This is a genomic window from Kutzneria sp. 744, assembly GCF_000568255.1.
Lineage (GTDB): Bacteria > Actinomycetota > Actinomycetes > Mycobacteriales > Pseudonocardiaceae > Kutzneria.
In genome coordinates this window covers 1,401,119-1,446,262 of the sequence record NZ_KK037166.1, presented here as the reverse complement: position 1 = coordinate 1,446,262, position 45,144 = coordinate 1,401,119, and the positions used below count along the sequence as shown (strand labels likewise).

Here is a 45,144-nt window from a genome sequence, read left to right as displayed (position 1 = left end):
CGCCCTGTCCGTCCAGCACTTCGGCGGCTCCCTGTCGGCCCCCGGCTGGCACGACATCGCCAGCTGGTGGCGCCACCTCGGCCGCCGCGACGCCTCCGAGCTGCACGCCTACGAGTTCCTCAACAACGTCCTGCCCACCGACCCCGCCGCCATGGTCCGCCGCGCCAGCCCCACCATCGGCCTCCGTGGCCTCAGCTGACCCCCGCGAGCCTGCCCTCCGGCGTGTCCAACCCCCGCGAGTCCCGCTCTCCGGCACACCGAAACACGGTTTCGGTGCGCAACGCGCGTTGGCGGCGGACCTGGCAACGCACGTGACCAGCCTGTGCCAGTGTGGCTTCGGGTCCGAGCATGAGGACGTCGGCGGCGCCGGGCCGTATGGACGCGATCCAGCCCGCTGCTGGCACACTGCGTACGCGAGACCTTCACGGGAAGGGAGCGACGGTGGCCAGCATCGGCGAGGTCACCGACCGCTTACGTGAGGTCCTCACTTCGTGCGGCGCCGCCGCCGATCACCTTCGCGACGCCGACGAGCTCCTCCAGGCCGCATTGGAAGCGCTGGCGCTGGCCCTGACCGGTGCCAACGACGACGAGTCGATCAGGGCGTTGCGCCTTGGCCTGGCCACCGTAGGCGAGGCCCGTGACGCCGTCCACGCCGCCGCGGACGGTGTCCGGCGGGAGGTCGGTCGGTTCGACCACTCCGGCCCGGTCGGCAGCGGGGCCACGGGCGGCGCGACGGAGAAGCCGGCCAGCCCGAAGCAACCGCGTGCCGCGCCTGCTGGTCGTCCAGCGGCCGAGCAGATCCGGCGGCTTCGCGACGAGCTGCCGCCGGATGTGCTCCCCCCGGGAGCGACGCGAACGCGGGGCACCCCGCCCGAAGACACACGGACGGTGGATCGGCCCTGACGGCCAGGTCCACCAGATCGTCAGCGGTGAGGACCAGGACTACGCCGAGTCGGTGAAGGCCTTTCAGGATCTCGGCGCTCCCGGGTTGCCCACGCGTGCCTCTGACGTAGAGATGAAGCTGGCCGCCCACATGCGCAACAACGGGGTCACGTCAGCAGACGTGGTGATCAACAACGTCCCGTGTCCTGGTCAGTTCGGATGTGACGGCCTACTGCCGGTCCTGCTCCCGTCGGGGTCCACACTGACCGTGCATGGCTCGAACGACTTCACCAAGACCTACCAAGGAGGGGCGAAGCCACCGTGGCGACGCTGAACGCCTACTACACCGCCGAGCACGCCGACGATCCGGTGGTGGTCGCCAGCGCCGATGACGTGGCCGGGTTGTTGGACGCTGTGCGCGAGAAGTACCCCGACGGTGCTGCCGTGTTGATCACGGTTCTCGTCGCTGACGACCCGTGGGGCCAGGAGCTGTCCGTAGGCGTCGACGGCGACAAGGGCGTGCTTCGATACTCCGGGCACGGCGACTTCCGGGGGTCGTACAGCAAGAGCGTCGAGCCGAGCAACGCCGAGCCGGTCATCTACTACTACGTGACTGCCGACTCGGAGTTTCCGCCGAACTCCGAGGTGCCGATCTCCACCGTGCAGGCGGCGGTGGTTGAGTACCTCGCGACCGGTGGTCAGCGGCCGTCAGCCGCGGAGTGGCAGGCCACTGAAGGCTGAGCCCGTCTCAACGCGGCTTTGCAGCCATCGGTACGGCTACGCTCCGTAATGGCTCGTGGTGGCGAGCAGTGTGGACGCGGACGAGGGCCCGCTCTCAAGCACATTCGAATGTCACATGAGCGTCGTTGTTGCCTCCCAGAGGCACGTGCGGTCCGCATGTGCCTCGTGTACCGGGGTTTTACGTTGAGGGCGGTTCACTAGGGTCCGTGGGGATCGATTCGTTCGCGTCGCCGGTGTGGTTCGCGCTGCTGTTGGGCGTGGGGGCGGTGTTCGGCGCGTACTTCTGGGTGTCGAGGCGCCGCCGCCGGCACGTGGTGCGCTTCGCCAACATGGCCGTGCTGGACAAGGTGGCGCCGAAGCGGCCGAACCGGTGGCGGATGGTGCCGCCGGTGATGTTCCTGGTCGCCTTCCTCGCGCTGACCGCCGCGCTGGCCGGCCCGATGGCCGAAGCGAAGGTGCCGCGCAACCGGGCGACCGTGATGCTGGTGATCGACGTGTCGCCGTCGATGGACGCCACGGACATCCAGCCGTCCCGGATCAAGGCGGCGCAGGCGGCGGCCAAGTCGTTCGTGGAGGACATGACCGGCGGGGTCAACCTGGGCCTGGTCACCTATGGCGGCTCGGCGACCGTGGACGTCAGCCCGACCACGGCCCGCAAGCCGGTGGCCGACGCGATCGACGCCATCCAGCTCCAGCCGGCCACCGCGACCGGCGAGGCCATCGCCGCGGCCCTGCAGTCCATCCAGCAGTTCGAGCGCGGCCTCGGCGGCTCGGCCGGCGCGCCGCCGGCGCAGATCGTGCTCATGTCGGACGGCAAGCAGACCGCGGGCCGCGACGAGTTCGCGATGGCCAAGGAGTCCAAGGACGCCAAGATCCCGATCAACACCATCTCCTACGGCACCACCGACGGCGTGGTGGTGCTGCAGAACCAGGAGGTGCCGGTGCCGGTCGACGACGACTCGCTGCACCAGCTGGCCGACATCTCCGGCGGCCAGTTCTTCAAGGCCGACACCAGCGACAAGCTGAAGCAGATCTACGCCTCGCTCGGCCAGCAGATCGGCTACGAGACGCAGGAGGCCGACGTCAGCAAGCCGTTCGTGGCGCTGGGCGCGGTGCTCGCGGTCCTCGGTGCGGCCGGCGCGCTGGTTCTGTCCCAGCGCGTTCCCTAACGCAACCAGCGCGCCTCGCCACACGTCCCTATTGTTGACGTCTGTCCACAAAGCGGAGGTGGTCTGGTGCGCATCGGGCGTGTCATCGGGATCGTTGTCGTGGTCCTGATCCTGCTCGTGCTGGGTGTGTTCGTGTATGCCGACTTCTCGTTGAAGCGGACCGACGCGCTCCAGGACTACTCCGGCCGCCCGGCGGCGGGCGCGGGCACGAACTGGCTCATGGTCGGGTCGGACAGCCGTGAGGGGTTGACCGACGCGCAGAAGCAGCAGCTCGCCACCGGCGACGCCGCGGGCTCCCGCACCGACTCCATTCTGTTGCTGCACGTGCCGTCCAGCGGCAAGCCGACCCTGGTCAGCATGCTGCGTGACTCCTATGTGGACATTCCGGGGCACGGCAAGAACAAGCTCAACGCCGCATTCGCCTTCGGCGGACCGCAGCTGCTCCAGCAGACGGTGGAGGGCGCCACCGGGCTGCGCGTCGACCACTACATGGAGATCGGCTTCGGCGGTTTCTCCGACGTGGTCGACGACATCGGCGGCGTGAACATGTGCATCGACAAGCCCATGGTCGACCCGAAGGCCGGTCTGAACCTCCAGCCCGGCTGCCAGGACCTGGACGGCGCGCAGGCGCTCGGCTACGTGCGCACCCGGGCCACGCCGTCGGCCGACCTGGACCGCGTGGTGCACCAGCGGCAGTTCCTGTCGGCGGTGGTCACCAAGATCACCAGCCCCGGCGTGATGTTCAACCCGTTCAAGATCATCCCGTTGATGTCGAGCGTGCCCGGCGCGCTGACCGTCAACAACGGCGACCACGTCTGGAACCTGGCCAGCCTGGCGTTCTCCCTGGCCAGCAAGGACCTCGTCACCACGACGGTGCCGGTGGGCAGCACGCCGACCATCTCCGGCGCGGGCTCGGTCGTGCTCTGGAACAAGGACAAGGCCACCCGCCTGTTCGAGGCCCTGCGCACCGACGCCGAAGTGCCCGCGGACGTGCTCAGCGGCCACTAGGCTTCATCGGGTGTCGGAGCGCCCGTTGACGTTGCAGGAACTGATCCGCCGGCGGCAGGCCGGCGAGTTCGTCGGCCGCGAGCGGCAGTTGGCCCTGTTCGAGGAGAACCTGCGGCTGCCCGTGGACGACCCTCGCCGGCGCTTCCTGTTCAGCGTGCACGGCGCCGCCGGCATCGGAAAGTCGTTCCTGGTAAGGCAGTTCCGCCGCGTCGCCACCGATCATGGCTTCGCCACGGGACAGGTGGACGAGTCCGCCTACGACCTGCCGTCCGCGCTGGAGGCGCTGGCGGCGGGTTTGGGGCCGTGCAAGGAGTTCACCAAGCGGCTGACGGCGTATCGGCAGCACCGCCAGAACCTGGACGCCGATCCCACCGCCCCCGAGGGCCTGTCGTCGCTGCTCACCCGGGGCACCGTGAAGATCGGCCTCGGGGTCGCGGGCGAGGTGCCGGGGCTCGGGGCGATCACCAAGCCCATCGACGCCAAGGCCGCTGCCGAGGAGATCGACAAGCTGCGGGTCTTTTTGACCCGCAAGCTCCGCAACCACAACGACGTGCAACTGGTGATGTCGCCGGCCGAGGTGCTCACCCCGGCCCTGCTGCGTGATCTCACGTCGCTGCGCAAGCCGCTGGCCCTGTTCTTCGACACCTACGAGCGGACCTCGCCCTTCCTCGACCAGTGGCTTCGGGACCTGTTGGCCGGCGAGCACGGCACCCTGCCGCCCGAGGCCGTGCTGGTGGTGGCCGGCCAGCATCCCCTGGACCTGAACCGCTGGGGCGACTACCTCGGCATCCGGGCGGACCTGCCCCTGGACGTCTTCACCGACGCCGAGGCCCGCGGTTTTCTCACCTCCCGCGGCGTTTCCGATGAGCGGGTCGTCGAGGTCATCCTCAGCCTGTCCGGCAAGCTGCCGGTCCTGGTGGCCATGCTCGCCGAAGCGAGGCCCGCAGAGGTGAGCGAGGTCGGCGACCCCAGCGGCAGTGCCGTGGAACGGTTCCTGAAGTGGGAGCCCGATCCCGCTCGCCGAACTGCCGCTCTCCATGGCGCCCTGCCTCGCCGCTTCTCCTCCGAGGTCTTCGCGGTCGCCGCCGGCTCGACGGATCACCTGCCTTGGTTGCTGCAACAGCCTTTCGTCACGGAGCAGGCCGACGGTTACCGCTACCACGATGTCGTTCGGTCGCAAATGCTCCGCGTCCTGCGCCGCCGCGAGCCGGGGGAGTGGCGCAAGCGGCACTTGGCCCTGGCCGCCGACGCCCCGGATCTGGAGAAGGCCTACCACCGCCTGTGCGCCAACGGCGCCGCCGCGCTGCCCGAAGCCCTCGTGGGGCTGGTCGAGGCCTTCGCGGTGCGCCGATCCCTGTCGCGGCAATGGGTTCCGATGATCGTCCAGGCCGGCCGTGACGCCGACGCACCGGAGGTTCTCCGGCGTGGCACCGAACTCGCCGAGGCGGTGCCCTACCTCGACTTGATCGGCCTGCTCGTCGACGACCACTCCCTGCCGGCCGCGACTCGTGCGCTGGCCCATTCCGAGCGGGGCGTTCTGCGCCGCGCCGATCGCCACTTCGACATCGCCCTTGCCGACCTGGAGGCCGCTATCGACCTGGCCCCCGGCGTGGTCACCTACATCGGCGAACGCGGCGAGACCCTCCGCCGCATGGGCCGCCACGCCGAGGCCATGCCCGACCTGGACCGCTTGGTGGCGGCCAAGCCCGATGACGCCTGGGCCTGGGGCTGCCGCGGTGCCACGCTCCAGGCACTCGAGCGGTTCGAGGAGGCACTTGGCGACCTTGACCAGGCCATCGAGCTGCGGCCGACCTACATCTGGGCCCTGGGCACCCGCGCCGAGACCCTGCGCCGAATGGACCGCCTCCCCGAGGCGCTGGCTGATTTCGACCGGGCGATCGACCTGGACCCGCACTACCTGTACGGCCTCGTGAACCGGGCGGTCATCCTGTTCACAGTGGGGGAGCGGGACCGCGCGGCCGACGACCTCGCTCGTGTGATCGAGATCGACGGCGAGGACGGCGACTGGGCCCGGCAGTTGCTCGACGCCATCCGGGACCGCTGACCCGGTCGGCTGGATGCTGACCACGCCGTCCGGCGGTGTCGGATCGCACGTCCAGGGCCAACAATCCCCTCCGGAGGTGGTTCGAGGCCATGCGTCGGCATCGGCGGGGTTCACGGCGCGGGCGGTTTGTGCTGCCGGTGCTCGTCGCAGTGCTGGCAGTGGGCGCCGTGGTCACGGCCAATGCCACCAACGCGGCCCGCACCTGCGGCGGGGAGCTGCCGCTGAGGGTGACGGTCACGCCGGCGATGGAGCAGGTGACCCGGCAGGCGGCGGACGGCTTCGAGCGCGACCACGCGGCGGTGAACGGGACCTGCGTCAAGGTCGAGGTGGTGGCCGAGCAGTCGGCGGACGTGGTGGCGGAGCTGCCGACGAAGCCGATCGACCCGCCGGCGCTGTGGATACCGGACTCGCAGCTCTGGGCGTCGACGGCGGCGGAGAAGGACGCGGCGGTGCCGGGGGTGACGCCGAAGATCAGTGCGAGGGGCTCGCTGGCGACGTCCCCGCTGGTGGTGGTGAGCGGCCAGGACGAGGTGACGAAGCTGGGCTGGCCGCAGTCGTCGGTCAGCTGGAAGCGGCTGGTGGACCCGGACGTGCCGGTGGACATCGCGGACCCGCTGACCAACACCGAGGGCATCGCGACGCTGGGCCTGGCCGAGGGCATGGCCCCGGCGCAGAACGGGACGCCGCCGCCGGAGCTGATCGCCACCCTGCTGCGGCTGCGTGACTCGACGCAGGCGAACATCGACACCTGCTACCAGCTGATGGCGAAGAACCCGGCCACCGCACCGCTTTTCACGGCGACCGAGCAGTCGGTGATCGCGCACAACGCCGGCTCGAAGGTGCCGGCCGTCGCCCTGTACCCGACCGAGGGCTCGGTGCTGTTCGACTACCCGGTGGTGCGCGTGTCCACGGCCGCGGAGCCGGGCGGAACGAGCGCCGCCGCGGACGCGTTCGAGCGCCGGCTGAGATCCGACACGACGGCGAAGTCGTTGAGCGAAGCCGGATTCCGCGAACCGGGCGGTCGCGCGGCGTGGTCGATGCGGCAGGGCGTGCGGATGGACACGCCGAACCGGCTGCCGACACCGACCACCACCCAGGTGGCGACCGTGCTGCGGGCCTGGGACGTCATCCACCTCGACGGCCGCACCCTGGCGGTGATCGACACCTCCGGCTCGATGGCGGAACCCATGCCGGACGGGCAGTCCCGCATCGACGTCGCCCGTGACGGTGCTCTGGCCGGCATGTCGCTGATGCCCGACACCACATCCGTCGGCCTGTGGACGTTCGCCGAGCACGCGAACGAGCTCGTGCCGCTCGGCCCGCTCGGCGGCAGGACCACCGGGTCGCCGCAGCGGCAGGCGCTGCAACAGGCCGCCATGACGCTGCCCACCCTGGTCGGCGGCAACACCGCCCTGTACGACACTGCATTGCAGGCCTACCAGACGCTGCGCGACGGCTACGACGCCACCAAGGTCAACTCCGAGGTGCTGATCACCGACGGCAAGAACGAGACCACCGGCGGTCTGGACCTCGACGGCATGGTCGCCGCGCTGCGGACCCAGGTCGACCCGACCCGGCCGATCCAGATCATCGGCATCGGGCTCGGCCCCGACGCCGACATGAACGTGCTCCAACGGCTCGCCACGGCCACCGGCGGCAAGGCCTACCAGGCCCTGAGCGGCGCCGACTTCCGCAGCGTCCTGTTCGACGCGTTGAGCCGTCGACCCTGCGCCACGTCCAACTGTTGACGGATTTCGGGCATCCGGCACATACGGGTGGCGTACGAACGCGGGATTGAACCGAAGCCGAGCCGGGGCCGTGTGCTGGAGTGGCACCATCGCCACCACCGCAGGGAAGGACCTCGGCTTGTCGCTCCTCACGCGCCTTCGCCGGCAGCCCGACGAGGGCACCGACGACCGCACACCGCCGTCGACAGCGCGCCGCGTCCTGGCCGTCACGGCCACCGTGCTCGCATTCCTGCTGGTCCTGTTCGCGCTGGTGGCGCCGGACGACCTGAGCAAGCTGACCCCGCTGGCCTTCGTGCGCATCCCGGTCGAGGGACTGGTCGGCATCCTGGTGCTGTTGCTGCTGCCGGCGAAGTGGCGCAAGCCGGCCGGCATCGTGGCCGGCGGCCTGCTGGGCGTGCTGACCATCCTCAAGCTGACCAACATGGGCTTCTACGCCTCGCTCAACCGTCCCTTCGACCCGGTGTACGACTGGACGTTCCTCGGCCCGGGCCTGGAGTTCGTGCAGGGCCAGGTCGGCGACGCCCTCGGCTGGGTCGCCGCCGCGCTGGTGATCGTCGTCGCGATCGGACTGATCATCTTCACCGCGCTGTCGGTCGCGCGCCTCGGCGGTTACGTCGCCAAGCACCGCACCGGCGCCTTTCGCGGCGTCGCGCTGATGGCGGTGATCTGGCTCGTGCTGGCCCCGACCGGCGCGCAGCTCGCCGCCGGACAACCCCTGGCCGCCAGCAACACGGCCGCGCTGGCCGTCAACGACCTGCGGCAGGTCAGCGCGGACATCTCCGACCAGCGGGAGTTCGCCCGCGAGGTGGCGGCCGACCCGTACGTCGGCCAGCCCCACGACAAGCTGCTCAGCGGCCTGCGCGGCAAGAACGTGCTGCTGGTGTTCGTGGAGAGCTACGGCCGGTCCGCGGTGATGAACTCCAGCTTCGCGCCCGCCATCGACGCCGTGCTCGACGGCACGGAGAAGCTCGCCCAGGCCGGATTCGCGGCCAAGAGCGGCTTCCTGACCTCGCCGACGTTCGGCGGCGGCAGCTGGCTGGCCCACTCCACACTGGAGTCCGGTGTGGACGTCAACAGCCAGTACCGCTACACCAGCCTGATCAACGGCGACCGGTTCACGCTGGCCCGCGCGTTCAACGACGCCGGCTGGCGCACCTTCGCCGACGACCCGGCCAACACCCGCGACTGGGTGCCGGAGAGCCAGTTCTACGGCTACGACAGCGTCTACGACTCGCGCAACGTCGGCTACAAGGGCCCGGTGTTCTCCTACGCCACCATGCCCGACCAGTACTCGATGAACTTCATCCGCCAGCACGAGCTGACCAAGCCCGGCCCGGCGTTCGGCGAGATCGACCTGATCTCCAGCCACGTGCCGTGGACGCCGGCGCCGCAGATGGTGGACTGGAACTCGATGGGCGACGGCTCGATGTTCGGGCCGCAGGCGGCCAACGGCAAGCAGGTCAAGGACGTCTGGCCGGACCAGGCCAAGGTGCAGCAGGCCTACGGCGAGACCATCCAGTACTCGCTGAACACGCTCATCTCGTACCTGCAGAACTTCGGCGACGACAACACGGTGATGGTGTTCCTCGGCGACCACCAGCCGGGGACCCTGGTCAGCGGCACCGCGGCCGACCACGACGTGCCGATCAGCATCGTGGCCAAGGACCCCTCGGTGCTCAACCGGGTCGCCGGCTGGGGCTGGACCGACGGGCTCAAGCCGAGCCCGCACGCCCCGCTGTGGCCGATGAGCGCCTTCCGGGACAAGTTCCTGGCGGCCTTCGGCGACCAGCCCATCCGTTAACGGCCGCGGTGCGCGGCGGCGATGCTGCCGCCACCGTCGACGCGCAGGATCTGGCCGGTGGTGTAGCCGCCGTCCTCGGACAGCAGGAAGGAGATCGCCGCCGTGACCTCCTCGGGACGGCCGATGCGGCCGACCGGGAGGTTGGCCAGGGACCGCTGTTCCTGCGGCGAGCCGACGGGGGTGTTGCGGCGGAACATCTCCGTCTCGGTGGGGCCCGGCGCCACCGAGTTGACGGTGATGCCGCTGCCGGCCAGCTCGCCCGCCCACACCATGGTCAGGGCGTCCATCGCGCCCTTGGCGGCCGCGTAGGCGCTGCGGTGGGGCGTGCCGAGCGTGACGATGCTGGTGATGTTCACGATGCGCCCCCAGCCGGCGGCCTTCATGGCCGGCAGCGCGGCCTGTGTCGCCTGGACCGCCACGCGGACGTTGCCGTCCAGGGCCCAGGCCAGGTCGTCCAGGTCGATCTCGCCGACCGTGTCGGGCTTGGCGAAGCCGACGTTGTTGACCACGGCGTCGACGTCGCCGATCTTGCCCAGAGCGTCGGCGGTCGCGCCCCGGTCGAGCAGGTCGACCTCGTGGAACTCGCCGGGGAAGTCGGCCGGCGCGGTCCGGGCCAGGCCGATCGGCACGCCGCCGCCGGCCGCGACGCGGTCGGCCAGCACGCGGCCGATGCCCTTGCTGGCCCCGGTGATGAGAATTCGCCTCGTCATGTTCATAACGCTACGGTTGTGGTGACCGACCGTGAAATGGCTTGTCTGGTATGCGGGCATAACCGTCCGGGTATGGGGGCACGATGACCTTGTCGCAGCTCAGGGCCCTGCTCGCGGTCGTGGAGCACGGCGGATTCACCGCCGCGGCCGACCGCGTCGGCATGTCGCAGCCGGCGGTCAGCCGCTCGGTCGCCACGCTGGAGGCGGAGCTCGGCGTGCCGCTGCTGACCCGCTGCCGTGACGGCGTGAAGCTGACCGACGTCGGCGAGATCGTCACCCGGCACGCGCGGGAAGCGTTGCGGCACTTCGACCTCATCCACACGGAGGTCGCCGCGCTGGCCGGCGAGGTCACCGGCACGCTGCGGCTGGCCAGCCTGCCGAGCGCCACCGGCACGCTCATCGCCTCGCAGCTGCGGACCTACCGCCAGCGCCATCCCCGGGTCGCGGTGCGGCTGCTGGAAGGTAGCGACAGCGAGGTGCGGGACTGGCTGGACCAGGGCGTGGTCGACGCCGGGGTGGTCACGCTGCCGGCGCCAGGCCTGCTCACCGCCGAGCTGGACAGCCACGAGATGGTCGCCCTCGTGCCGTCTGATCACCGCCTGGCCGCGCAAGACGTTGTCACGTATGAGGAATTGGCCGCCGAGCCCTTCATCCGGTCCTCCGGCGGCTGCGCACGGGTGTTCAACGAGGTGGCCCACGAGGTCGGCGTGCGGCTGGACGTGGCGTTCGAGGCACGGGAGCCCAGCGCCGTGGTGGAGATGGTCGGCGCTGGCCTCGGCGTCAGCATCCTGCCCACGGTCGGCCTGCCCGAGCAGCCCTCCGACGTGGCGATCCGGACCCTGCGTCCGCGCACCGTGCGGCGGCTGGCCGTGGCGGTCAGCGCCAGCGCCGCGCCGGCCGCGAAGGCCCTGTTGGAGCAGATCGCCGGGAGCCGAATCCCGGTACGGTGATCGACATGCGCGCATTTCGGATCACCGAGTGGGGCACGCCGCCGCAGGTCGTGGATGTGCCGGTGCCGCAACCAGGTCCGGGGCAGGTGCTGGTCAAGGTGGCCGGCTGCGGGCTCTGCCACACGGACATCTCCCTGCCGCACATGCCGGCCGCGCTGGGCAAGCGCCTCGGTTGGCGCGCGCCGTTCACGCTCGGGCACGAGGCCGCCGGCTGGGTCGCCGGCCTCGGCGACGGCGTCACCGGCTTCGCCGAGGGCGATGCCGTCGCCCTGGTGTCGCCGAACTCGTGCGGGCAGTGCTGGCATTGCCAGCGGGGCCTGGATTCCGCCTGCCCCAACGGTCTTGCCGGCCGCGGCTACGGCCGTGACGGCGGGCTGGCCGAGTACGTGCTCGTCGACGGGAAGCGCTTCCTCATCCCGCTGGAGTCCCTCGACCCCGTAACGGCTGGACCGTTAACCGACGCCGGCGCCACCTCGTACCACGCCGTTCGCCGGGCCCTGCCGCGGATCTATCCCGGTGGCACCGTGGCCGTGACAGGCGTCGGCGGTCTCGGGTCCTTCGCCGTGCAGTTCCTGCGGCTGCTCACCGCTGCCCGCATCCTCGCCGTCGACACCAACCCCGCGCGCCTGGCCGCCGCCACCTCTCTCGGCGCGGACGCCACGGCGTCCTCCCTCGACGGTATCCGTGGCGCCGACGCCGTCCTCGACTTCGTCGGCACCGACGACACCATCGCCGCCGGCCTGGCCGCCGTGCGCCCTGGCGGCGCCTTCGGCCTCGTCGGCGCGGCCGGCGGCCGCATGGAGGCCCCGCTGCTCCGTGCCCTGCCCAAGGACGGCGAGGTCTTCTCCTTCCAGGGCTCCTCGATCACCGACCTGCACGACGTCATCGCCCTGGCCGCCGCCGGCGCTCTCCGTAACGACGTGCAGCGCTTCGCCTTCGACGACGTCGAGGACGCCTACTCCCGCCTGTCCGCCGGCACCCTGGACAGCCCCCGCGCCCTGATCGTCTTCTGACGGGGCCCCACCCTGTCGGACCAGTGACGCGCGCCCCGGCCTCGCCTACCGTCGGACGTGATGGTCGACCTGGAGATACACCCCGTGCGCCTCGGCGAAGCGCCGGCTCTCGGCGCGGCGGGCAACCAGGACGGCTACGTCCGTGACCGGCTGGCCCGGCAGTCCGGCGGCCGTGGCCTGCTGCTCGCCGCCTGGCTCGGGCCCGTGGCCGTCGGCAGCGTCTACCTGTGGCTGGAGCCGGCCGAGGAGCCCGAGATCCGCCTGCACCTGCCCGGCACGCCCCTGATCACCCACCTTGAGGTGTTCGAGGGCCACCGCAACCAGCGCATCGGCACCCGCCTGGTCGAGACCGCCGAGCAGCTCCTGCGGGACCGTGGGCACAAGTCGGCCGCCCTGGCCGTGGAACTGTCGAACGAGGGCGCGAAACGGCTCTACAAGCGACTCGGCTATCAGGACTGGGACTTCGGCCGGGTGGACTGCGTTCAGCGCGATTGGCTGGCGGACGGTACCCTGGTCGAGAACCTGGAGGAATGCACCGTGTTGGTGAAGCTGCTCGGCTGAGAAATGCCGAGCATCAGAAGCACCTCATCCATGTCCTGATTCTTGGCGGTGAAGGTCCGTTCCTGCTTCTCCAGGTGGCGACGCCATTTTCCGCGATCCGTGCGCCACGCCTTCAAATACTGCACGCACAGGTCCGGCGTGATGAGCGTGCATCGGCCGCGAGCGGCCCGCAGCGCCGATTTCATGCGTTCACATTCGGCCAGGCTCACGTCGGCCTCGTCGACCCGGCGCAACACGCCGTTGATGAAGTCGAGCCGCTTGGCCAGGAACTTCCGCCAGTAGTCCTCGTCCGCGTCCTGCACCCGTTTACCCTGGTCGAGTAGCCAGAAAACGCCCTCGGCGAGCACATCCCCGAACTCCTCGGTGCGGGCCCGCTGCTCGCTGGCGAACGGGTCGTAGGGCTTCTGCACGGCCAGCCCGGTGGTTTTGGCGATCGGGCGCAGCCGGGTGTCGTTGAGCAGGAAGAACCAGTCCTCGTTGTAGACGTCCGGAAAGAACGACTCACAGGAGGCCGCGTTCACGGCCAGCGCCCCGCCGCCGACAAAGGTGTCCTGAACGCCGCCGGTCTCGCGGTGGGCATGGCACACCACGGAATTGTCGGGAAATCCGCCGACGGTGAGACCCACCCCGTCGAACTGGTGCAGCAGCCGCACGGCGTCGGTGAGGTGCTGGGGATCCGGAATGGTGATGTCGTCGTCCAGGAAAACGACGTGCTTCCACCCGGCCAATCGCGCGACCAGCAGCCCCATGTTGCGTTTGCGGCTGGTGTCCGTGCCACGGGCGAAGGGCGTGCCGGCCAACAACGAGGTCGTGCCGAAGGCCGGCAACAAGGCGGGGGAGACGTCCCGCATGTCCACCGCCGCGATGTCGACCCCGCTGGACCAGGCCAGACTGCGCGCCTGGCTGGCCCGCGAGTGCTGGCTGTTCAGCGTGACCAGTGTGCAGCGCAGCTTGGCAGCCAGTTCCACGGCCCGGCGGAGGTAGCCGGCCGGGCGCGAGGTGGGCACGATGATCGCGTCGACCTCGCAGGTCCCGAGCCGGGGCTCGGCGACCAGAGTCAGCAGGTTGCGGTGCGAGCCATGGTGCAGCACGGGATGGTCGAGGCTCGCCGCGGTGATGGCGTGGGTCAAGTGGTGGCCTCCGGCCATTCATGGAGGCGAGTCTCGGCGACGGTCCAGTCGGGGGTCAGAACTTCTCCGTCCACCACCTGCACACGCATCAGCAGGCTGTAAGCACCGTGCCGTTCCAGCTGGTCACGGGCGTAGTCGTCGTTTCGCTCGCGGAATTTGACGTCGGTGAGGGCGCGCACGGCGCCGTAGGTGCCACGGCCGAACATGCCGTTGCAGATGGTGACGGTTCGCGCCACGTTGAACGGGTTTTGGCCGCGGTAGAAGTGCGCCACGTCCTCCAGCAGTTGGCCGCCACGCACGACCGGCGAGTACATGCGCTTGCCGTTCTCGGTCACCTCGAAGCCGCTGGGCTCGCCCGTGTTGGGCCGGGTTGTCTGCTCCACAGGGACATCTACGCGCCGGAGCAGCTCTCTGGTCAGTCGATTCCAGTCGACGCCGCCGAGTAGCACCAGGTGCTTGGTGTAGTCGTCCCGGTCGAGCTGGTCGGCCCGTTTGAAGTCGACCTGGCTGACTGAGTTGACCGCGCGGATGTGGCCGAACAGCTCGATCAGGGCGTCGGGATCCGCGTACGTGTACAGGTCGACGTAGTCGGGGTCGTTCGGGTCCGTGTAGGAACCCATGGAGTGCACCAGGTCCCGGGGTAGCCGGGCACAGACGATGACGATGTCGTAAGTGTCGGGGAAGTACCACAGACCGTTCTGCAGCTGCGATGACATAACCGCGTTGACTGCGCGTATGACGTGCTGTTTCGGCCGCAGTGCGGTCAATGCGTCGAGCAGTTGGTCGTAGCCAGCGCGCTCCACCGCGGTGAGCTCCGCCAAGGGGAGCAGCCGCTGCCCGCTGCCTTCGACCGACCTCGCGGTGGCGAAGAACCGGGCGTACTGCTCCAGCCGGTTGACCGGTGGGGTGCGGGGCGAGGTGGTGCTCTCCCACGAGGAGATCAGGGGCACGCTGGTCGACCGCTCCCCGCTGAACGCCTCGGCCAGTTGGGCCTGCGTGACGATCTGCCCGGGCCACGTTTCTTCCCGCAACGCCCGTAGGCGGTTGGGGAGATCAGGTGCGGGAGAGGTCAGGTGCACGGCGGTAAACCCCTTCAGGTTAAGTTCACCATACCTCGCTGAAGCTGGCACGGTACACCATCCGCCAGGTGTACCGATGTAGGGCATCCACTAGCGTGTCGAAACCCTCTTGTCCACCTGCGGGTCGCGCCCTACTCTAGTACTTCACTAAGTTCAGACTGAAGTTGACTGAGCTTGGTGAAGTTCAGGAGGTGGATGATGAACCACTCGGTGAACTACTGCGCACGGCAGCCTCCCGACGAGCCCCGCCACGGAAGCCGGCGACCCGCTCCGGTCGGGATCCGTCTCGCCTCACCCGGTTCGCGGCCGGCCTCGCCGGCCGGGGCGTCCCCACACCGTCCCTGACCCGCATCACCCGCAGTCGCCGGGAGTTGCCATGAACAGCTCGGATCTGTCCTCCATGTTCGCGATCGCCCTCGGGCTCGGCGTCGTGCTGCTCATCGTCGTGGTCCGCGTGCTGGGCCGCATCCTGTCCTCGGTGCAGAACCTGCTCGGCACGGCCGGCAAGGTCTTCGCCGGCATGCTGTTCGCCTCCACGGTGTGCGGCATCCTGCTCACCACCATCGTGCTGGCGATGGCGAGCGCCTGAACCGCGCCCTCGCCCTACGAGGCGAGGGCGTTGTTCTCGGCGGAGATGCCGGCGGGCGTGACGGCGGTGGACGCGGCGACCGAGGTGGGCGCGACCAGGGAGCTGCCCGAGGGGCCGGCCTGCACGGCCTGGTGGGTGGCGCTCTTGCCGAGCAGGGTGGCCCAGTTGTCGAACCAGTCGGTCCAGCCGTCGCCGGGCTGCCCGGCCAGCGGGCTGCCGGTGATGGTCACGGGGTCGCCCGGCAGCTCTTCCTCGTAGTAGGCCTGAGCGGCGTCGGGCGCCATGTTCACGCAGCCGTGGCTGACGTCCTCGGTGCCCTGCTGCCCGACCGACCAGTAGGCGTCGTGCAGGTAGTCGCCGCTCCAGGTGAAGCGCACCGACCACGGCACCTTGAGGTCGTAGTAGCCGGGCCCGCCGGGCGCGATGTCGGACGGCTTCATCTCGACCGGGTTGCCCTTGTCGATGGTCAGGTAGGTGCCGTTGGGGGTGTCGTGGCCGGGCTTGCCGGTGCTGATCGCCCAGTCGTACTGGAGCTGCCCGTTCTTGTACACCTGCATGTGGTGCGTGGCGGTGCCGGCGACGACCACGATGGAGTCGCCGATGCTGAACGTCTGGGTGAGCTCGGCGGCCCCGTAGACGCCGGGGGAGATCTGCACGCCGTTGAGATGCCCGTCGAAGGTGACCTTGGTGTTGGCCGGCCAGTACTCGCGCGGCCGGAAGTTGACGTGCGTGTCGTCGGTCCACGCCCACGCCCCGACCACCGGCTGCGAGGTGGTCAGCTGCAGGGCCTGCTCGACGGCGGCCTTGTTCTGCACGGGCTTGTCGAAGGTGAGCATGATCGGCATGCCGACGCCGTAGGTGGAGTTCTCCCCCTCGAAGATGTGCGTGTGCACGACGGCGTTGGGCGTGACGGTGGTGAACTTGCTGGTGCTGGTGGTGGCCTTGCCGGCGGCGTTGGTCGCGGTGGCCGCGACCGTGTAGGTCTGCGACACGTTGAGCACGCCGGTGCTGGTCCACGTCTTGTCGCCGTCGCTGAGCTTGCCGGTGACGTGCTCGCCGCCGCTGATCTCGACGTCGGTGATCTTGCCGCCGTCAGCGGTGATCTTGATCGGCGTCTCGGTGGCCACGGCCTGCCCGTCGGCGGCCGGGCTGATCGCCACCTTGGCCGGCGGGGGCGGGGGTGTGGTGCTGGTGGGCGCCGATCCGCCGGTCGCCCCGCCGGAACACCCGGCCACCAGCAGTCCGGTCACGGCCACAACGGCCGCCGGCCACCTCTTCATCACGCCACGCCCTTCCGATAACACAGCCACTGTTCGATCATCCCGCGCGAGGCGCGGATCGCACAGTTCTTTCTGTGTACTCGGACGCTGTCGGGGCCGGGCGGGTTGCTTCGCCCGCCCGGCCCGGAGCGAATTCAGCGCCAGGTGAAGGTGGCGACCGCCTTCGCGGGCAGGGTGTAGCTGAACGAACGGCCGTGCTCGGACACGGTGAACGTGTGCGCGGCGGCCCCGTCGGAGTTCAGCACGAGCAGCGCGGTCGAGCCGTCCGGGTTGCGGAAGGCGACATCCTCGACATTGTTCGCGCCGAACGTGTTCGAGTCGATCCGCACGGCCCCGGGCTTGACGAACTTGCTGGCCTGGCCGAGCACGTAGTACTCCGCGTTGTAGGACACCGAATCGGCGGCGTTGTCCACAGTGACCGCACCCGTGCACGTGGTGCAGTGCATGGTCGGGCCGCCGCTCGGGTCGAGCGCCACGTTCCACGTCACCACGGACTTGGCCCAGTTCCGGGTGCCGCCGATGATCAGGTGCTGGGTCTGCCAGACCAGCGAGTCGGAGAACGTGTTGGCGTGGTCGGACGACTGCGAGCCGGAGCACTCGGTGAAGTACGCGTCCTTGGCCGGGTAGGCGTCGTGCACGACCGACTGCGCGTCGGGATTGCCGCCGTAGCAGTGCCACGCCACGCCGCTGGTGTACTTCGAGGCCTGGGGGTCGCCGAGCACCGCGGACGGGTATTGGGTGTCGTCCCAATTGTGGTCGTAGGCCAGGATTCCGGTGCGCAGCCCGGCGTCACGCAGGGCCGGCCCGAGGTAGTCGCCGATGAACTTCGCCTGGTCGGCGGCGGTCATCGTGGCGCCGGGATAGTCGGCGGGGGAGTACTCGGGCTCGTTCTGCGCCGACAGCAGCGACACCGGCACGCCGGCTTTTCGGTACGACTGCACGAACTTCACCAGATAGTTCGCGTATGCCCGAAGTGTCTGGTCGTCGGTCCTGACCGAGCCGCCGATCATCGAGCCGCTGGTCTTCATCCAGCCCGGCATGCTCCACGGCGTGGCCATCACCGTGGTCTGCGGGTTGAGCCGCAGCGCCTGCCGCAGGATCGGCAGGATGTAGTCCTGGTCGTGCTGCACGGAGAAGTGCGCCAGCTTCGGGTCGGCCGGCCCGTCGTCGTAGCTGAACAGCGAGCGCGAGAAGTCCGAGGCACCGATGGGCTGGCGCAGGAAGTCCAGGCCGATGCCGCGGCGCGGGTCGAACAGCTTGGTCATGATCGCGTCCCGCTGCGGCGAGTTGGCGATCAGCCAGGCCGACGAGTCGGTGAACGACGCGCCGAACCCGGAGATGGACTGGTATCTCCTGGTCTGGTCAATGCTGATGGTCTGGCTGCCGGCCGCGCCGCGGCCGAAGGCAGTGCCCGGCATCGGCGTCAGCAACCGGCTCTGGTCCGCGGTGGTCTCCCACACCGACACCGCCGTCCAGGGCGAAGCGTCGGCGGTGACCGCCAAGGGTGCGGTGAGCGCGAGTGTCGCGGCGACGGCCGCCACGACGGTGGCACGGGACGTCATCGGCCCCTCCCGAGGTCCTGAAACAAAATGGAACAGAACTGGAACAATTGCCGGCGCGGACAGCAAAGCAGTCGCTCCTCGGCACTGTCAACGCCGTGTGAACCGGGTGTTCACAAATGTGTGCCCTGAATCGGAGCGCGGAGTTAGACTGCCGAAATGAAACACGGGGCTGAAACAAATGGCTAGGCGCGGCGGGGGGCGGGCCACCGTGCGGGACATCGCGGCCGACGCCGGGGTGTCCATCGCGACCGTCTCACGCGTGCTCAACGACAGCGAGGACGTCGCGCCGCCCACCCGCGACCTGGTGCTGGCGGCCATCGAGCGCCTCGGCGGGCTCGCCCCCGTGCCGCGCGCCCGCCGCAACCGGATCGCCGAGGGCGCGGTGTACGTGCACTGCCCGTACGTGCTCAGCGACTACTTCGGACTGATCGTGTCCTCGGTGGCCGAGACCCTCGACCTGCACGGCCGACGCCTGCTGCTCAACGCCGGTGAAGCCGCCCAGCGCAAGGCCGTGCTGCCCGGACTGTCGCTGATGAGCGGCGTCGCCGGCGCCATCATGCTGCTGCCGCCCGAGCCCAGTGAGCAGCTGCTGGCCCTGCGCGGCTCCGGTTTTCCCTTTGTCGTCATCGATCCCCGCACCAACCTGCCCCGGGACATCGCCGCCGTCTCCGCCGCCCATTTCACCGGCGCCCGGCGGCTCACCCAGCACCTGCTGGAGCTCGGGCACCGCCGCATCGGCATCATCGCCGGCCCCGGCAACTGGCTGGCCGCCGACGCCCGCCGCGCCGGCCACGCCGCCGCGCTGGCCGAGGTCGGCGTGCTCACCCCGCCCGCGTTGATCCGCAGCGGCGAACCCACCACCGAGGAGGGTTTCCGGCTGGCCACCGAGCTTCTCGGCCTGCCCGACCGGCCGACCGCGCTGATCGGCTTCAACGACAAGATGGCCGTCGGCGCCATGTCCGCCGCCGCCCGCCTGGGACTGCGCGTGCCACAGGACCTGTCGGTCGCCGGCTTCGACGACATCGACCTCGCCCGTGCCACGCGGCCTCTGCTCACCACCGTGCGGCAGCCGTTGGAGGAGATGGGGCGGATGGCCGTCACCCTGCTCATGCGGCTGCTGGAACGGCATCAGCTGGAGGCGCTGCACGTGGAGCTGGCCACGGAGTTGATAGTGCGCGACTCGACGGCGCCGCCGGCGGCCTGACGGGCGGTGGAGTCCCGACCGCCCCTCGCGGGTCGGGACCCCGCCCTCAACCGTGTCCTAAGTGGACGGCCGGTCGACGAAGCGGCCGTTGCCCAGCGGCCAGCGGGTGGACCAGGTCTCGATGTCCTGCTCGGGCACGCCGGCCGTCCACAGCACGGCCTGCCGGACCAGCTGTCGGAACCAGGGATTGCCCCAGGCGCGGGGATCGTGGCCCAGCGCCGTGTAGCAGACCCGGCCTTGCCCGTGCTCCCGCACGTACGCGATGGGCTGCGGCCCGGCCGGGGTGTCCCGCTCGGCCAACACCTCGATGTCGGGCCGGCAGTCGATCAGGTAGTACTCGTCGTCGATGGCGAAGTCGCCGAGGTGGCGGGTGACCGGGTGTCCGGCCTTGACCCGCACCTCGAACCGGCCCTCGGAGCCGGCGTCGCCGTGCGAGAGGTAGCGAGAGCCGACCAGGTCGACACCGGCGCGGTCCGCCTCGATGCCGCCGGGGCCGAAGCCGAACAGGTTGCTGGCGTGGATGGCGACCAGGCCCTTGCCGGCGGCCACCAGGTCGGAGAGCGCCTGCTGCTCGGCCGGGTCGAACCGCGGCCCGGACAGGTACAACACATAGACGTCGGCCTCGGCGGTGGCGGGCATGGGATCGGCGAAGCGGTGCACGCCGACGCCCCGCGCCGCCGGCAGCCCGGCCTCGGTGACGATCTCCTGCAGCGCCAGTGCGGCGCCGATCAGGTCGTGGTGCAGATCGGTCCCGTCGACGAGCACCAGCGTGGACGGGATGGCGCGCAGCTTCACAGCCACCGACGCTACCGAGAATGGGCGGCGTCGACAATACAAAGGTAAGTCCAGAGCCATACCAGTTGAACCAAGGCGGGCCGTGGGCTACCGTCGGTGCGGTGCCGACCACGATCCTGACCAGTCACCTCGGCTACGACTCCGCCGGCAGCAAGAAGGCCGTGCTGCTGCACACCGAACCCACCGAGATTCGCTCGGCAGCGTTGGTGGGCGCGGACGGCACGCGGCTGGAGCTGACGCCGGGTCCCGAGGTGACCGTGGACCGCTGGTCGGTCGGCTCCTTCCGCCGTCTCGACTTCAGCAGCGCCCGCGAGCCAGGCACGTACCAGGTCGAGATCGGGACGGCGGAAGGACTTCAGCGCTCGCTGCCGTTCGCCGTCGCCGACAAGGCCGTGCCGGCCACCGCGATGTCCGACTGCGTCAACTACTTCCGCGCGGTCCGCTCCACCGGCGAGATCGACCGCAAGGACCGCGCCGCCCGCTTCTACGACGACGACTCGGGCCGCACGGTCGACGCCCGCGGCGGCTGGCTGGACGCCTCCGGCGACTTCAGCAAGTTCCTCAGCCACCTCACGTACACGCGGATGATGAGCCCGCAGCAGATCCCGTTGTGCGCGTGGGCCTTCTTCGCCGCCCGGGACAACCTGCGCGCCACCGACCCGGCCCTGTCCGACGCGCTGGGGGCGAAGCTGCGGGACGAGGGCCTGCACGGCGCCGACTTCCTGGTTCGCTTCCAGGCGCCCGAGGGCTACTTCTACACCGGCATCTTCGACGCGCTGACCAAGAACCTCGACGAGCGCGTGATCAACGCTCCGCTCCAGGACAGCGTCCGCACCCAGCGCTGGCAGGCCGCCTTCCGTCACGGCGGGGGTCTGGCCGTCGCCGCCTTGGCCCGGGCCTCGATGTCCGAGGTCAGCGGCGACTTCACCCAGGCCGAGTACCTGCGGACGGCCCGCCGCGGCTTCGATCACCTGCGGGAGCACAACACCGAGTACAGCTTCGACGGCACCGAGAGCGTCATCGACGACTACTGCGCCCTGCTGGCCGCCGCGGAGCTGGTCAATGCCGGTGAAAGCCTGGTGTCGGCGGCGGAATCCCGGGCCACGTCGCTGATCTCCCGCTACACCAACGGTCCCGGCTTCGGCTACCTCGTCGGCGACGTCGAGGGCCGGCCGTTCTTCCACGCCGCCGAGCCGGGCCTGCCGATCATCGCGTTGCTCCGCTTCGCCGAGGTCTGCCCCGACTCCCCGGTCGCCGCCCAGGCCCGCGTCACCGCGCTGGCGCTGGCCCGGGATGCCGTGCGCCTCAACGAGGAAGTGGACAACCCGTTCGGCGTCAACCGGCAGTACGTGCAGCCCAAGGGGGAGGAACCGCGCACCAGCTTCTTCTTCCCGCACGGCAACGAGACCGGCTACTGGTGGCAGGGCGAGAACGCCGGCATCTGCTCCGCCGCCTACGCCGCCCTGGTCACCGCCGCCCAGCCCGAGTGCGACGACGAACTGCGTGAGCGCCTTCAGGTGCTGGCCGACGACCAGGTGCACTGGGTGCTCGGCCTGAACCCGTTCGACAGCTGCATGTTGCAGGGCCGGGGCCGCAACACCCCCGAGTACCACGCCATCTTCAAGAACGTGCCCGGCGGCATCCTCAACGGCATCACCGCCGGGTTCGCCGACGAGCACGACATCGACTTCATGCCGCCCGCCCCGGTGGCCGCCGGCAATGCGTGGCGCTGGGCCGAGCAGTGGATCCCGCACTCCGCCTGGTTCCTGCTGGCGGCGTCCCTGCTGCGGTGATCAGTGTTGGGGCGTAAGCATTCGTAGCGCGAGGACCACACCGCCGGCCACCGGCGGCACGTCCAGCAGTCGCAGCGACAGCGAGGGGTAGAAGTCGGCCAGCCGGGCCCGGAACCGCTCGGCCAGGCGCGGCTGGTTGACGATCACGCTGCCCGCCGCCACCACCGTGTCGCCGACCGCGCCGCGGGCGATCAGCTGACACACCAACAGCTTCAGGCCTCGGGCCGCCTCGTCGACCACCCGCGCCGCCAACGTCGAACCCCCGTGGGCCGCCTCGAACACCGCCGCCGCGCCCGGACCCCAGTTCTCCGGCGTCGGCACATCGTTGACCGCCCGCGCCAGGGCCGGCGGGTCCGGGACCGCGTAGTGCTCCAGCAGCGCCCGCATCAGGCCGTCATCCGGCCGGCGATCGTCGTACGCCGCCAGGGCCGCCTTCGTCGCCTCCCGGACAATGGCCGGCGCACTCGCTTCGTCGCCGAGCACCCATCCCCAGCCACCCGCGTACAGCGCCGTGCCGTTGGCGTCCGCGCCGAGGGCGATGGAGCCCGTGCCGGCGATCACGCCGATGCCGCGCTCCAGTCCCGCCGCCGGCACCAGCAGCTGCGCGTCGTTGACCACCGTCGCCCGCACCCCAAGGGCCCCAAGCGCTTCCGCCAGCTCGTGGCAGTGCTGCTGCGTGTCGCACCCCTGCGCCCCGATGCCCGCGGCGACGATCTCGTCCTCCTCCGGCACCGCCAGCGACAGCACCGACCGCAGCCACCGCGCCGCCGCCCCCACCGGCGTCGCCGACCACGCGTCCGCCGGCCACTGGTGGTCGCCCACCACCTTCCCGTCCAGCGTCGCGACCCGCACCGCGACCTTCGTGCCTCCGACGTCGACCCCGACCACAACTCTCATAGTCCCGGCACCTTGATGTCGTTGTTGTGGAACACGAATTCCTCGATGGCCACGCCGCGGAGGGCGGCGACGGCCTCGACCAGGATCTGCACGACCACGATCTGGGCGATGGCGGCCTGTGCGGGAGACAGGGCCGGCAGGCGCACGGTGTGCACGAGCGGGCCGGCGTCGATGTCCTCGCTGGTCACGAGGATCGTCGGATGACCGGCCGCGGCCAGCGTCTCCGCGGCGGCGAGCTCGCGGTCGCCGCCGAACAGCACGTGCACGCCGCCACCCGCGGACTCCATGGAGCCGTGCAGGTACTGGCGGGTGCTCATGCCCGTGGACGGAATGCGCGCCACCTCACGGAACAGCAGCGCGCCGGCCTCGGCCGACCCCACGAACGGCCCCGCCCCGACGAAGTCCGCCGACGTCGCCGCGGCGAACAACGGGGCCAGCGCACGGATCCGCGGCCCCTGGTCGCGGTCGATGGTCGCCACCACGTCGCCGATGCACGCCCAACCGTCGTCGATCTTGCCTCCGTGCCAGGCGTCGGCGATCAGCCCCAGCGCCGCCACCGTGGCCGTGAAGCCGATGGTGGAGGCGTAGCTGTCGGCGATGTTGCCCAGATCGACCAGGCCCGACGCGAGGTCCGCGATCGGCGACGGCACCACGTTGACCACCGCGTACCGCTTGGCGAACGGGATCGTCTCCAGTACCGCCAGAGTCTCCGCGCTGCGCCCGCTCTGCGACACCCCGAACACCGGATGCGTGCTCGGCGGGAACGGCAGCGGATGGTCACCCGCCCCCAGCCGCCACGAGTGGATCCCCCGCGACCGCAGCGCCCACACCGGCGCACACGCCGCCGCCAGGCTCGCCCCGATCCCCACGAACACCGGTCCAGGACCGGAAAAACGACCCCCAGAGGCCAGCTCCGCCACCGAGCCGGCCAGACGGTCGACCGCCGCCGCCAGGTCCGCCGCCTGAGTGGCGCGGGCCCGCGTGTAGGCGATGAAGCCGTCGATCATGTCTGCTCCGTTCCTGCATTTCTCGTGAAGGACGTGCGCAGCCGGTAGCGGTCGCCCGCGTACCGGATGGTGGAGGACAGCAGCGGGCGGCCGGAGCGGTCCCGGACCACCTGGCGCATCTGCAGGATGGGCGTGGCCTCCGGCACGTCCAGGTGCTCGGCGACGGCCGCGGTGGCCGGGCGGGCCTCGATGGTGGTGTCGGCCTGGGCCAGCTGGAAACCGCGGCCGGAGACGATCTCGTAGAGGGACGCGGTGGTGAAGTCCAGCCGGCCGAAGTCCTCAGCGACGTCGGTGGGCAGCACGGACTCGTCCACGGCGATGGGCACGCCGTCGAGCAGGCGGACGCGGTCGAGGCGGAACAGCGGGGTGCCGGGCGCGATCTGGAAGGCCTCGGCCTCGTCAAAGCTGGCCGGGGCGGCCGCGGCGCGGAGCACGGTGGACGTGGGCGCCAGACCCATCCGGCGGGCGGTCTCGGAGAACGACTCCAGGGTGTTGGGCCAGTCGCCGCGCTCGGGTGAGGTGACGTACCAGCCGCGGCCGTGGGCCGAGCGCAGCACACCCTCGTCGACCAGCGCGGACAGGGCCTTGCGCAGCGTCACCCGGGAGATGGCCAGCTGCTGGCAGAGGTCCCGCTCCGGTGGCAGCCGCGCGCCGGGGCGCAGCTCGCCGTCCGCGATCCGCGTGCGCAGCAGCGACGCCGCCTGCGTCCACAGCGGCTCCGGGTAGGCGGCGGGCAGCACCGGCTGTTCGGCGGTCACACGGGCCCCTGCATCGGCTGTACCTCCTGTCGGCGGGTGACCAGAATACCAAGTGGTATTACTTTGGTCTTGTATCGGTCTGCTCGATGAGGCGATCGAACGCGGAATTCAGCTCCTCGTCGACCGAGCGCAACCGGGGCTCCTCGTCGTGGTGGGCGACCAGTTCCCGGGCGCCCTCCGCGAACGACACCGCCGGCGCGAAGTCCGGCACCAGGGACCGCAGCTTGCCGGTGTCGAAGAACATCGAGTGCCGGAAGTCCTCCTGGAGCACGTCCCGCCAGCCCGGCAGCACCTCGGCGATGGTCTCGCTGGACCGGTGCCGCAGCGCCGGTTCCCGCACGCCGGCGGCGGACGCCAGCTCCAGGTGGATCTGGTCCCAGGTCAGGATGTCCCCGGAGACCACGTTCACGCTCTCGCCGACGGCGTGCCCGTTGCCCAGCAGCGGCACGAAGGCCCGCGCGAAATCCCGGGAGTGCATCAACGTCCACAGCGAGGTGCCGTCGCCGTGCACGACGACGGGCTTGCCGGCCCGCATCCGGTCGATCGCGGTCCAGCCGGCCAGCACCGGCACCACGGTCCGGTCGTAGACGTGCGCCGGCCGGATGATCGTCAGCGGGAAGCCGCTGTCCCGGAAAGCGTTCTCCAGGAACACCTCGCACGTGATCTTGCCGCGGGGATAGCCGAACACCGGCTGCCGGCGCGGCGTCGACTCGGTCACCGGCAGCTGCGGCACCGGCCTAGCGAACACCGAGCAGGTGCTGATGAACACGTACTGCCCGGTGCGCCCGGCGAAGACCTCCGGATGCGCACGAACATCGTCGACCGTGAAGCCGACCCAGTTCACGACCGCGTCGAAGTCCTCGTCGTCCAGGGCGTGCCGCAGCTGCTCGGCGTCCCGGACGTCGGCCCGCAGCGCGCGGACCCCGGGCGGCGGCTGCCGCTTCGGTTCGGTGCGCGTGACGACGGTGACGTCCAGACCGGAGGCCACCGCCTCGTCCGCGCAGGCGGAGCCGATCATGCCGGCCCCGCCCAGGAACAGCACCTTCATCGCGCCCCCAACGAGAGCCCGTTGCCGACCAGGTGGTCATAGCTGCGTTGCAGCGCCTCGAACGTGTCGATGTGCAGCCGTTCCAGCTCGACGATGTGCCAGCGCAGCCCGGACGGCACGGACAGCGTTGTGCGCCAGTCGATCCGACCCTCGCCGATCGGCACCATCACGTCGTCTTCGTAGCTGAGGGCCGGCCCGTCCTTGATGTGGATGAACCGAACGCGGTCGCCGAGCCGGGTCAGGATCTCGGCCGGATCGGCGCCGCCGAGGACCGCCCAGTACGCGTCGAGCTCCAGCAGCACCCGCTCGTCCATCGATGCCAACAACAGGTCGTAGGCCTGCACGCCGTCGAAGAACTGGGAGAACTCGGCGAAGTGGTTGTGGTAGGCGATCTTCATGCCCCGGGCGGCGGCGTGCTCGGCCGCCACGTTCACCCGCTGCACGCCGCGCTTGATCGCGTCCGGCGAGTCGAACTCCTCCCGTTCCATGCTCCACACCAGGACCTCGGCGCCCAGCTCCTGGTTCTGGTCCAGGATGGACTCCGCGTCCGGGCCGGCCGGGAACGGCACGTGCGCGCTCGTCACGGCCAGCCCGGCCGCGTCCAGCGCGCCCCGTACCCGCGCCGGACCGAAGTGCTCGACCAGGCCGTAGGTCTCGACGCCCCGGTAGCCGATCTCGGCCAGCCGGGCCAACGTGCCGTCGAGATCGGCGCGGGCCTGATCGAGCACCGTGTACGCCATGACGGCGAGATCGGCGGTCACGCCGGCTTCAGCCTCAGCGCCACCACCACGTTGGGCACCGCGGTGAAGTAGGGGCTGTTCTCGTCGGGGAAGCCGGTCACCTTGGCGGTGCTCCAGCTGCTGTAGGAACCCCAGTAGAACATGGGGATCCACGGCAGCTTCTCCACGAACACCTTCTCGATCTTGTCCAGGATCTGCTGCCGCTGCTCGTCGGTGGTGGCCAGGGGGTACTGCTTGAACAGCTCGGCCGCCTCGTCGTCCTTGAACCGCTCGATGTTCTGGAACGAGGGCGTGGACTGGCCGATCGGGTAGTACAGGTTGGGGTTGATGGTGTCGTTGTAGAACGAGAACGCCCGCGGCGTCGGGCTCACCGGATAGCCCATGGTGGAGTCGAAGTCGCCCTTGGCCGTGCGCGGGTTGATGTCGTCCACGGTGGTGGTGTCGATGTTCAACTTGATGCCGATGTCCTTGAGCTGCGACACCAGCACCTGCACGCGCGCGGCGATCTCGGTGTAGGAGGCCGGGAAGCTGCAGCTGAACTCGACCCGCTTGCCGCCCTTGGCGTAGTAGCCGTCGCTCGCCTTGGCGTAGCCGGCGGCCTCCAGGGTCTGCATGGCCTTGTTCTTGTCCTCGACGAAGCCGACCCCGTCGTAGGCCTTGGCCACCGAGGACTTGTAGGTCGGCAGCGGCAGGCCGGTGACGCTGGTCGCCGGCTGCTCGCCGCTGGCCGCGGCCACCTGCTTGCGGTTCACGCCGAGGCTGATCGCCTTGCGCACCGCGATGTCCGACAGCGGCCAGCGCTCCAGGTTCGGGATGAGGCCGTCGGTGCCGGCCCGCGGCGCCCAGAAGTGGTAGTTCTTGTTCTTGGACGTGAAGGTCTTGTCCGCGTTGGCGATGTAGGCGCCGGCCCAGTCGGCCTGGCCCTGCACCATCGCGTTGGTGATGGTGGAGTTGTCCTTGTACGGCACGAAGCGGATCGCCGCGATGGCCGCCTTGGTCTGCCAGTAGTCGTCGTTGCGGGTCAGCAGCAGGCTCTGCGGCGAGAACGTGCCGATCTTGAACGCGCCGGTGCCGACCGGGTTCGGGTCCTGGTAGGTGGTGGGGTCCTTGACCGACTCCCACAGGTGCTTGGCCACGATCGGCGCCGACACGATGCTCGGGAACAGCTGTTGCGACGGGTCCTTGAAGGTGAACACGACCTTGTTCGGCGCCGGCGAGCTGACCTCGTTGTCGGGCACGCCCTGCAGGTTCAGCGCCGGGTACTTCTTCAGCATCTGGTAGGAGAACACCACGTCATCGGCCGAGAACGGCTTGCCGTCGGACCACTTCACGTTGTCCTGCAACGTGACCGTGAACGTCTTGTTGTCGTCCGACCACTCCCAGGACTTGGCCAGCCACGGGATGTCCTTGCCGATGTCGGCGGTGTTGATCTGCACCAGCGGCTCGTAGATGAAGGAGCCGTTGTAGGTCACGCCGAGGGCGGTGTTCTCCAGGAACGGGTTGAACACCTGGGTGAGGTTGTCGGACTGGCCCGCGACGGTGACGGTCAGGCCGTTGGCCGACGACGACGAGCCGCCGGGCGAGCAGGCGGCCAGCGCGAGGCCGCCGGCGGTGGCGAGCATGCCCGCCAACAGGTTCCTTCTGGTGAGCTGAACCGGGGTGGTCACTGCGCATCGGGCCTTTCTGACGCGGCGGGCTCAGGGTTGTCCGCGTACAGCCAGCACCGTGCGGTGTGGCCGTCGGCGAGTTCGAAGGGCGGCGGTTTTTCTTCCCTGCAGCGGGCCATGGCGAAGGGGCAGCGCGGGTGGAACCGGCAGCCGCTGGGCGGGGAGATCAGGCTCGGCGGCTGCCCGATGTCCTTGACCCGCTTGACATCCGTGCGGGACGGATCGGGCGCGGAGGAGATCAGCAGCTGCGTGTACGGGTGCGCGGCCTGCTGGGTGACGGTCTCCGACGGGCCGGTCTCCACGATCTCGCCGGCGTACATCACGGCGGTGTCGGCGGCGAAGTAGCGGGCCGAGGCGATGTCGTGGGTGACGTAGAGCATGGCCACGTCACGCTCCTCGGTCAAGCGCCGCAACAGGTTGAGGATGCCCAGCCGGATCGAGACGTCCAAACTGGACACCGGCTCGTCGGCCAGGAACACCTCGGGGCTCGCCGCCAGCGCGCGGGCGATGGAGACCCGCTGGAGCTGGCCGCCGGACAGCTCGTGCGGGAACTTCTGGGTGAACTGCCGTGGCGGCGCCAGATTGGTCTGGGTCAGCAGGTCGTCGATCACGGCCAGCTGCTCGTCACCGCCCTTGCCGGCGTGGTGGATGGACACCGCGCGGCGCAGCGTGCTGGCGATCGAGGCGACCGGGTTGAACGAGGCGAACGGGTCCTGGAGGATCAGCTGCACCTTGCTGACGTGCTCGCGGAACGCCTTGCCCTTGGTGGCCTGCACGGGGTTTCCGTGCAGCCGGATCTCGCCGCTGGTCAGCGGGTAGAGCTGGGCCAGCAGGCGGGCCAGGGTGGACTTTCCCGAGCCGGATTCGCCGACCAGGGCGGTGATCCGGCCCGAGTAGAGCTTCAGCGACACGTTGTCCACGGCGTGCACGACCCGCCCCGCGCCCCGCTTGACCAGGCCGCGCACCGGGAAGTGCTTCGTGACGTCGACGGCCTCCAACACCGGTGCGGTCATGCGCTCTCACCCATCTTCACGACGTGGTCGTCGGAGTACAGCAGGCAGGCGGCCGAGGACGCCCCGATCTGGTACAGCCGCGGCTCGTGCTCGGCGCAGGCGTCGAAGGCGGCCGGACAGCGGGGCCGGAACGAGCAGCCGCTGGGCAGCCGGCGCAGGTCCGGCGGCGAGCCGGGAATGCCCGACAGCTCCTTCTTCGGCCCGCTCAGCGTCGGGAACGACTCCAGCAGGCCACGGCTGTACGGGTGCTGCGGCCGCTCGTGGAAGTCCTGTGCGGCAGCCATTTCCACGATCTTTCCGCCGTACATCACGGCGATCGTGTCGGACATCTCGATCAGCAGCGACAGGTCGTGGGTGATGAAGATGACCGAGAAGCCCAGCCGGTCCTTGAGCTCCATGATCTTGTCGATGATCTGCCGCTGGATCACCACGTCCAGCGCGGTGGTCGGCTCGTCCATGACGATGATCTCCGGGTCGAGCGCCAGCCCGACCGCGATCATCGCCCGCTGCCGCATGCCGCCGGACAGCTCGTGCGGGTAGGAGCCGGCGCGGTCGGCGGGAATGCCCACGATGCCCAGGAGTTCCACCACCCGGGCGGCTCGTTCCGGTGCGGCCATGCCGGGCCGGTGGGCCACCAGGGCGTCCTCGATCTGCTCGCCGACACGCATGATCGGGTTGAGCGCGTGCATCGCCGACTGGAAGACGATGGACAGCTCCTCCCAGCGGAAGGCCCGCAGCTGCTCGTCGTCCATGGCCAGCACGTCTACAGTGGACCTGTCCGCGTTGGTGTAGCGGATCTCGCCCTGCGGGATGTCGGCCGGCGGCTTGTGCAGCCGGGTGATGGCATAGGCCAGAGTGGACTTTCCGGAGCCGGACTCGCCGGCGATCCCGAGGACTTCCCCCCGCCTCAAGGTGAACGACACGTCGTCGACGGCGGTGGTGGCGCCGTAGTTCACCTTGAGGCCGCGGACGTCCAGTACGACGTCCGTGCTGTCGGCCGTGAACGGCGCGCCCGCGGGCCGCGGCTGCCGGTCGCCGGAAAGCCTGACCCGCTTGGTTCGGCGACGGGAAACCTGGGCCCGCTGCGCCTTCAAGGTGGCGATGCCGGCCTGTCGCAGCCGCGGGTTGATGAACTCGTCGATGCCGAAGTTGACCAGCGACAGCGCGGTGCCGATGAGCGCGATGGCCAGCCCGGCCGGCACGAACCACCACCAGGAGCCGGTGAGCAGTGCGCTGTCGGCCTGCGCCCAGTACAGGATCGTGCCCCACGACCACTGCGTGACGTCGGTCAGGCCGAGGAACGCCAGGCTGGCCTGGGTCAGGATGGCCGCGGTCACCGTGCCCAGGAAGGCCGCGGCGATCACCGCGAGCTGGTTGGGCAGGATGTCCCGCAGGATGATCTTCGACGTGCGCTCGCCGGTGGCCCGCGCCGCCTCCACGAAATCCCGCTTGCGCAGGGACAATGTCTGGGCTCGTAGCACCCGGGCGCCCCAGGCCCAGCCGGTCAGCGAGATCACCAGGATGATGCCCAGCGAGCCGCTGTGCGGGATGTAGGCGGCCAGGATGATGGTCAGCGGCAGGCCCGGCAGCACCAGGAACACATTGGCCAGCAACGACAACAGCTCGTCGCTCGTGCCGCCGAGATAGCCGGCGGTGATGCCGACCAGCACCGACAGGACGGTGGTGATCACCGCCGAGCCCAGCCCGACCAGCATCGACGCCTGCGCGCCGTAGAGCACCTGGGACAGGATGTCCTGGCCGTTCTGGGTGGTGCCCAGCCAGTGGTCGAAGGACGGCGCAGCGGTGGCCGCGTCGCTGACCGCCGACGGGTCGTACGGCGCGATCCAGGGTCCGATCACCGCCAGCACGACAAAAACGAGCGTGATGATCACGCCGGTCAGGGTCAGCGGGGCGCGCAGCGCGCGCAGCCACAGCCGGCCCGCCTCGGGCTCGATGGGCTCGGTCGTCTCGGCGAGGACCGCGGGTTGCATGGCCATGATCAGCCCTCCCTCGTCCTCGGGTCGAGGAACACGTAGACGACGTCCGCGAGCAGGTTGGCCACCAGCACCATGATCGTGATCAGCAGGAAGATGGCCGACATCAGCGGGTAGTCCGCGGCCTGCGCCGCCTTGAACAGCGTGGTGCCGAGGCCGGGGTAGTTGAAGACCACCTCGGTGACGATGGAGCCGCCGATCACGAAGCCCAGCGACATCGCGAAACCCGACAGTGACGGCAGCATCGCGTTGCGGGCCGCGTATTTGTACATGACCCGGCGCCGGGACAGGCCCTTGGCCTCGGCCAGCCGCACGTAGTCCTCGGACAGCGTGGTCACCATCATGTTGCGCATGCTGATCAGCCAGCCGCCGACCGAGGTGATCACGATGGTCGCCGCCGGCAGCACCGCGTAGTACAGCGCGCTGGCGATGAAGTCGCCGCTGAAGCCGATGGTGGTGTCGACCGAGTAGCCGCCGGACAGCGGGAACCAGTTCAGCGTGATCGAGAAGACCAGCACGATGATGATGGCGAACCAGAAGTACGGGATGGACGACAGGAACGTGGTCACCGGTATCAGCGAATCCAGCCAGGTGCCGCGTTTCCAGCCGGCCAGGATGCCCAGGCCGGTGCCGATCACGAAACCCAGGATGGTGCAGGCCGTGATCAGGCCCAGCGTCCAGAACATGCTCTGGCCCAGCACCGTGCCCACGTCGGTCGGGTAGTAGGCGTAGGAGATGCCGAAGTCGCCGGTCAGGATGCTGTGCCAGTAGTTGAGGTACTGGGTCCACAGGCTGGCGTCCGGCTGTCCGAACAGGACCCGCAGGGCCTGGATGGCCGCCGGCCCGAGCTTGCCGTGGAACTGGTTGATCAGGTGCTCGGCCGGGTCGCCCGGCATGACCCGGGGGATCAGGAAGTTCAGGCTGATCGCGACCCAGGCCGTGAGCAGGTAGAAGCCGAGCTTCCTGAGCACGGTGCGCATGGCTCGGCTCCCTTCACGCCCTGACGGACGACGTACCAGATGCATACCACGGCATACCAGAGTGGACAGACGGCACGGTACTGTCTAGCGGCTGAACAGAGTAGTGACGGTATGAAACCGTGATGAGAGCATCCTGGGCAGGGTTCCGGCGTGCGACAGGTCACCAATCCACCGCATACCACTTCAAACCACTCGGAGACGAGCATGAGATTCAGCCAGCTGGTCGGACCGCGCACGTCCGAGGTCGTCGAGCGGCCCGATCCCACGCCGGCCGACCACCAGGTGCTGGTCGAGGTGCTGGCCTGCGGTGTCTGCACGTCGGACCTCTCGGCCTGGCGCGACCACGATCCGAGCGCGGCGCCGATGCGTCTCGGCCACGAGATCGCCGGGCGAGTGGCCGCCGTCGGCTCCGAGGCGACCCGGTGGAACGTCGGCGACCTCGTCACCGGGCTCGGCGGCGAGGGCTTCGCGTCACTGGCCGTAATGGACAGTGCCGCGCTGCTGCCCGTTCCGCCCGGTGTCGAGCCCGCTCACGCCCTCGGCGAGCCGGTCGCCGTCCTGGAGGAAGCGCTTTCCCGGTCGCCGGTCGCCGCCGGAAGCCGCGCCGCCGTGGTCGGTCTCGGCTTCATGGGGCTGGGTTCTGGTGCAGCTGGCCAAGCGGCATGCCCCCGGTCTGCTCGTCGGCGTCGACCCCGACCCGGCCCGCCGCGCGCGGGCCCTCGCCCTGGGCGCGGACCTCGCCTTCGCGCCCGACGAGGTTCCGGACGAACACCTCGGCACCCGGTTCGACGTGGTGCTGGAGGCCACCGGCGTGACGCCCGGCCTGGCCACCGCCGGCCGCCTGGTCCGGCCGTTCGGCACGCTCAACGTCGTCGGCTACCACCACACCGGCGACGCCAAGATGGACATGGACCTCTGGTACAAGGCCGTCACCGTGGTCAACGGCTTCTGCCCCGACCGCACCCGCACCATCGCCGCCATGGCGGTCGCCCTGGAGCTGATCGCCCAGCGCCGCTTCAGCTACGCCCCGCTGGTCACCCACTGGTACACCCTCGACCAGGTCGACGAGGCCTTCGCCGCGATGGCGGCCGCCGGCCCCGACTTCGTCAAGGGCGTGCTGGTCAACCCGTAGTCCGGCTGAACGACGTGCGCAGGCGGTAGCGCTCGCCGGCATAGCGGATCGTCGACGTGAACAGCGGCTCCTGGCCGGCGTTCAGGGCCAGCTGGTGCATGACGAGGATCGGCTCGCCCGGCTCGATCTCCAGGTGCCGGGCGGTGCGGTCGTCGGCCTTGGTGGCCTCGATGGTCGAGTCCGCCCGCACCGGCTCCACGCCGGCCTCGGCCAGCGCCGCGTACAGGGACCGCTCGCCGAAGTCGAGCGTGGACAGGTACGGGGCCAGCGCCAGGGGCAGGCGGGTCAGGTCGAGGCCGATCGGCATGTTGTTGAGCAGCCGCACCCGTTCCAGCGTGAACAGCTGCGTGCCCGGCGCGATGCCCAGCTGCTCGGCCTGGTCGATGGTCGCCGGATCGACCCGGCTCTGCAGCACCTCGGAGCGCGGTCGCAGGCCCATTCGAGCGGCCGTCTCGGTGAACGACTCCAGGGTGTTGGGCCACTCCTTGCGTGGCTGCACCGCCTGGCTCACGTACCAGCCGCGGCCCCGAGACGCGCTCAGCACGCCTTCCTCGACCAGGTGCCCGAGCGCGCGGCGCAGCGTGACCCGGCTGATGCCCAGCTGCTGGCACAGCTCGCGTTCCGGCGCCAGGCGCATGCCCGGCTTCAGGATCCCGCGCTCGATCTCCCCGCGCACGAGGGTGACCGCCTGGATCCACAGCGGGTCCGGATACCCCGGCAGGACGGCGGACGAGTCGCTCATGCTTCGCGGAACCTCAGGGTCGGTGGCGGAAGATCCAGGATAGCCGGGCCGGAAGTGCCTCTCCAGCAGGCGCGCGGTCTCCGTTCTAGAGTCGGGGACGTGACGATGATCTACGGCTGCATGGGCCTCGGCGGAACCTGGGACGACGCCCCGTACACCGGCGCCGACGTCGACCTCGCCGAGCGGGCGGTGCACGCGGCGCTGGAGATCGGCGTCAGCTGGTTCGACCACGCCGACATCTACCGGGCCGGCAAGGCGGAGCAGGTGTTCGGCGAGGTGCTGCGGCGCGACCCGGGCCTGCGGGAACGGGTCCTGATCCAGACCAAGTGCGGGATCCGGCTGGGCGAGAGCGGCCTGCAGACCTACTACGACCTGTCCAAGCCGGCGATCCTGGAGCGGGTCGACGCCAGCCTGCGGCGGCTGGGTGTGGAGCGGGTGGACGTCCTCCTGCTGCACCGGCCCGACCCGCTGCTGGAGCCGGCCGAGGTCGCCGACGCGTACGGGGAGCTCCGCGCCGCCGGCAAGGTCGGGGCCCTGGGCGTCTCCAACATGTCCGCCGCGCAGATGTCCTTGCTGCAACGGCATCTGGACGAGCCGATCGTGGCCAACCAGCTGGAGATGAGCCTGCACCGGCGGGACTGGGTCGAGTCCGCGGTGCTGGTCAACCACCCCGAGGGCAGCGGCCTGAGCTTCACCGAGGGCACCGTCGAGTACTGCCGCGCCAACGACGTCCGGATCCAGGCGTGGGGCTCCCTGGCCCGGGGCATCTACAGCGGCGCCTCGCGAGCCGCCGCCGACGAGGCCGCGTACGACCTGGTCAACGCCATGGCGACGGAGAAGGGCACCACCGCCGAGGCCATCGTGCTGGCCTGGCTCATGCGCCACCCGGCCCGGATCGAGCCCGTGATCGGCACCGCCAACCCCGACCGCATCCGCGCCTGCGCCGACGCGGAGGCCCAGGCGGCCGCGATGACCGGCGTCGAGTGGTACCGCCTATGGACCGCCGCGCGGGGGCACGCCGTGCCGTGACGCCCCCCGCGTGGGCGGAAAATACGCCGCCGCTCGGGGGAAGGGTGCGCCGTGTCGTTCCCCGGAAGGCGGCCGACCTGGTAGCAACGGGGGCGTGGACTTCGAGACCGTGCGGGCCAAGCTCCGGGCGCATGGGCGGCCGGCCGCGTTCCGCGGCGGGGAGCTGCTGTGCCGCGCGGGCGAGGAGAGCCACGAGGTGCTGCTCATCGAGGCTGGCTCGGTGAAGATCGTGCTGCCCGGCCAGAACGGCGTCGACTCCATCCTCGGCTTCTACGGTCCCGGCGCGGTGCTGGGCGAGATGGGCGTGTTGTCCGGCGCCAGCCGCTCGGCCAGCATCGTCGCCCGCACCCACGGCCGGGCCGTGCACGTCGAGGGACAGCGCTTTCTCGCCCTGGCCGACGAGGACCCCGAGGTGCTGCGCTTCGTCACGGATCTGTTGCGGCACAGGCTGTCCCTGGCCGATCGGCGCCAGGAGTACCGGGCTTCCCTCGACGTGCCGGCCCGGCTGGCGCGGCAGCTGCTCGACCTGGCTCGGGAACTGGGCGAGCGGGCCGGGGCCGGCTGGGTGGTGCGCGGCGTCACGCAGGCGGAGTTGGCCCAGCTCGTGACGGCCTCGCCGAAGTCCGTGGAGTACGGCCTTGCCTTGCTGCGTCAGGAAGGCGTGCTGCTGACCGACCGCCGCTATTACCACATCGTCGACGCCGATGCCCTGGAACGCAAGCTCGCCGACCCGGGCTGGCGACCGGGCTGAACCGCGAGTCCCGCTCTCCAGCAGCTGAATGTCGAGTTCCGGAAACTCGACCCGCGGAGGCGAGAGTTCCATCCGGTTGCCCCGAGAGCGGGACTCGCGGCGGGTTAGGCTTCGACACGGAGTTGTCCGTGGTGATCAGGAGTGTCGAATGCCGTACGTCGCCGATGAAGCGCGCTACCGCGCCATGCCCTACCGCCGCGTTGGCCGCAGCGGCCTGAAGCTGCCGGCGGTCTCGTTGGGGCTGTGGCACAACTTCGGGGGCGTCGACCGGATCGAGACGCAGCGGGCGATCCTGCGCCGCGCGTTCGACCTCGGCGTCACGCACTTCGACCTGGCCAACAACTACGGCCCCCCGCCCGGGTCGGCGGAGGAGAACTTCGGCCGGCTGTTCGCGGACGACCTCAAGCCGTATCGCGACGAGATCCTGGTGTCGACCAAGGCCGGCTACCTGATGTGGGACGGTCCGTACGGCGAGTGGGGCTCCCGCAAGTACCTGGTGTCCAGTTTGGACGCCAGTCTGCGGCGCATGGGCCTGGACTACGTGGATGTCTTCTACCACCACCGGCCGGACCCGGAGACGCCGATCGAGGAGACCATGGGCGCGCTGCACTCCGTTGTGCAGCAAGGAAAGGCGCTCTACGTCGGCGTGTCGAACTACTCGGCGGAGCAGACCCGAGAGGCGGCGGCGGTGCTGAAGGAGCTGGGCACGCCGCTGCTGATCCACCAGCCGTCGTACTCGATGGTGAACCGCTGGGTGGAGGACGGCCTGCTCGACGTGCTGGACGAGGCGGGCGCCGGCTCGATCGCCTTCTCGCCGCTGGCCCAGGGCCTGCTGACCGGCCGGTACCTCAACGGCATCCCGGCCGACTCGCGCGCGGCCGGCGACAGCCCCTTCCTGACGAGCGAAGGCGTCGAGCGGCAGCTGGACCGGGTGCGGGCGCTGAACGACGTGGCCCAGGGCCGTGGTCAGACGCTGGCGCAGATGGCCATCGCCTGGGTGCTGCGCGGCGGCCGCGTGACCTCGGCGCTGGTCGGCGCGAGCAGCGTCCGGCAGATCGAGGACAGCGTGGGCGCGGCGGCCAACCTGGACTTCAGCGACGAGGAACTCGCCCTGATCGAGAAGCTGCTGGCGTAGCTGAGGCCTGTGGTGTCGAGTCTGCTGCCCGTTCGGCCGGGCAGCAGGCCCGCCATCGATCAGCCCGATTGCCGTGCGTAGTGGCCGGCCAGGAGAAACAGACCCTGCCGGCGCAGCCGCGAGGCCGGCGCGTTGACGGAGCTCAGCGCCCGGTCGACCGGGCGAACGCCGCCGATGTGGCGGGTGTACGAGCGTTGCTCGGCATACTCGGCCCGACCGGCCTTTCCGGACAGCGAGCCGGGCCGGACGCGGAAGGCGGCCAGGCTGTCGGCCATGCCGTGGAAGCCGCCGTGGTCGAGCATCCGCAGCCACAGGTCGAGGTCCATCGGGAAGCTCAGCCGGCCGTCGAAGCCGCCGACGGCCTCGAAGTGCTCCCGCCGGAACAGCACCGACCCGGGCTCGCCGACCGGATTTCCGCCGTCACGCACGATCCGCCGGGCCACCGCCGTCCGATCGTGCCGGCCGATCAGTCCGCGCAGCCCGCGCCCGGCGACCAGCCTGCGGCCGGTGTCGTCGACGAAATCACGCCGGCAGGCGGTCAGCGACAGATCGTGCCGGCCGATTAGCGCCTGATGTTGTAACCGCAAACAATCGGGTCGGAGAAGATCGTCCGCGCACAGAAGTTTCACCAGCGGCGCGCGGCTGTAATGGACGGCCAGGTTCCAGTTCTCGGCCAGTGGGAGAACCCGGGGGTTCCGTATCACCCGTACGCGGTAATCGTCGAATGAATGTGCAACAACTTCGGTGCGGTCGGTCGACGCGTTGTCGAGGACTAGCAGCTCGAAGTCGCCGAAATTCTGCGCCAGCACGCTGCGCATCGTCGCGCCAAGGAAGCGTTCCGCCTGGTAGGCGGGCACGCAGACGGAAACGGCAGGCGTCGCGGCCCTCATCGCGCCCTCACATCCGCGGTATCGGCTTCCCGGCCCAGACGTTACCTCCGATCGCCGGCACTCTTGACGTGAACAGGGTCACAACCGTCGTCAGCTGGGGTTAATGGCCGGGCGAGCTGGGGGTTCATTCCGCGTTCACGCGTCCGATCCGGTAGTTACTTAACGTCACCTCTGGACGTCACGTTCACTCGTCAGCATTATTCGGGACATGCCGTCCGAAACCCGTTCGTCGAGGCAGGCACTCAGACCATGACGCGTACTGAACGCCCCACCGTGACCATCGTCGTCCCGGCCCGAAACGAGGCCCGCAACCTGGAGCGGGTGCTGCCCGAGTTACCCGACGTGCACGAGGTCGTCCTGGTCGACGGGGACTCGGTCGACGACACCGTGGCGACCTCGCGCCGGCTGTTACCCGGCATCAGGGTCGTGCGGCAGACACGGCGCGGCAAGGGCAACGCGCTGGCCTGCGGCTTCCTCGCCGCCACCGGCGACGTGATCGTCATGTTCGACGCAGACGGCTCGGCCGACCCGGCGGAGATCCCGGACTTCCTGGCCGCGCTGACCGCCGGCGCCGACTTCGCCAAGGGCACCCGCTACGGCGCGGCCGGCGGCAGCGAGGACATCACGCCGCTGCGCAACCTGGGCAACGCCGGCCTCAACGGCATGTCCAACGTGCTGTTCCGGACCCGGTTCTCCGACCTGTGCTACGGCTACAACGCCTTCTGGCGGGACATCGTGCCGGTGCTGGACCTGCCGGCCGTCGAGCGCGTGGCGCGGGGCGACGGCCTGCTGTGGGGCGACGGCTTCGAGATCGAGACGGTGATCAGCTGCCGGGTCGTCGCCGCCGGACTGACGATCACCGAGGTGCCCAGCGTGGAGCGCCGCCGCATCCACGGCGAGAGCAACCTGCGCACCTTCAGCGACGGCTTCCGGGTGCTCAAGACGCTTCTCGCCGAGCGGAGACGGGCGACGCTGCTCGGGCGGGCCCGCAGAGCGGGCATCACCACCCTGCGGCCGCACCTGCCGACGCCCCGTTTCGACCTGGCGGAAGACCGCGCGTCGTGACGGTCACGGTCGTCGTCTGCGCCTACACCGAGCGGCGTTGGCCCGATATTGTCACGGCCGTCGAATCCGTTGCCGCGCAAACGATTCCGGTCGACCAGCTGCTGCTGGTGATCGACCACAATCCCGCGCTGGCCGCCCGCGCGGCCGGCATCGCCGGCGTCACCGTGCTGGCCAACGAGAATCGCCGCGGGCTGTCCGGGGCGCGCAACACGGCACTGGCCCATGCCGTCGGCGACATCGTGGTGTTCCTCGACGACGACGCGTCCGCGGCCTCGCCCGACTGGCTTGAGCTGCTGCTCGCCCCGTACGACAACCCCCTGGTCGCGGCCGTCGGCGGTGCGGCGACACCGCTGTGGCCGATCGAGCGGCCCGTCACCTTGCCGGCTGCCTCGGATCGCGGTGAGCTGGACTGGGTCGTGGGCTGCACCTATACGGGGCAACCGGTCCAGCTCGCCGAGGTCCGCAACCTCATGGGCTGCAACATGTCCTTCCGCCGCACGGTGTTCGAGGCCGTAGGCGGGTTCACCGAGGACATGGGCCGGGTCGGCACGGTGCCGGTCGGCTGCGAGGAGACCGAGTTGTGCATCCGGCTGCGGCAGCACGACCCGTCGGCGCTGATCGTGTTCGAGCCGCGGGCGCTGGTGCGGCATCGGGTCAGCAGCGACCGCCTGAGCTGGTCGTATCTGCGAAGACGGTCGTGGGGCGAGGGAATCTCCAAGGCCGCGGTGTCGCGGCTGGTCGGAGCCGGGGACGCGCTGTCGACCGAGCGCGCCTACACCACCCGGATCATCCCGGCCGCCTTCTTCCGCGAGCTGCTGCGACTGCACGTCGCCGGCGCCTTCGCCCTGGTCGTGTCGGTGTTGTTCGCCGCCGCCGGTTACGCCCGGGGGAAGTTGGTCCGCGCCGACCGTGAACTAGGGCCGGTGTCGGTGGGGGAGTGGGACCGATCCGTCGAGGACGCCCCACGGTTCCCTTATCCGGCAAGGGTTCTGGTGCGTGACGGGCTGACCGTGCTGGGGGAGGTGTCGGTCGCCGCCGGTGCGGAGCCCGACGGTTTGTGGGATCTGCCGGCCACCGAGGACGAGCGGTTCGCCACGCCGTCGGTGACGGTGGTCGTGCCCAGCGCCGGTCGGCCGGAGTTGGCGGCGCGGTGCGTGCGCTCGGTGTTGGCGACGGAGTATCCGCGGCTTGAGGTCATCGTGGTGGACAACCGGCCGGAAGTCCGTGCGCTGCAAGAGTTGGCCGCCTCCGACGATCGTGTCCGCTATGTGCCGGAACCCGTGCGGGGCTTGAGCAATGCCCGCAACCGGGGCGCGGCCGAGGCGTCCGGGGAGATCATCGCCTTCACCGACGACGACGCCGTGGTGGACCCGTTGTGGTTGGACCGGTTGGTGGCGGAGTTCTTCGACCCGGCCGTGGACTGCGTCACCGGGCTGGTGTTGCCGTACGCGTTGGAAACGCCCGCGCAGCAATGGTTCGAGCAGTGGGGCGGCTTCGGCAAGGGCTTCCGCCGCACCAGGTTCGACGCCCATGGCGCGTCAGGTTCGGACGATGCGCGGACCGGGCCCCTGTACCCCTTCGCCGCCGGCCTGTTCGGCTCCGGCAACAGCATGGCGTGGCGGGCGATGTCCTACCGTGAGCTCGGCGGCTGCGACCCTCTGCTCGGCGCCGGCAGCGCCACCAAGTCCGGCGAGGACCTGGAGCTGTTCATTCGGCTGCTGCGCAACAGTGGCGTGCTGGTCTACACCCCGCATGCCGTTGTGCGGCACGAGCATCGCCGTGGCCTGGACGAGCTCATCGGCCAGATGCGCGGCTACGGTACCGGTCTGCTGCCCCTGTTCGCCGTGTACGTCGGTCGCCGCCCGGTCGAGCTCCTGGCCGTCGCCCGCCGGATGCCCGGCGGGATCAGGCACTTCCTGGCCGGTGACTCGGCCCGTAACCGGGGCCGTGGCGCGGATTTCCCGCCGGAACTGTCCAAAGCGGAGCTTCATGGCGTGATCGCCGGTCCGTTCGCGCTGCTGCGTGGCCTGCTGACCGGGCCGCGCCGCCGTCTCGGCCTGCCCGAGCCTCAGGCCACCGCCGCCGTTCGTGCGGCGGAGGAGACCGCGCCGACGCCGCTGAAGCTGTTGCGGGGTGGGAAATGACCGACCTCGCTTACCGTAAGACCACCGCCATCGTTCTGCTCTCTATCGCCGCCTTGACCGCGCTCTCGGTGCTCATCGGCGTGAGCGGTCCGTGGCGATTGGCGCTGACCGTCCTCTTTGCACTGACTGTCCCCGGCTGGGCGGTGGCGGCGTATGTCCGGCCTTGGAACCAATCCTTCGTCTGGACGGTGGCAGTGGGCGTGAGCCTCGCCCTGTCGATCCTGTTGAGTCAGGCGATGTTGTCGCTGGGGTACTGGCATCCGGAGCGGGCGCTGCTGGGGTTTGCGCTGGTGAGCATGATCCCGCTGGTGCATCACATCATGCGGGGCAACCAGTGACGGCGACGGTCGACGACGGCCGGATGGTGCGAGACGGGATCGCGCTGTCGGCCGGGGCGGCGTTCACGTCGGTGGCGGGCCTGCTGGGATGGGTGATCTCGGCGAGGCTCGTGCCGACGGCGGAAGTGGGCCTGACGGCGGCGTTCACCTCAGGCTTCCTGCTGGTGTCGGGCGTGACGCAGGTGAGCCTGGGCCCGGCGGTGCTGCGCTGGCTGCCGAGGGCGGGCGGCCGGAGCGGGAAGCTGCTGCTGTGGACGTACGCGGTGGTGATGGCCGGGGCCCTGCTGGGATCGTTGGTGTTCCTGGCCTTCCCGGCCGGCCGGCAGGCGGCATTGGCGGTGCCGGGCTGGGGTGCGCCGCTGTTCGTGGTGGTGACGCTGGCCTGGGCGGTGCTCCAGTTCCAGGACCCGGTGCTGACCGGGCTGGACCGGGCCGGCGCGGTGCTGGTGAAGAACCTGGGCTTCGGTTTGGGCCGGATCGCGGTGCTGGTGCTGGCGGCATCCCTTGGGGCGCTGGGCATCCTGCTGTCGTGGGCGGTGCCGACCATCCTTGCGGTGCTGGGGGCGACAGTTGTTGTCGTGACGGCCTCACGACGGCGTGATCGGCGTCTGGAGCCCGGAATCCTGCCCACCAGGAGCGAAGTCGTCAGCCTGCTGGGCCCGACCTACCTGGCCTCGATCGGCCAGTCGCTGATGTACTACCTGGTGCCGCTGATCGTCACGGCCCGCTTTGGACCGGTGCCGGGGGCGGTGTTCTTCGTGGTTTGGACCGCCGTGAACGCGGTGGACGTGGCGGCGACCGGATTCGTGAACTCGCTGGTGGTGCGGATCGCGACGGAGCCGGCTCGGGCGAGGGAGCTCGTGCGGCTGGCCGGCAGCAGGCTGGCGGTCTTCTTCGGGCCGATGATCGTGGTCGGAGTGGTGCTCGCCCGGCCGCTGCTGAGCATTTTCGGTCCCGACTACGTGGAATTGGGCGGCACCGCGTTGATGCTGGTGCTGATCGGCTTCGCGCCTCGGCTGCTCATCCTGTTGGCCGTGGGCGTGTTCCAGGCCGACGGCCGGGGCATGCCGGTCGCGGCCTTCCAACTGGCGGGCGCGGCGGTGATGTTGCCGGTGGCGGCGCTGCTGCCGACCGGCGGCCTGGTTCCACTCGCCGTCGGGTTCCTCACCGTGCAACTGGCCGTGGCCGCCGTCGCCGCCTTGAGCCTGCGCCGACGACTGGAGATCGCTGCGTGACTCTCATGACTGTCGAGCGCCCCGTCGAGACCGGAAGCCGACAGTACACAAAGGACTGGCGGCCGCAGATGCTGACCGGTGCGGCGGTGCTGTGCTGGCTCATCGGTTTCCGCGAGATCGACCCGACGACGCTGGGCAGCCTCGGTCTGGTGCCGGCGCTGTCCCCGCTGCTGATGGTGGCGTATCCCCTGCTGGTGGCGGCGTTCACGATCGAGCTGCTGAAGAACCGCCGAACCGCCGTGCTCACGCTGATCACCGTGGTGGCGATCTTCGCGGTGTACGGCCTCCAGCCGGCGGTGGAACCGGCGGCCCGGCTGCCGGTGGCCTGGCTGCATTCCGGCTTCGCCAACTACATCGGCGCGCACGGCGACGTCCTGCACGACTTCGACACGAGGTTCAGCTGGCCCGGTTTCTTCGCCCTGCTGGCGTTTCTGACCGAGGCCAGTGGCCTGCACGACACGTCGGTGCTGCTGAACTGGGCGCCGGTGCTGCTGTCGGGGCTGGCGGTGCTGGGCGTGCGGGCGATCGCCGTCGCCGTCGTCGGCCCGGGTCGGGCGTCGTGGATCGCGGCCTGGATCTTCCTGGTTGCCAACTGGACCGAGCAGGACTACGCCTCACCCCAGGGCACCACGTACATCCTGCTGTTGGCCGCGCTGGCCATCACCTTCCAGCACCTGGTCAGCCCGAGCCCCCTGGCTGTTCCTCGCGCCGACATCCAGCGGCCCCCGGCACCCAACAACTCGGCCGGCGACCGGCTCCGTGCCGAGGGGCTCGTGGTGCTGCTGGCCATGGCCCTCGCCCCGACCCACCAGCTGACGCCGTACATGTTGGGCGGCCTGCTGATCGTGTTGGTGCTGTGGGGTCGGCTGTGGCCGCGTTGGCTGCCGGTCGTGGTGCTGGCCCTCGCGGTCGGTTGGTTCGTGTTGGCAGCGCGGGAGTTCTGGATCGGGCAGCTGAGCGTGATCACCGGTTCGATCGGTGATCTCAACTCCTCGGTGAGCCAGGGCATCGGCCAGCGTTTCGTCGGCAACGCCGGCCGTCAGGCGATCCTCCTGACCCGCATCGGCATCATGGGCGGGGCGACTTTGTTGGCGGCCGCCGGATTCCTCGTGCTGCGGCGAAGGGGCAGCAAATCCTTGGTGCTGCCGGCCCTCGCGTTGGCGTCGTTCGGGCTCGCCGTGTTGCAGCCGTACGGTGGCGAGATCTTCATCCGCTGCTACCTGTTCGCCCTCCCGTTCTTCGCGGTGCTGGGCGGCATTGCCCTGGACGCCCTCACCAAACGGTCCTACCTCACGGGAATCGCCCTCGGCCTGTCCATCCTGGCCACCGTCGCCGTTCGTGGCGGCAACGACGCGTACGTTGCTTTCACCAAGGCCGACGTGGACGTTGTGCAGAAGGCCTACGACCTTGCCCGCGACGGCCAGAGCATCGGCACGGTGGTGTCGTATGCCCCGTTGGAGTGGCAGCGTGTCGGGGATGTGCGCCAGGTGTCCGCCGAGGACGGTTGCACCGTCTTCCCGAACGGTGAATCTTGTGTCCTCAAGGCCAAGCTGGACTTCTTGGTGATCAACCATGCCCAGGACGCCTACGGCACTGTCTACTTCGGAGCCCCGCCCGGTTGGACCGGGGCCCTGGCCGACCGGTTGATCGCCGACGGCTACTACGAACGCGTAGCTTCCGAAGGCGACAGCCAACTGTTGCAACGTAAGGAAGGAAAGCGATGAGCCTCGCCCGGCGGCTGATCCGCGAGGCCCGCATCGACCTGTGGGCCGCCACGCTCGGCGTGCTGGTCAACACTGTGCTCGGCAGTAACCTCATCCCACGGCCGTTGCGGTGGCTCGGCTACCGGGCGTTCGGCACGAGGATCGACACCCCGAACATCTTCCCCGGTGCCAAGCTTCTCGGCCCGATGCGGCATGTCCGTATCGGTGCCGGCACTTTCGCCAACCGTGAGCTCTATCTGGAGGCCGTCGCCCCGATCGAGATCGGCCGTGACTGCCAGATCGGTCCGCAGGTGATGATCGTGACCTCCCACCACGACCGCACCCCGGACGGCGGCGTCTCCAAGGTTCCTCGCGGCCGCAGCGTCAAGATCGGCGACCGCGCGTGGATCGGCGCTCGGGCGATGATCCTGCCCGGCGTCACCGTCGGCGATGATGTCGTGATCGGGGCCGGTAGCGTCGTAACCCGAGACTGCCTCGAACCCGGCGTCTATGTCGGCTCCCCGGCGCGAAAGGTCGGCCCGTGAGCGAGACCGCGTTCGTCGTGTTGGCCGCCGTCTTGGGCCCGATCTGGCTCGCGGTCCTCGTCGTGCGGACCGTGCTGGCCGAGAAGGCCGCCGAACCCGGCCTGCCCTTGCGTCGCACCCGCCCGATCCGTCGGTTGGACGTCGTCGCCCTCGTGTTCGGCACGCTGTTGTTCCTGGCTCTCGTCGGCAGGATGATCGCCGCGCTGGCTTGACCACGTATGCTTCGGCCTCGTGGGAACGGGTTCAACCTG

42 protein-coding genes and 2 pseudogenes are annotated in these 45,144 nt (G+C 70.0%); 27 read left to right on the top strand and 17 right to left on the bottom strand.

Translation table 11 applies throughout. From position 1 onward, the window contains the following. From KUTG_RS60850 to KUTG_RS06265, 9 genes and pseudogenes are all read left to right on the top strand, one after another. Nucleotides 1-199, top strand: a pseudogene (locus KUTG_RS60850) (carbohydrate kinase family protein); the annotation flags it as partial. A gap of 242 nt (nt 200-441) precedes the next feature. Continuing rightward, complete coding sequence (locus KUTG_RS58055; RefSeq protein WP_052394116.1) at nt 442-903, top strand: hypothetical protein; 462 nt, start codon at nt 442-444, stop codon at nt 901-903. Next, the gene (locus KUTG_RS66005; protein ID WP_157494358.1) at nt 830-1,216 is read left to right on the top strand and encodes a DddA-like double-stranded DNA deaminase toxin; all 387 of its coding nucleotides are present in this window, start codon (nt 830-832) and stop codon (nt 1,214-1,216) included. Before KUTG_RS58055 ends, KUTG_RS66005 begins: the two co-directional genes overlap by 74 nt. Then, nucleotides 1,204-1,623, top strand: a complete 420-nt coding sequence (locus KUTG_RS06290) for an Imm1 family immunity protein (protein ID WP_043715598.1) — start codon at nt 1,204-1,206, stop codon at nt 1,621-1,623. The genes KUTG_RS66005 and KUTG_RS06290 overlap by 13 nt, the downstream gene beginning before the upstream one ends. A gap of 206 nt (nt 1,624-1,829) precedes the next feature. Then, nucleotides 1,830-2,792 carry a VWA domain-containing protein gene (locus tag KUTG_RS06285; protein WP_043715597.1) on the top strand — a complete coding sequence of 321 codons (963 nt, stop codon included), beginning with the start codon at nt 1,830-1,832 and terminating at the stop codon, nt 2,790-2,792. 66 nt (nt 2,793-2,858) lie between these two features. Further along, nucleotides 2,859-3,800: an LCP family protein gene (locus KUTG_RS06280; RefSeq protein ID WP_232240685.1), complete on the top strand. Its 942-nt coding sequence runs from the start codon at nt 2,859-2,861 to the stop codon at nt 3,798-3,800. Nucleotides 3,801-3,810: 10 nt separating this feature from the next. Beyond that, entirely contained in the window at nt 3,811-5,865 is a 2,055-nt protein-coding gene (locus KUTG_RS06275; RefSeq protein WP_052394110.1) for a tetratricopeptide repeat protein, read from the top strand. A gap of 89 nt (nt 5,866-5,954) precedes the next feature. Next, the gene (locus KUTG_RS06270) at nt 5,955-7,613 is read left to right on the top strand and encodes a substrate-binding and VWA domain-containing protein (RefSeq protein ID WP_063753689.1); all 1,659 of its coding nucleotides are present in this window, start codon (nt 5,955-5,957) and stop codon (nt 7,611-7,613) included. Between the two features lie 118 nt (nt 7,614-7,731). Further along, a complete protein-coding gene (locus KUTG_RS06265; RefSeq protein WP_052396532.1) occupies nt 7,732-9,414 on the top strand; it encodes a sulfatase-like hydrolase/transferase in 1,683 nt (560 codons plus the stop codon). Here KUTG_RS06265 and KUTG_RS06260 read toward each other — a convergent pair. Continuing rightward, nucleotides 9,411-10,124: an SDR family oxidoreductase gene (locus tag KUTG_RS06260; protein ID WP_043728450.1), complete on the bottom strand. Its 714-nt coding sequence runs from the start codon at nt 10,122-10,124 to the stop codon at nt 9,411-9,413. The genes KUTG_RS06265 and KUTG_RS06260 overlap by 4 nt on opposite strands. 83 nt (nt 10,125-10,207) lie before the next feature. On the opposite strand from KUTG_RS06260, the gene KUTG_RS06255 reads away from it, so the two are divergent. The 3 genes from KUTG_RS06255 to KUTG_RS06245 are packed head-to-tail and all read left to right on the top strand — an operon-like array spanning nt 10,208 to nt 12,648. Continuing rightward, nucleotides 10,208-11,074 (top strand): LysR family transcriptional regulator, encoded by an 867-nt coding sequence (locus KUTG_RS06255; RefSeq protein ID WP_043715595.1) that lies wholly within the window; start codon nt 10,208-10,210, stop codon nt 11,072-11,074. A gap of 5 nt (nt 11,075-11,079) precedes the next feature. Further along, entirely contained in the window at nt 11,080-12,087 is a 1,008-nt protein-coding gene (locus KUTG_RS06250) for an alcohol dehydrogenase catalytic domain-containing protein (protein WP_043728449.1), read from the top strand. Between the two features lie 60 nt (nt 12,088-12,147). Beyond that, the gene (locus tag KUTG_RS06245; protein WP_052394107.1) at nt 12,148-12,648 is read left to right on the top strand and encodes a GNAT family N-acetyltransferase; all 501 of its coding nucleotides are present in this window, start codon (nt 12,148-12,150) and stop codon (nt 12,646-12,648) included. On the opposite strand, the gene KUTG_RS06240 is transcribed toward KUTG_RS06245, so the two are convergent. Further along, nucleotides 12,570-13,778 carry a glycosyltransferase family A protein gene (locus tag KUTG_RS06240; protein WP_157494357.1) on the bottom strand — a complete coding sequence of 403 codons (1,209 nt, stop codon included), beginning with the start codon at nt 13,776-13,778 and terminating at the stop codon, nt 12,570-12,572. The genes KUTG_RS06245 and KUTG_RS06240 overlap by 79 nt on opposite strands. Beyond that, complete coding sequence (locus KUTG_RS06235; RefSeq protein WP_043715564.1) at nt 13,775-14,857, bottom strand: hypothetical protein; 1,083 nt, start codon at nt 14,855-14,857, stop codon at nt 13,775-13,777. Before KUTG_RS06235 ends, KUTG_RS06240 begins: the two co-directional genes overlap by 4 nt. A 376-nt stretch (nt 14,858-15,233) precedes the next feature. Here KUTG_RS06235 and KUTG_RS06230 point away from each other — a divergent pair, with 376 nt between their 5' ends. Continuing rightward, a complete protein-coding gene (locus KUTG_RS06230) occupies nt 15,234-15,446 on the top strand; it encodes a hypothetical protein (RefSeq protein WP_043715563.1) in 213 nt (70 codons plus the stop codon). A 14-nt stretch (nt 15,447-15,460) separates the two neighbouring features. On the opposite strand, the gene KUTG_RS06225 is transcribed toward KUTG_RS06230, so the two are convergent. Beyond that, entirely contained in the window at nt 15,461-16,726 is a 1,266-nt protein-coding gene (locus tag KUTG_RS06225) for a L,D-transpeptidase (RefSeq protein ID WP_052394103.1), read from the bottom strand. Between the two features lie 134 nt (nt 16,727-16,860). Next, nucleotides 16,861-18,288 (bottom strand): glycoside hydrolase family 30 protein, encoded by a 1,428-nt coding sequence (locus tag KUTG_RS06220; protein ID WP_052394101.1) that lies wholly within the window; start codon nt 18,286-18,288, stop codon nt 16,861-16,863. A gap of 178 nt (nt 18,289-18,466) precedes the next feature. Here KUTG_RS06220 and KUTG_RS06215 point away from each other — a divergent pair, with 178 nt between their 5' ends. Beyond that, on the top strand, nt 18,467-19,492 hold the full coding sequence (locus KUTG_RS06215) for a LacI family DNA-binding transcriptional regulator (protein ID WP_043715562.1): 1,026 nt from the start codon (nt 18,467-18,469) through the stop codon (nt 19,490-19,492). A 57-nt stretch (nt 19,493-19,549) separates the two neighbouring features. Here KUTG_RS06215 and KUTG_RS06210 read toward each other — a convergent pair whose 3' ends face one another. Next, nucleotides 19,550-20,287: a ThuA domain-containing protein gene (locus KUTG_RS06210; protein WP_052394099.1), complete on the bottom strand. Its 738-nt coding sequence runs from the start codon at nt 20,285-20,287 to the stop codon at nt 19,550-19,552. 101 nt (nt 20,288-20,388) lie between these two features. Between KUTG_RS06210 and KUTG_RS06205 the strand changes: the two genes are divergently transcribed. After that, the gene (locus tag KUTG_RS06205) at nt 20,389-22,080 is read left to right on the top strand and encodes a glycoside hydrolase family 9 protein (RefSeq protein ID WP_052394097.1); all 1,692 of its coding nucleotides are present in this window, start codon (nt 20,389-20,391) and stop codon (nt 22,078-22,080) included. Here KUTG_RS06205 and KUTG_RS06200 read toward each other — a convergent pair whose 3' ends face one another. The 9 genes from KUTG_RS06200 to KUTG_RS06160 are packed head-to-tail and all read right to left on the bottom strand — an operon-like array spanning nt 22,081 to nt 32,184. Then, complete coding sequence (locus tag KUTG_RS06200; protein WP_043715561.1) at nt 22,081-22,977, bottom strand: BadF/BadG/BcrA/BcrD ATPase family protein; 897 nt, start codon at nt 22,975-22,977, stop codon at nt 22,081-22,083. It lies immediately after the preceding gene. Next, complete coding sequence (locus tag KUTG_RS06195; protein WP_198047042.1) at nt 22,974-23,984, bottom strand: SIS domain-containing protein; 1,011 nt, start codon at nt 23,982-23,984, stop codon at nt 22,974-22,976. Before KUTG_RS06195 ends, KUTG_RS06200 begins: the two co-directional genes overlap by 4 nt. After that, a complete protein-coding gene (locus KUTG_RS06190; protein ID WP_043715559.1) occupies nt 23,981-24,742 on the bottom strand; it encodes a GntR family transcriptional regulator in 762 nt (253 codons plus the stop codon). Before KUTG_RS06190 ends, KUTG_RS06195 begins: the two co-directional genes overlap by 4 nt. Nucleotides 24,743-24,800: 58 nt before the next feature. Continuing rightward, nucleotides 24,801-25,790 (bottom strand): NAD-dependent epimerase/dehydratase family protein, encoded by a 990-nt coding sequence (locus tag KUTG_RS06185; protein WP_043715557.1) that lies wholly within the window; start codon nt 25,788-25,790, stop codon nt 24,801-24,803. After that, nucleotides 25,787-26,551 (bottom strand): sugar phosphate isomerase/epimerase family protein, encoded by a 765-nt coding sequence (locus KUTG_RS06180; protein ID WP_198047041.1) that lies wholly within the window; start codon nt 26,549-26,551, stop codon nt 25,787-25,789. Before KUTG_RS06180 ends, KUTG_RS06185 begins: the two co-directional genes overlap by 4 nt. Beyond that, nucleotides 26,548-28,197 (bottom strand): ABC transporter substrate-binding protein, encoded by a 1,650-nt coding sequence (locus KUTG_RS06175; protein WP_198047040.1) that lies wholly within the window; start codon nt 28,195-28,197, stop codon nt 26,548-26,550. Before KUTG_RS06175 ends, KUTG_RS06180 begins: the two co-directional genes overlap by 4 nt. Next, nucleotides 28,194-29,210: an ABC transporter ATP-binding protein gene (locus KUTG_RS06170; RefSeq protein WP_043715553.1), complete on the bottom strand. Its 1,017-nt coding sequence runs from the start codon at nt 29,208-29,210 to the stop codon at nt 28,194-28,196. The genes KUTG_RS06175 and KUTG_RS06170 overlap by 4 nt, the downstream gene beginning before the upstream one ends. Further along, on the bottom strand, nt 29,207-31,207 hold the full coding sequence (locus tag KUTG_RS63265) for a dipeptide/oligopeptide/nickel ABC transporter permease/ATP-binding protein (protein ID WP_084578955.1): 2,001 nt from the start codon (nt 31,205-31,207) through the stop codon (nt 29,207-29,209). The genes KUTG_RS06170 and KUTG_RS63265 overlap by 4 nt, the downstream gene beginning before the upstream one ends. 2 nt (nt 31,208-31,209) lie before the next feature. Continuing rightward, the gene (locus KUTG_RS06160) at nt 31,210-32,184 is read right to left on the bottom strand and encodes an ABC transporter permease (RefSeq protein WP_043715551.1); all 975 of its coding nucleotides are present in this window, start codon (nt 32,182-32,184) and stop codon (nt 31,210-31,212) included. 204 nt (nt 32,185-32,388) lie between these two features. Between KUTG_RS06160 and KUTG_RS66000 the strand changes: the two are divergent. Continuing rightward, nucleotides 32,389-32,619: pseudogene (locus tag KUTG_RS66000) on the top strand (alcohol dehydrogenase catalytic domain-containing protein); the annotation flags it as partial. Nucleotides 32,620-32,827: 208 nt separating this feature from the next. After that, the gene (locus KUTG_RS60830; protein WP_198047039.1) at nt 32,828-33,316 is read left to right on the top strand and encodes a zinc-binding dehydrogenase; all 489 of its coding nucleotides are present in this window, start codon (nt 32,828-32,830) and stop codon (nt 33,314-33,316) included. Here KUTG_RS60830 and KUTG_RS06150 read toward each other — a convergent pair. Next, nucleotides 33,306-34,058, bottom strand: coding sequence for a GntR family transcriptional regulator (locus KUTG_RS06150; protein ID WP_043715549.1), 753 nt, complete (start codon nt 34,056-34,058; stop codon nt 33,306-33,308). The genes KUTG_RS60830 and KUTG_RS06150 overlap by 11 nt on opposite strands. 105 nt (nt 34,059-34,163) lie before the next feature. On the opposite strand from KUTG_RS06150, the gene KUTG_RS06145 reads away from it, so the two are divergent. The 3 genes from KUTG_RS06145 to mgrA all read left to right on the top strand — a co-directional run bounded on the left by KUTG_RS06145 (nt 34,164) and on the right by mgrA (nt 36,973). Continuing rightward, nucleotides 34,164-35,087, top strand: coding sequence for an aldo/keto reductase (locus tag KUTG_RS06145; RefSeq protein WP_043728436.1), 924 nt, complete (start codon nt 34,164-34,166; stop codon nt 35,085-35,087). 94 nt (nt 35,088-35,181) lie between these two features. Then, entirely contained in the window at nt 35,182-35,838 is a 657-nt protein-coding gene (locus KUTG_RS53000) for a Crp/Fnr family transcriptional regulator (RefSeq protein WP_052394095.1), read from the top strand. Between the two features lie 148 nt (nt 35,839-35,986). Then, a complete protein-coding gene (gene mgrA, locus KUTG_RS06135; protein ID WP_043715547.1) occupies nt 35,987-36,973 on the top strand; it encodes an L-glyceraldehyde 3-phosphate reductase in 987 nt (328 codons plus the stop codon). A 59-nt stretch (nt 36,974-37,032) separates the two neighbouring features. On the opposite strand, the gene KUTG_RS06130 is transcribed toward mgrA, so the two are convergent. After that, nucleotides 37,033-37,863 carry a glycosyltransferase family 2 protein gene (locus tag KUTG_RS06130; RefSeq protein ID WP_043715545.1) on the bottom strand — a complete coding sequence of 277 codons (831 nt, stop codon included), beginning with the start codon at nt 37,861-37,863 and terminating at the stop codon, nt 37,033-37,035. A gap of 249 nt (nt 37,864-38,112) precedes the next feature. On the opposite strand from KUTG_RS06130, the gene KUTG_RS06125 reads away from it, so the two are divergent. From KUTG_RS06125 to KUTG_RS06095, 7 genes are read left to right on the top strand one after another with little or no spacing between them, the layout of a single operon-like run. Next, a complete protein-coding gene (locus KUTG_RS06125) occupies nt 38,113-38,928 on the top strand; it encodes a glycosyltransferase family 2 protein (RefSeq protein ID WP_157494356.1) in 816 nt (271 codons plus the stop codon). Further along, nucleotides 38,925-41,072 carry a glycosyltransferase family 2 protein gene (locus KUTG_RS55270; RefSeq protein WP_063753488.1) on the top strand — a complete coding sequence of 716 codons (2,148 nt, stop codon included), beginning with the start codon at nt 38,925-38,927 and terminating at the stop codon, nt 41,070-41,072. Before KUTG_RS06125 ends, KUTG_RS55270 begins: the two co-directional genes overlap by 4 nt. Further along, nucleotides 41,069-41,410, top strand: coding sequence for a hypothetical protein (locus tag KUTG_RS06115; RefSeq protein ID WP_052394093.1), 342 nt, complete (start codon nt 41,069-41,071; stop codon nt 41,408-41,410). Before KUTG_RS55270 ends, KUTG_RS06115 begins: the two co-directional genes overlap by 4 nt. After that, on the top strand, nt 41,407-42,645 hold the full coding sequence (locus KUTG_RS06110) for a lipopolysaccharide biosynthesis protein (protein ID WP_052394091.1): 1,239 nt from the start codon (nt 41,407-41,409) through the stop codon (nt 42,643-42,645). Before KUTG_RS06115 ends, KUTG_RS06110 begins: the two co-directional genes overlap by 4 nt. Beyond that, on the top strand, nt 42,642-44,369 hold the full coding sequence (locus tag KUTG_RS06105) for a hypothetical protein (RefSeq protein ID WP_198047038.1): 1,728 nt from the start codon (nt 42,642-42,644) through the stop codon (nt 44,367-44,369). Before KUTG_RS06110 ends, KUTG_RS06105 begins: the two co-directional genes overlap by 4 nt. Beyond that, nucleotides 44,366-44,893, top strand: coding sequence for an acyltransferase (locus KUTG_RS65660; protein WP_043715541.1), 528 nt, complete (start codon nt 44,366-44,368; stop codon nt 44,891-44,893). Before KUTG_RS06105 ends, KUTG_RS65660 begins: the two co-directional genes overlap by 4 nt. Next, nucleotides 44,890-45,105, top strand: a complete 216-nt coding sequence (locus KUTG_RS06095; RefSeq protein WP_043715539.1) for a hypothetical protein — start codon at nt 44,890-44,892, stop codon at nt 45,103-45,105. Before KUTG_RS65660 ends, KUTG_RS06095 begins: the two co-directional genes overlap by 4 nt. Nucleotides 45,106-45,144 lie beyond the last annotated feature (39 nt).

Bases quoted from the DNA above. Each gene is read 5' to 3' on its own strand.
- KUTG_RS06230 (WP_043715563.1), top strand. From the start codon at position 15,234: ATGAACAGCTCGGATCTGTCCTCCATGTTCGCGATCGCCCTCGGGCTC.
- KUTG_RS66005 (WP_157494358.1), top strand. From the start codon at position 830: ATGTGCTCCCCCCGGGAGCGACGCGAACGCGGGGCACCCCGCCCGAAG.
- KUTG_RS06160 (WP_043715551.1), bottom strand. From the start codon at position 32,184: ATGCGCACCGTGCTCAGGAAGCTCGGCTTCTACCTGCTCACGGCCTGG.
- KUTG_RS06125 (WP_157494356.1), top strand. From the start codon at position 38,113: ATGACGCGTACTGAACGCCCCACCGTGACCATCGTCGTCCCGGCCCGA.
- KUTG_RS06195 (WP_198047042.1), bottom strand. From the start codon at position 23,984: ATGATCGACGGCTTCATCGCCTACACGCGGGCCCGCGCCACTCAGGCG.
- KUTG_RS06185 (WP_043715557.1), bottom strand. From the start codon at position 25,790: ATGAAGGTGCTGTTCCTGGGCGGGGCCGGCATGATCGGCTCCGCCTGC.
- KUTG_RS06260 (WP_043728450.1), bottom strand. From the start codon at position 10,124: ATGACGAGGCGAATTCTCATCACCGGGGCCAGCAAGGGCATCGGCCGC.
- KUTG_RS63265 (WP_084578955.1), bottom strand. From the start codon at position 31,207: ATGGCCATGCAACCCGCGGTCCTCGCCGAGACGACCGAGCCCATCGAG.
- KUTG_RS06200 (WP_043715561.1), bottom strand. From the start codon at position 22,977: ATGAGAGTTGTGGTCGGGGTCGACGTCGGAGGCACGAAGGTCGCGGTG.
- KUTG_RS06250 (WP_043728449.1), top strand. From the start codon at position 11,080: ATGCGCGCATTTCGGATCACCGAGTGGGGCACGCCGCCGCAGGTCGTG.
- KUTG_RS06270 (WP_063753689.1), top strand. From the start codon at position 5,955: ATGCGTCGGCATCGGCGGGGTTCACGGCGCGGGCGGTTTGTGCTGCCG.
- KUTG_RS06225 (WP_052394103.1), bottom strand. From the start codon at position 16,726: ATGAAGAGGTGGCCGGCGGCCGTTGTGGCCGTGACCGGACTGCTGGTG.
- KUTG_RS06115 (WP_052394093.1), top strand. From the start codon at position 41,069: ATGACCGACCTCGCTTACCGTAAGACCACCGCCATCGTTCTGCTCTCT.
- KUTG_RS06145 (WP_043728436.1), top strand. From the start codon at position 34,164: ATGATCTACGGCTGCATGGGCCTCGGCGGAACCTGGGACGACGCCCCG.
- mgrA (WP_043715547.1), top strand. From the start codon at position 35,987: ATGCCGTACGTCGCCGATGAAGCGCGCTACCGCGCCATGCCCTACCGC.
- KUTG_RS06170 (WP_043715553.1), bottom strand. From the start codon at position 29,210: ATGACCGCACCGGTGTTGGAGGCCGTCGACGTCACGAAGCACTTCCCG.
- KUTG_RS65660 (WP_043715541.1), top strand. From the start codon at position 44,366: ATGAGCCTCGCCCGGCGGCTGATCCGCGAGGCCCGCATCGACCTGTGG.
- KUTG_RS06150 (WP_043715549.1), bottom strand. From the start codon at position 34,058: ATGAGCGACTCGTCCGCCGTCCTGCCGGGGTATCCGGACCCGCTGTGG.
- KUTG_RS06245 (WP_052394107.1), top strand. From the start codon at position 12,148: ATGGTCGACCTGGAGATACACCCCGTGCGCCTCGGCGAAGCGCCGGCT.
- KUTG_RS06130 (WP_043715545.1), bottom strand. From the start codon at position 37,863: ATGAGGGCCGCGACGCCTGCCGTTTCCGTCTGCGTGCCCGCCTACCAG.
- KUTG_RS06220 (WP_052394101.1), bottom strand. From the start codon at position 18,288: ATGACGTCCCGTGCCACCGTCGTGGCGGCCGTCGCCGCGACACTCGCG.
- KUTG_RS06215 (WP_043715562.1), top strand. From the start codon at position 18,467: ATGGCTAGGCGCGGCGGGGGGCGGGCCACCGTGCGGGACATCGCGGCC.
- KUTG_RS06255 (WP_043715595.1), top strand. From the start codon at position 10,208: ATGACCTTGTCGCAGCTCAGGGCCCTGCTCGCGGTCGTGGAGCACGGC.